The organism is Streptomyces sp. NPDC028910 (genome assembly GCF_055564955.1).
Map to the genome: position 1 here is coordinate 114,455 of NZ_JBVHVF010000013.1, position 57,313 is coordinate 171,767.

At 73.5% G+C, this 57,313-nt stretch carries 46 protein-coding genes and 1 tRNA gene (2 of these 47 cut by a window edge); 19 read left to right on the top strand and 28 right to left on the bottom strand.

Features of this window, described 5'->3' with window-relative positions; genetic code table 11:
• From ACZ4TV_RS17980 to ACZ4TV_RS17995, 4 genes are all read right to left on the bottom strand, one after another.
• Positions 1-798, bottom strand: partial view of a WxL protein peptidoglycan domain-containing protein gene (locus tag ACZ4TV_RS17980; protein WP_468135628.1) — the 5' portion only. Its footprint begins 291 nt before the window's first position; 798 of the gene's 1,089 nt are visible here — the first part of the coding sequence; it begins with the start codon at positions 796-798; its stop codon lies beyond the left edge, outside the window.
• Positions 799-899: 101 nt separating this feature from the next.
• Positions 900-2,195, bottom strand: coding sequence for a hypothetical protein (locus tag ACZ4TV_RS17985; RefSeq protein WP_468135629.1), 1,296 nt, complete (start codon positions 2,193-2,195; stop codon positions 900-902).
• Positions 2,196-2,418: 223 nt separating this feature from the next.
• Positions 2,419-3,597: a S8 family peptidase gene (locus ACZ4TV_RS17990; RefSeq protein WP_468135630.1), complete on the bottom strand. Its 1,179-nt coding sequence runs from the start codon at positions 3,595-3,597 to the stop codon at positions 2,419-2,421.
• 131 nt (positions 3,598-3,728) lie between these two features.
• Positions 3,729-4,142, bottom strand: coding sequence for a GNAT family N-acetyltransferase (locus tag ACZ4TV_RS17995; protein ID WP_468135631.1), 414 nt, complete (start codon positions 4,140-4,142; stop codon positions 3,729-3,731).
• 138 nt (positions 4,143-4,280) lie between these two features.
• On the opposite strand from ACZ4TV_RS17995, the gene ACZ4TV_RS18000 reads away from it, so the two are divergent.
• Positions 4,281-5,051 (top strand): alpha/beta fold hydrolase, encoded by a 771-nt coding sequence (locus ACZ4TV_RS18000; RefSeq protein ID WP_468135632.1) that lies wholly within the window; start codon positions 4,281-4,283, stop codon positions 5,049-5,051.
• A 58-nt stretch (positions 5,052-5,109) separates the two neighbouring features.
• Here the strand turns inward: ACZ4TV_RS18000 and ACZ4TV_RS18005 are convergent, their stop codons facing one another.
• Positions 5,110-5,625: a hypothetical protein gene (locus ACZ4TV_RS18005; RefSeq protein WP_468135633.1), complete on the bottom strand. Its 516-nt coding sequence runs from the start codon at positions 5,623-5,625 to the stop codon at positions 5,110-5,112.
• Positions 5,626-5,815: 190 nt separating this feature from the next.
• On the opposite strand from ACZ4TV_RS18005, the gene ACZ4TV_RS18010 reads away from it, so the two are divergent.
• Complete coding sequence (locus ACZ4TV_RS18010; protein WP_468135634.1) at positions 5,816-6,286, top strand: phospholipase; 471 nt, start codon at positions 5,816-5,818, stop codon at positions 6,284-6,286.
• Positions 6,287-6,354: 68 nt separating this feature from the next.
• Here ACZ4TV_RS18010 and ACZ4TV_RS18015 read toward each other — a convergent pair whose 3' ends face one another.
• Complete coding sequence (locus ACZ4TV_RS18015) at positions 6,355-7,635, bottom strand: phosphoribosyltransferase family protein (protein ID WP_468135635.1); 1,281 nt, start codon at positions 7,633-7,635, stop codon at positions 6,355-6,357.
• A 257-nt stretch (positions 7,636-7,892) separates the two neighbouring features.
• Here ACZ4TV_RS18015 and qcrB point away from each other — a divergent pair, with 257 nt between their 5' ends.
• Entirely contained in the window at positions 7,893-9,605 is a 1,713-nt protein-coding gene (qcrB, locus tag ACZ4TV_RS18020; protein ID WP_468135636.1) for a cytochrome bc1 complex cytochrome b subunit, read from the top strand.
• A gap of 52 nt (positions 9,606-9,657) precedes the next feature.
• Here qcrB and ctaF read toward each other — a convergent pair whose 3' ends face one another.
• The 3 genes from ctaF to ACZ4TV_RS18035 all read right to left on the bottom strand — a co-directional run bounded on the left by ctaF (position 9,658) and on the right by ACZ4TV_RS18035 (position 12,285).
• Entirely contained in the window at positions 9,658-10,059 is a 402-nt protein-coding gene (ctaF, locus tag ACZ4TV_RS18025) for an aa3-type cytochrome oxidase subunit IV (protein ID WP_468135637.1), read from the bottom strand.
• Positions 10,049-11,656: an aa3-type cytochrome oxidase subunit I gene (gene ctaD / locus ACZ4TV_RS18030; RefSeq protein ID WP_468135689.1), complete on the bottom strand. Its 1,608-nt coding sequence runs from the start codon at positions 11,654-11,656 to the stop codon at positions 10,049-10,051. The genes ctaF and ctaD overlap by 11 nt, the downstream gene beginning before the upstream one ends.
• 556 nt (positions 11,657-12,212) lie before the next feature.
• Positions 12,213-12,285 (bottom strand) — tRNA-Arg (locus ACZ4TV_RS18035).
• A gap of 332 nt (positions 12,286-12,617) precedes the next feature.
• On the opposite strand from ACZ4TV_RS18035, the gene ACZ4TV_RS18040 reads away from it, so the two are divergent.
• From ACZ4TV_RS18040 to ACZ4TV_RS18060, 5 genes are all read left to right on the top strand, one after another.
• On the top strand, positions 12,618-14,234 hold the full coding sequence (locus ACZ4TV_RS18040) for a dynamin family protein (RefSeq protein WP_468135638.1): 1,617 nt from the start codon (positions 12,618-12,620) through the stop codon (positions 14,232-14,234).
• 4 nt (positions 14,235-14,238) lie between these two features.
• Positions 14,239-16,083 carry a GTPase gene (locus ACZ4TV_RS18045; RefSeq protein WP_468135639.1) on the top strand — a complete coding sequence of 615 codons (1,845 nt, stop codon included), beginning with the start codon at positions 14,239-14,241 and terminating at the stop codon, positions 16,081-16,083.
• Positions 16,084-16,182: 99 nt separating this feature from the next.
• Complete coding sequence (locus tag ACZ4TV_RS18050; RefSeq protein ID WP_468135640.1) at positions 16,183-16,590, top strand: single-stranded DNA-binding protein; 408 nt, start codon at positions 16,183-16,185, stop codon at positions 16,588-16,590.
• A gap of 206 nt (positions 16,591-16,796) precedes the next feature.
• A complete protein-coding gene (locus tag ACZ4TV_RS18055; protein WP_468135641.1) occupies positions 16,797-17,936 on the top strand; it encodes a thioester domain-containing protein in 1,140 nt (379 codons plus the stop codon).
• Positions 17,937-18,072: 136 nt separating this feature from the next.
• Positions 18,073-19,548 carry a phosphatase PAP2 family protein gene (locus ACZ4TV_RS18060; RefSeq protein ID WP_468135642.1) on the top strand — a complete coding sequence of 492 codons (1,476 nt, stop codon included), beginning with the start codon at positions 18,073-18,075 and terminating at the stop codon, positions 19,546-19,548.
• A gap of 22 nt (positions 19,549-19,570) precedes the next feature.
• Here the strand turns inward: ACZ4TV_RS18060 and ACZ4TV_RS18065 are convergent, their stop codons facing one another.
• The gene (locus ACZ4TV_RS18065; protein ID WP_468135643.1) at positions 19,571-21,094 is read right to left on the bottom strand and encodes a DUF2079 domain-containing protein; all 1,524 of its coding nucleotides are present in this window, start codon (positions 21,092-21,094) and stop codon (positions 19,571-19,573) included.
• Between the two features lie 186 nt (positions 21,095-21,280).
• Between ACZ4TV_RS18065 and ettA the strand changes: the two genes are divergently transcribed.
• Genes ettA through ACZ4TV_RS18080 form a run of 3 tightly spaced genes read left to right on the top strand, consistent with a single transcriptional unit; the run spans position 21,281 to position 24,184 of the window.
• Positions 21,281-22,945 carry an energy-dependent translational throttle protein EttA gene (gene ettA / locus ACZ4TV_RS18070; protein ID WP_468135644.1) on the top strand — a complete coding sequence of 555 codons (1,665 nt, stop codon included), beginning with the start codon at positions 21,281-21,283 and terminating at the stop codon, positions 22,943-22,945.
• 10 nt (positions 22,946-22,955) lie between these two features.
• Positions 22,956-23,462 carry an acyl-CoA thioesterase gene (locus tag ACZ4TV_RS18075; RefSeq protein ID WP_468135645.1) on the top strand — a complete coding sequence of 169 codons (507 nt, stop codon included), beginning with the start codon at positions 22,956-22,958 and terminating at the stop codon, positions 23,460-23,462.
• Positions 23,459-24,184 carry a DUF8010 domain-containing protein gene (locus tag ACZ4TV_RS18080; protein ID WP_468135646.1) on the top strand — a complete coding sequence of 242 codons (726 nt, stop codon included), beginning with the start codon at positions 23,459-23,461 and terminating at the stop codon, positions 24,182-24,184. Before ACZ4TV_RS18075 ends, ACZ4TV_RS18080 begins: the two co-directional genes overlap by 4 nt.
• A 198-nt stretch (positions 24,185-24,382) precedes the next feature.
• Here ACZ4TV_RS18080 and ACZ4TV_RS18085 read toward each other — a convergent pair whose 3' ends face one another.
• Positions 24,383-24,787 (bottom strand): globin, encoded by a 405-nt coding sequence (locus ACZ4TV_RS18085; protein WP_468135647.1) that lies wholly within the window; start codon positions 24,785-24,787, stop codon positions 24,383-24,385.
• A gap of 103 nt (positions 24,788-24,890) precedes the next feature.
• Here ACZ4TV_RS18085 and ACZ4TV_RS18090 point away from each other — a divergent pair, with 103 nt between their 5' ends.
• On the top strand, positions 24,891-25,889 hold the full coding sequence (locus ACZ4TV_RS18090; protein WP_468135648.1) for a methyltransferase domain-containing protein: 999 nt from the start codon (positions 24,891-24,893) through the stop codon (positions 25,887-25,889).
• Position 25,890: 1 nt separating this feature from the next.
• Here ACZ4TV_RS18090 and ACZ4TV_RS18095 read toward each other — a convergent pair whose 3' ends face one another.
• The 14 genes from ACZ4TV_RS18095 to ACZ4TV_RS18160 form a co-directional block, all read right to left on the bottom strand.
• Positions 25,891-27,045 carry an FHA domain-containing protein gene (locus tag ACZ4TV_RS18095; protein ID WP_468135649.1) on the bottom strand — a complete coding sequence of 385 codons (1,155 nt, stop codon included), beginning with the start codon at positions 27,043-27,045 and terminating at the stop codon, positions 25,891-25,893.
• A 14-nt stretch (positions 27,046-27,059) separates the two neighbouring features.
• Entirely contained in the window at positions 27,060-28,394 is a 1,335-nt protein-coding gene (locus tag ACZ4TV_RS18100) for a VWA domain-containing protein (protein WP_468135650.1), read from the bottom strand.
• Positions 28,395-28,427: 33 nt separating this feature from the next.
• Entirely contained in the window at positions 28,428-30,152 is a 1,725-nt protein-coding gene (locus tag ACZ4TV_RS18105) for a protein phosphatase 2C domain-containing protein (protein ID WP_468135651.1), read from the bottom strand.
• Positions 30,153-30,155: 3 nt separating this feature from the next.
• Complete coding sequence (locus ACZ4TV_RS18110) at positions 30,156-32,999, bottom strand: serine/threonine-protein kinase (RefSeq protein WP_468135652.1); 2,844 nt, start codon at positions 32,997-32,999, stop codon at positions 30,156-30,158.
• Positions 32,996-34,297: a coiled-coil domain-containing protein gene (locus ACZ4TV_RS18115; protein WP_468135690.1), complete on the bottom strand. Its 1,302-nt coding sequence runs from the start codon at positions 34,295-34,297 to the stop codon at positions 32,996-32,998. The genes ACZ4TV_RS18110 and ACZ4TV_RS18115 overlap by 4 nt, the downstream gene beginning before the upstream one ends.
• A 122-nt stretch (positions 34,298-34,419) precedes the next feature.
• Positions 34,420-35,370 (bottom strand): glutamate ABC transporter substrate-binding protein, encoded by a 951-nt coding sequence (locus tag ACZ4TV_RS18120; RefSeq protein WP_468135691.1) that lies wholly within the window; start codon positions 35,368-35,370, stop codon positions 34,420-34,422.
• Positions 35,371-35,576: 206 nt separating this feature from the next.
• Entirely contained in the window at positions 35,577-36,959 is a 1,383-nt protein-coding gene (locus ACZ4TV_RS18125) for a hypothetical protein (protein ID WP_468135653.1), read from the bottom strand.
• A gap of 199 nt (positions 36,960-37,158) precedes the next feature.
• Positions 37,159-38,145 (bottom strand): N-acetylglucosamine kinase, encoded by a 987-nt coding sequence (locus ACZ4TV_RS18130; protein WP_468135654.1) that lies wholly within the window; start codon positions 38,143-38,145, stop codon positions 37,159-37,161.
• Positions 38,136-39,401: a 6-phospho-beta-glucosidase gene (locus ACZ4TV_RS18135; protein ID WP_468135655.1), complete on the bottom strand. Its 1,266-nt coding sequence runs from the start codon at positions 39,399-39,401 to the stop codon at positions 38,136-38,138. Before ACZ4TV_RS18135 ends, ACZ4TV_RS18130 begins: the two co-directional genes overlap by 10 nt.
• A 5-nt stretch (positions 39,402-39,406) precedes the next feature.
• On the bottom strand, positions 39,407-40,246 hold the full coding sequence (locus ACZ4TV_RS18140; RefSeq protein ID WP_468135656.1) for a carbohydrate ABC transporter permease: 840 nt from the start codon (positions 40,244-40,246) through the stop codon (positions 39,407-39,409).
• A complete protein-coding gene (locus tag ACZ4TV_RS18145; RefSeq protein WP_468135657.1) occupies positions 40,243-41,187 on the bottom strand; it encodes a carbohydrate ABC transporter permease in 945 nt (314 codons plus the stop codon). The genes ACZ4TV_RS18140 and ACZ4TV_RS18145 overlap by 4 nt, the downstream gene beginning before the upstream one ends.
• A gap of 4 nt (positions 41,188-41,191) precedes the next feature.
• The gene (locus tag ACZ4TV_RS18150) at positions 41,192-42,526 is read right to left on the bottom strand and encodes an ABC transporter substrate-binding protein (RefSeq protein ID WP_468135658.1); all 1,335 of its coding nucleotides are present in this window, start codon (positions 42,524-42,526) and stop codon (positions 41,192-41,194) included.
• A gap of 128 nt (positions 42,527-42,654) precedes the next feature.
• Positions 42,655-43,881: an ROK family transcriptional regulator gene (locus tag ACZ4TV_RS18155; protein WP_468135659.1), complete on the bottom strand. Its 1,227-nt coding sequence runs from the start codon at positions 43,879-43,881 to the stop codon at positions 42,655-42,657.
• A gap of 133 nt (positions 43,882-44,014) precedes the next feature.
• Positions 44,015-45,094, bottom strand: coding sequence for a mechanosensitive ion channel family protein (locus tag ACZ4TV_RS18160; protein WP_468135660.1), 1,080 nt, complete (start codon positions 45,092-45,094; stop codon positions 44,015-44,017).
• A gap of 283 nt (positions 45,095-45,377) precedes the next feature.
• Between ACZ4TV_RS18160 and ACZ4TV_RS18165 the strand changes: the two genes are divergently transcribed.
• The gene (locus tag ACZ4TV_RS18165) at positions 45,378-45,914 is read left to right on the top strand and encodes an HNH endonuclease (protein WP_030710765.1); all 537 of its coding nucleotides are present in this window, start codon (positions 45,378-45,380) and stop codon (positions 45,912-45,914) included.
• A gap of 357 nt (positions 45,915-46,271) precedes the next feature.
• Here ACZ4TV_RS18165 and ACZ4TV_RS18170 read toward each other — a convergent pair whose 3' ends face one another.
• A complete protein-coding gene (locus ACZ4TV_RS18170; protein ID WP_468135661.1) occupies positions 46,272-49,262 on the bottom strand; it encodes a beta-N-acetylglucosaminidase domain-containing protein in 2,991 nt (996 codons plus the stop codon).
• Between the two features lie 283 nt (positions 49,263-49,545).
• Here ACZ4TV_RS18170 and ACZ4TV_RS18175 point away from each other — a divergent pair, with 283 nt between their 5' ends.
• Complete coding sequence (locus ACZ4TV_RS18175; protein WP_468135662.1) at positions 49,546-51,552, top strand: 4-alpha-glucanotransferase; 2,007 nt, start codon at positions 49,546-49,548, stop codon at positions 51,550-51,552.
• Between the two features lie 20 nt (positions 51,553-51,572).
• Positions 51,573-51,812: a hypothetical protein gene (locus tag ACZ4TV_RS18180; protein ID WP_468135663.1), complete on the top strand. Its 240-nt coding sequence runs from the start codon at positions 51,573-51,575 to the stop codon at positions 51,810-51,812.
• 117 nt (positions 51,813-51,929) lie between these two features.
• Here ACZ4TV_RS18180 and ACZ4TV_RS18185 read toward each other — a convergent pair whose 3' ends face one another.
• The gene (locus ACZ4TV_RS18185; protein WP_468135664.1) at positions 51,930-52,421 is read right to left on the bottom strand and encodes a MarR family winged helix-turn-helix transcriptional regulator; all 492 of its coding nucleotides are present in this window, start codon (positions 52,419-52,421) and stop codon (positions 51,930-51,932) included.
• Between the two features lie 110 nt (positions 52,422-52,531).
• Between ACZ4TV_RS18185 and ACZ4TV_RS18190 the strand changes: the two genes are divergently transcribed.
• The 4 genes from ACZ4TV_RS18190 to ACZ4TV_RS18205 all read left to right on the top strand — a co-directional run bounded on the left by ACZ4TV_RS18190 (position 52,532) and on the right by ACZ4TV_RS18205 (position 56,859).
• Positions 52,532-53,917, top strand: coding sequence for an MFS transporter (locus ACZ4TV_RS18190; protein ID WP_468135665.1), 1,386 nt, complete (start codon positions 52,532-52,534; stop codon positions 53,915-53,917).
• Positions 53,918-54,032: 115 nt separating this feature from the next.
• Positions 54,033-54,974 carry an EamA family transporter gene (locus tag ACZ4TV_RS18195; RefSeq protein ID WP_468135666.1) on the top strand — a complete coding sequence of 314 codons (942 nt, stop codon included), beginning with the start codon at positions 54,033-54,035 and terminating at the stop codon, positions 54,972-54,974.
• Positions 54,975-55,022: 48 nt separating this feature from the next.
• Positions 55,023-55,943, top strand: coding sequence for a DMT family transporter (locus ACZ4TV_RS18200; RefSeq protein WP_468135667.1), 921 nt, complete (start codon positions 55,023-55,025; stop codon positions 55,941-55,943).
• A gap of 10 nt (positions 55,944-55,953) precedes the next feature.
• The gene (locus ACZ4TV_RS18205; protein WP_468135668.1) at positions 55,954-56,859 is read left to right on the top strand and encodes a LysR family transcriptional regulator; all 906 of its coding nucleotides are present in this window, start codon (positions 55,954-55,956) and stop codon (positions 56,857-56,859) included.
• Between the two features lie 183 nt (positions 56,860-57,042).
• Here ACZ4TV_RS18205 and pepN read toward each other — a convergent pair whose 3' ends face one another.
• A protein-coding gene (gene pepN / locus ACZ4TV_RS18210) for an aminopeptidase N (RefSeq protein ID WP_468135669.1) crosses the window boundary here: on the bottom strand, positions 57,043-57,313 show its final stretch. It continues 2,333 nt past the right edge of the window; 271 of the gene's 2,604 nt are visible here — the last part of the coding sequence; the start codon falls outside the window, past its right edge — the gene reads right to left on this strand; its stop codon occupies positions 57,043-57,045.

The window sequence follows — 57,313 nt, forward strand, 5'->3', positions numbered from 1 at the left end:
CTCGATCCGCTGACCCGGGAGCAGGGTCAGCTTCAGCTCGCGGGCCGGCCGGTCCAGCAGCTCGCGCCCGAACAACCCCTCGGCGGAGACCGCCACCTCGGGCTCGATGGCCATGTTGCCCCGGTTGACCAGCGCGTACGAGATGGTGGCGCTGGCGTCCTGGATCCAGGGCAGCAGCGGCGCCGACCGGCTGACGCGTACGTCCTCGACGCTCAGCCCCGCGGTGACGGGACCGGGCACCCGGAAGTACAGCCGGGCGCCCACCGAGCGCTTCACCCCGACCTGGACCTGGCCGTCCTGTCGCAGGCCCTCCACGGCGGTGCCCAGGGCGACGATCCCGCCGACGTGGTCACCGGGTGTCGCGTCCGCCGGGACCCGCACGGTGAACGGGATGTCCTTACGGCCCTTGGCTGGCACGGTGACGAGACTCGCGGCCTGCGGCCCCATCGTGATCCACGCGCCGACGTCCTTCGGCTTGGTCTCCACCGGCAGCAGCGCGAAGGCTCCGCCCACCGGGGTGTTCACGGCATCGGTGGCGAAGACCTGGAACGTCAGCTCCTTGTCGGAGGAGTTCAGGATCGTCACGCTGTCGCCGAGGGTGGTCCCGGCCGCGCCCTGGTGGAAGAAGTACGCGCGGTCGCTCGTCGCCGCACCGGCCGCCGGTGTCGGGAACACCGCCCACGTGCCGTTGTCCGCGGCCGTCGCCGCGCCGGCCGGCAGCAGGCCCGCGCCCAGGAGCAGGCCGAGGAGCAGACCGTACAGGGAGGTGCGGGTGCGGGTGCGGCTACGCCTGCGCATGGGCGGTCTCCAGTCGGCGCGGAACGGGGAAGGGGCGGCGCGGCGCCGGAGCGCCGCACCACCCTGGCGGAGCGGGCCGTACGGGTCAGGCGGTCAGGCGATCAGGCGATCGAGAAGGTCACGACCGTCTGGTAGGTGTTCGCGAACATGAAGGGCGGGAGCTGGATCATCCCGGCGCCACCGACGGCGAACTCACCGCCGGTCAGCTCCTCGCCGCCGGCGGCCTGCGAGGCCACCTTCATCGGGACGTCGGAGATCGCGCCGGGCGTGCCCGCGGTGCAGGTGCTCGGGCTGTCCGGGTTGGTCACGGTGCAGGACGGCTGGATGCCGATCTGCGCCTTCGCCATCGAGTGGCCGGTGGACTGGTTCAGGAACGGCGTACGCGTCGCCGTCACGTCCCAGCCGAGCGAGCCCCCGCGGAAGTCCTGGACGGTCGCGGCGTTGAAGACGCCGACCAGTGACTGCGCCTTGCCGTTGATGGTGACCGCGCCGAAGCTGACGGCCGGCTGGCCGTCCTTGGGGCCGAGGGTCAGCGGTCCGGGGAGGACCTCGACGTCGACCGGGTTCTTCACGCCGGGCTGGTCCTCCAGGAACACGAAGGCCTTGTACGGGGTGATCGAACCGTCGATCTTGATCGTGTCGGCCTTCTTGGTGACCGTGATCGTGCAGGTGGCGGCGCCGGACGCGTCGGCCGTGCCGGCGCCGGTGTCACCGGTGGCCACGCCCGCGAGCAGGGCGGAGCAGGTGACGGCGCCGGCCGGGAAGTTGGCGCCAGTGACGACGACGGCGGTGCCCGCCGGGCCGCTGTTGGGCGTCAGCCTCGTGGTGACCGGGTCCTTGGGCAGGGCCTCGACCGCGACCGAGCCGAGCGAGGCGGACGGGCGCGGCGCCGGGGTGCAGGTGGTGGTGAAGACGGAACCGGAGAGGTCCGCGTCGGTCACCGCCAGGTCGAGGGCGACGTCGACCGTGGTGCCCTCGGTGCCGTCCGGAATCCTGATCGTTCCGGAGAACGCCTTGGGGTCGAGCGGCTGCCCGGCCACGACGGTGACGGTCTCGGGCGGGCTGGTGACCACCTGGGTGGTCGTGCCGACCTTGAGGGTGATCTTGGAGGTGTTCACCGTCGTGACGGAGAACGCGGGGATCAGCGGGCTCGCACCCGGGTCGATCGTGATCGGGACGACATCGCCGGCCTTGGCGGCGTCGGGCAGCGTGACCGTGTAGTTCTGGTTGCCCGAACCGTCCGACTGCGGCGCCGGGGCGTCACAGTTCTCGAAGACGGCCGTGGTCTTGGTCGCGGCCTGCGCGGAGCCCGCCACGCCCACCACACCGCCCGCCAGGGCCAGGGTCAGGGCCCCCGCCCCGGCCAGCACTCTTCGTCTGAGCATTCTCGTACTCACAGGGTCGCGACTCCTTCGTCATGACGAACCCCTCCCCCCACCCGCTGTGTGGGGAGGCCGAGCCGGTGCGGTGGCCGATATTGACGCGTCGCGGTGATGAGAAGTCAATGACTTGCTTTCGCCCGAAGCACACACAATGTGATGGGCCATCAGGGGCGGTCTGATGGCCCATCGGATACCGACTGGTCGGGGTGGCCGGGGGGCCCGGGGTGGCCGGGGTGGCCTAGCGGTCGGTGGGGGTGTGCAGCAGCAGGTTCGGGGTGCCGGCCGGGAGCGCGGTGATCCGGTCGGGCACGGCGCTGCGTACCAGCGCCTGGGAGACCTGCGCCGGGGTCCTCGCCGTACCGCCCGCCAGGAGGAGCGCGGCGACCCCCGCCACGTGCGGGGCGGCCATCGAGGTGCCGGAGGAACGGGCCGTGGCGGTGGCGGAGCCCTTCCAGGCCGAGGTGACCCCGACGCCCGGCGCCGAGAGGTCCACGCAGCGGCCGTGGTTGGAGAACGGCGCGCGCCGGTCCTGGGCGTCGGTCGCGCCGACGGTGACGGCCTGGGGGACGGAGGCGGGGGACCCCGTACAGGCGTCCTTGTCGTCGTTCCCCGCGGCCACGGTGAAGGTGATCCCGACGGACACGGCCCGGATCACCGCCGCCTCGAGGGCGCGACTGCGGGTGCCGCCGATGCTCATGTTGGCCACCGCCGGGGTGGCCGGGGACTTGGCGGCGTCCCTCACCACCCAGTTGAGGCCCTTGAGGATGGCCGACAGGCTCGCGGAACCACGGCAGTCGGCCACCTTCACCCCGACGAGCGAGACCCCCTTCGCGACCCCGTACGTCTCCCCGCCCACGGTCGCCGCGACGTGCGTGCCGTGGCCGTTGCAGTCGCGGGAGCTCCCGAGGAACACCGCGTTGACGCCGGACCGGGCGCGACCGCCGAACTCCCGGTGGCCGGTGTTGATGCCGGTGTCGACGACGTAGACGGTGACGCCCTCGGCCCTGGTGGCGTACGTGTACGAACCGTCGAGCGGGAGCGTGCGCTGGTCGATCCGGTCCAGCGGCCAGGGGGCGGGTGCCTGCGGCTGCGTGTCGGTGATGCGGAACTCCGCGTCCGGTTCCACGGAGGCCACCCGGGGGTCGGCGGCCAGGGCGGCGGCGCGGGCGGCGGTGGTGCGGACGGCGAAGCCGTTCAGGACGGCGTCGTAGACGGGCCCGACCTCATCGCCGGAGTCCGCTGCCTCGGCGGCCAGGGCGCGGGTCGGGGCGCGGGAGGTGGTGTCCTTGAGGACGACGACGTAGGGGGCGACGGGGGCTTCGGCGGCGGTGGCGTCGGAGTGCGGAGGCAGGGCGGTGGCCGTGGTCGCCGCGGCGAGCAGCGCGGCGGCGGGCAGGAGCGGGGAAAATGCGGTCATGCGGCCGATGCTCGGCGAGCGACGGCACGGGCGCGCGGAGGGTGCGCCGAGTGGGCGCACGACACGCCGCCGCACGGGCGGTCGTGGCACGGCCAGGCGCCGCAGGCCCGGCCACATCCGAAAGGGACGGCCTAGGGGGTAAGCGGCCAGCCGCGCATGGAGAAGATGCCCTCGTCGCGGGCGCCGGCGGAGTCGTAGGTGGCCAGGGCGGCCTCGTTGTCGGTGTCGACGCCCACCCACATGCCGTGGCAGCCGCGTGCCTTCGCCTCGTCGGCGAGGGCCAGGGTCAGGGCGCGGCCGATCCCGCGGCGGCGGTACCCCTCGTCCACGGAGAGTTCGTAGAGGCACATCTCGGTGCCCTTGTCGGGGTGGGTCATCTCGACGCCGGAGACCATTGCGGCGGGCACGCCGTCGACGTAGGCGATGAGCATCACGTGCCCCGGCGCGGCGAGGAAGCGCTCCGACCAGTCCGCGCGGGCGGGCCCGTCGAAGAGGGACTCGGCGGCCGAGAGCTCGGCGGGGGTGAGGGCCCGGCGGATGTCCATGGCGGCCACGATAATGGGCGCATGACGGAGGGCGAGCCGCATTTCGGCGCGGCGCGGCGGGCGTTCGGAAACACCTGACGGGGCGGCCGGAGGACCGGCCGGCGTGTGCCGGCCGTCGAAGACTTGAGGGGGAGCGTCGTGAGAAGTGCCGTGGTCACCCCGGAGGACGACCGGATCCGCTGGGTCGAGCTGCCGGGGGAGGAACCGGCCCGGGTGTACGTGCACGGGCTCGGATCCACCTCGCCCGCCTACTTCGCGGCGAGCGCCACGCATCCGCTGCTCGCGGGGCGGCGTTCACTGCTGGTCGATCTGCTCGGCCACGGGCACAGCGACCGGCCCGAGGGGTTCGGCTACACCCTCGAAGCGCATGCCGACGCGCTGGCGGCCGCCTTCGCCGTGGCCGGTGTGGAGGGCGCTGAGCTGATCGCGCACAGCATGGGCGGAGCCGTGGCCATCGTGCTCGCCGACCGGCACCCCCACCTGGTCTCCCGGCTGGTGCTCGTCGACGCCAATCTGGACCCGCTGCCGCCCGCTCCGGCCACGGCGGGGAGCAGTGGGATCGCCTCCTACACCGAGGAGGAGTTCCTGGCGGGCGGCTGGGCCGAGGTGCGCGACCGGGTCGGCGCGCACTGGTGGGCCACGATGCGGCTGGCCGGCCGGACGGCTCTCTACCGCACCGCCGTCCACCTCGCCGCGGGCACGACGCCCACCATGCGCGAGCTGCTGCTGGAGCTGAAGATCCCGCGCAGCTACCTGCTGCCGGAGGCGGACGGCCCGCTCCCGGGCGCCGACGCGCTGGAGGCGGCGGGCGTCGCCGTGGTGTCCGTCCCCGACTGCGGGCACAACATCATGCTGGACAACCCGGAAGGCTTCGCCAGGGCCACCGCGGCGGCCCTGGCCAGAGCATAGGCACGGCGCACCGCGCCGTACCGCCCGCCGCACCGCGCGGCGTGCTGTCAGCCGTGGGTCAGCCCTGGGTCCGGGGCCCGGGTATGCCGTCCCGGGTCTGGGCGCCCGGGGACGGGGTGCCGTCGGTCCAGGCGTAGACCCGCTTGCCGCGCACCGCGACCTGGTACTGGTGGGCGTCCCGGCACTCGGAGCGGACCTCGGCCCGCAGGCCGCCCGGCCACCACTTGGCGTGCAGATCCGGAGCGGGCAGCGGCCGCGGCGTGCCCGCGCCGCACCGTGGGCCGTCCAGCGGCGTCGCGCCGAGGGTGAACCGGATCAGCCGGGCCTCGCCGGTGGTGCGCACCCGTATGCGGACGTCGGTGGCGTCCTTCGGTATCCAGGACGGCAGGACGAACGCGCCCTCCGGGCCCCGGGGCGCGTCGGCGACGGTCGCGAAACGCTTGCCCCTCTCCTTGAACACCTGGTTGTCGATCGTGTCGGTCACGGGGTTGGGCGGCAGGTTGGGCAGCGCGAAGGCGGCGGTGGCCAGGACTCCCACGCTGGCGGCGGCGATGACGAGCGGGCGGCGGTTCATGCCCCCAGTCTCGGCCGGGAGACCCTTCCCGCGCGTCCCTCCACAGGACGAACCGTGACGGGGCCGGAGGTCCTACACGGCCTCATACCTGAGAGGGTCTCGGGTCAGGCTCCGCCGACGCGCAGTAACCGGGGGGCGCCGGGGCGAGTTGGCCGGGGGTGCCCCGTCCGCCCCCGCCCCGAGGAATTCCATGCGCCGTCGCCGCCTCGTCCCCGCCCTCGCCACCGCCACCGCCACCGCCACCGCCGTGTTCGTCCTCGCACCGGCGGCCTGGGCCGCGCCGGAGGTCCCGGCCGACAAGCCGCTGGTGCTGAGCCGTTGGACGCAGACCAGTGCCGCCAGCTACCGGGCCTGGGCCGACGCCCGCCAGCACCGGGACGCCTGGACCCCGTACGGCTTCGACTGGTCGACGGACTACTGCACCTCCTCCCCCGACAACCCCTTCGGCTTCCCCTTCGGAACGGCCTGCGCACGCCACGACTTCGGCTACCGCAACCATCGGGCGGCGGGTCTGTTCCCCACCGCCAAGGCCCGGCTGGACGAGGCGTTCCACGCGGACCTGAAGCGGGTCTGCGCGCAGTACTCGGGCACCCGCAGGAACTCCTGCGACGGCACCGCGTGGACCTACTACCGGGCCGCCAGTCTCCTCGGAATCTCCTAGACGAGTAGGCCCTGTGCCGGCCCTATCCGGCCCCGCCAGCCCGAGGTGGTCCGACGCGCGTGCCGCTGTTACCGCGTCAGGTGCCGGGTGAACCAGTCCCGCGCCAGATGGGCCACCTCGTCCAGGGCTCCCGGCTCCTCGAAGAGGTGGGTGGCTCCCGGGATGACCTCGAGCCGGTTCTCGCAGCGCAGCTCGCGCTGGGCCTGGCGGTTGAGGTCGAGCACCGTCGTGTCCCGGCCGCCCACGATGAGCAGCGTGGGCGCACGTACGCCGGCGAGCCGCGAGCCGGCGAGGTCGGGCCGGCCGCCGCGGGAGACCACGGCGCCGACGTCCGCGTCATCGGCCGCGGCCGCCCACAGCGCCGCCGCGGCTCCGGTGCTCGCCCCGAAGTAGCCGATCGGGACGGCCTCGCGGTGCCGCAGCCAGCGGGTGGCGTCCGCGAGTCGCCCGGCCAGCGTCTCGATGTCGAAGACGTTGGCCCGGTCGGCCTCCTCGGCGGGCATGAGCAGGTCGAAGAGCAGGGTGCCGAGGCCCGCCCGGTTCAGCTCCGCCGCCACCGACCGGTTGCGCGGGCTGCGGCGGCTGCTGCCGGAGCCGTGGGCGAACATCACGACCGCCCCGGCACCCTCCGGCAGGGCGAGGTCCCCGGCCAGCGAGAGGCCGCCGGCGTCCACCTCGACCGGGACGGCCCGGACGGCCCGGCGGGGTGCGGGACCGGCCGCCGCCCGGGCCAGCAGCGCGACGACCTCCTCGTCCGAGGTCTGGGAGAAGTCCTCGTACCACTCGCCGACGGCGCGGAAGGCGTGCGGCGTGGAGAGGCACACCACTTCGTCGGCCTCGGTGCGCAGCCAGGCGACCGCGTCCGGCGGCGCCACCGGAACGGCCAGCACCACACGCGCGGCGCCCTGCGCCCGCACGACTTCGCACGCGGCCGCGGCCGTGGCCCCGGTCGCGATCCCGTCGTCCACCAGGATCACCGTCCGGCCGTCGAGGGGCACTCGCGGCCGGTCGCCGCGGAAGCGTCGCGCCTGCCGGGCGAGCTCCGCCTCCTCGGCGTGCTCGACCGCCGCGAGGTCCTCCTGGCGGACCCGGGCGCTGCGGACGATGTTCTCGCTGATGACCCGTACGCCGCCCTCACCGATGGCGCCGAACCCGAGCTCACGGTGGTACGGGACGCCGAGCTTGCGCACCACGATCACGTCGAGCGGGGCGCCGAGCGCCTGGGCGACCTGGAACGCCACCGGGACTCCGCCGCGGGGCAGGCCCAGCACGACGGGATTCTCCCCCTCCAGATGGCGCAACGCTTCGGCGAGACGCTCGCCCGCGTCCGCGCGATGAGTGAACAGCACGAGGTTCGCCCCCAAACCAGGGGAGAGGGAAAGCAGGCACACACCTAATTCGACGCAACCCCATGTACGGCCTTTCCGCAAGTCGGGCGCCGGCGCCGAGGGGCGGGGGCGCCGGGGGGGGGCGGGGGCGTCCGACGCGCGCGGGAGCAAGGCCCGCCCCGTGTCTGAATTGATAGCGAAGAGTGAGTTTGGGTAGCTTTGCGTGAGCTCCGGACGGCTCGCTTGCGCCCAGTAGCGAGGGTTCGGACAGGAGGTGCATGCCGGTGCCGGGTCCGAAGCGGGAAGAGCGGCCGAAGAACAAGGCGCGGCGTGCGGTGGTCCGGGGCGCCGACGCCCTGGACGCGCGGCTTCCACTCGCCGAAACGGCCCGGTCGGTGGTGCGCAAGCTCTTCCCCGACCACTGGTCCTTCCTCCTGGGCGAGTTGGCGCTCTACAGCTTCGTCGTGCTGCTGCTGACGGGCGTGTTCCTCGCCTTCTTCTTCGACCCGTCGATGCGGGAGACCCCGTACCAGGGCTCGTACGAGCCGCTGCGCGGCGTGCTCATGTCGCAGGCCTACCTCTCCACCCTGGAGATCAGCTTCGACGTGCGCGGCGGCCTGCTGATCCGTCAGATCCACCACTGGGCGGCGCTGGTCTTCCTGACCGCCATCGGCGCGCACCTGCTGCGGGTGTTCTTCACCGGCGCCTTCCGGCGCCCCCGTGAGACCAACTGGCTGGTGGGCGTGACCCTGTTCATGCTGTCCCTGCTGGAGGGTTTCGCCGGGTACTCGCTCCCCGACGACCTGCTGTCGGGCACCGGGCTGCGCATCGCCCAGGGGATCATGCTGTCGGTCCCGCTCGTCGGCACGTACCTGAGCTTCTTCGTCTTCGGCGGCGAATATCCCGGAGAAGACATCGTCTCCCGGCTCTACCCCGTGCACATCCTGCTGGTCCCCGGCCTGCTGCTGGGCCTGATCACCCTGCACATCCTGCTCGTCTTCGCCCTGAAGCACACCCACTGGTCGGGACCCGGCAGGACCGGCCGCAACGTCGTCGGCCTGCCGTTCTTCCCGCAGTACGTGGCCAAGTCCGCCGGGCTGTTCTTCATGGTGTTCGGGCTGCTGGCCGCGCTCGGAGCGATCGCGCAGATCAACCCCATCTGGGCCTACGGCCCCTACCGCACCGACCTGGTCTCCACCGGCTCCCAGCCCGACTGGTACGTCGGATTCCTGGAAGGGTCCCTCCGCCTGATGCCCGGCGTGGAAACACGCGCGTGGGGCCACACGATCATGTGGAACCCCCTGCTCACGGCCGTGCTCCTGCCCGGCCTGCTCTTCGCGATCCTCTACGCCTACCCCTTCTTCGAACGCTGGATCACCGGCGCGTCGGGGGAGCGGCACCTGTGCGACCGCCCGCGTGACCGGCCCGTCCGCACGGCCCTGGGCACGGCGGCCCTCTCCTGCTACGCCGTGCTGCTCCTCGCCGGGGCCCAGGACATCCTCGCCTTCGTCTTCGACGTGCCCTTGCAGCCGCTGACCTGGGCGCTGCGCATCGCGTTCTTCGCGGTACCGGTGGGCGCCTTCTGGCTCACCAGGCGGCTGTGCCTGGCGCTCCAGTCGCGCGAGTTCCGCCTGCTGACCGAGGGGGAGGCGTCCGGCCTGGTGCGCCAGAGCGCCGAGGGCGGCTTCCACCCGGAGCACCGGACCCTCGCGGCCGCCGAGCGGTACGCCGTCCTCGCGCGGGAGCGGCCCCTGCCGCTGGTGCCCGCCGACGGCGCGGACGGGGCGGACGGCGCCGACCACGGGCGCCTGCGGCCCCTGCTGAACAGGCTGCGGTGGGCCCTCAGCGGCTGGTACTACCGGGACAGCGTTCCGTACCCCATGACCGCCGAAGAGCGCCGGAAGATCGCCGAAACCACTGCGGGACCGGACTACCGGAAGGTGCCTTCGGAGTCCTCGGTGACCTCGGAGTCTTCGCAGGACACCCCTTAGCCGGTCGCTCGGTCGCTCGGTCGGTCCCTCGGTCGGTCCCTCGGTCGGTCCCTCAGTCGGTCCCCTGGTCCTCGTGGCCGAGGTTCTGGAAGGCGAACCCCAGGACCCCCGGCAGCAGGACGCCGAAGCCGATCAGGCACAGCCACAGGCCCTGGACCACTCCCAGGCCGATCAGCGCGCTGCCCGCGGCCGTCAGTACGGGGAAGTAGCTGCGGGCGGGGAAAAAGGCCAGCCGGCCGCCGGCCTCCAGGACCTCGGCGTCCGTGCGGTCCTCCGGCCGGGCTCCGGCCCGCCCGTACTGGCGCCAGAGGTAGAGGGCGACCAGGCTCGCCATGACGAAGGAGACGCAGAGCGCGGCGCTGCCCGCCGGCTCGCGGGAGAACCAGCCGTAGACGAGGGTGGTCGCCGCGAAGAACAGGGCCGTGCCGGTGAAGAGCCAGGCCTCACCTTTCACGGGTCACCTCCGGGTGGTGAAGGTCGAAGGCCGGCGATTCCGAACGGATCCGCGGCAGGGCGTGGAAGTTGTGCCGGGGCGGTGGGCAGCTCGTCGCCCATTCCAGGGAGCGGCCCCATCCCCAGGGGTCGTCGACGGTGACCCGCGCGCCGTAACGGTGGGTCTTCCACACGTTGTAGAGGAAGGGCAGCGTTGAAAGGCCCAGCAGGAAGGAGCCGAGGGAAGAGATCGTGTTCAGGAGCGTGAAGCCGTCGCTCGCGAGGTAGTCCGCGTACCGGCGCGGCATGCCGGCCTCGCCCAGCCAGTGCTGGACCAGGAAGGTGGTCTGGAATCCGATGAACAGCGTCCAGAAGTGGATCCTGCCGAGCCGCTCGTCCAGCATCCGGCCGGTGAACTTCGGCCACCAGAAGTAGAAGCCGGCGAAGGTGGCGAAGACGATCGTGCCGAAAAGGACGTAGTGGAGGTGCGCGACGACGAAGTAGCTGTCCGTCAGGTGGAAGTCCAGCGGCGGCGATGCCACGAGCACGCCCGTCAGACCGCCCAGGAGGAACGTGACGAGGAAGCCGATGGACCACAGCATCGGCGTCTCGAAGGAGATCGAACCCCTCCACATCGTCCCGATCCAGTTGAAGAACTTCACCCCGGTCGGCACGGCGATCAGGAAGGACAGCAGGGCGAAGAAGGGCAGCAGTACGGCCCCCGTCGCGAACATGTGGTGCGCCCAGACGGTGGCGGACAGACCGGTGATGGCGATCGTGGCACCGATGAGGGCCGCGTAGCCGAACATCGGCTTCCGGCTGAAGACGGGGAGGATTTCGGTGACCACCCCGAAGAACGGGAGAGCCACGATGTAGACCTCCGGATGCCCGAAGAACCAGAACAGGTGCTGCCACAGCAGAGCGCCGCCGTTGGCCGGGTCGAAAACGTGCGAACCGAACTTCCTGTCCGCCTCCAATACGAGCAGCGCGGCCGTGAGAACGGGAAAGGCCAAGAGCGCCAGGATGGAGGTGAAAAGAACATTCCACGTGAAGATCGGCATACGGAACAAGGTCATGCCCGGCGCGCGCAGGCAGACGATCGTGGTGATGAAATTGACCGCCCCCAGGATCGTGCTCAGACCCGAGACGGCCAGCCCCATGGCCCACAGGTCGGGGCCCGTACCGGGGCTGAACCGGGCCCCGTTCAGCGGCGCGTAGGCGAACCACCCGAAGGCCGCCGCCCCGTCGGCGGTCAGGAATCCGGAGACCACCATCAGGCCCCCGAACAGGTACACCCAGTAGGTGAAGGCATTCAGCCGCGGAAAGGCGACATCGGGCGCGCCGATCTGCAACGGCATGATCGCGTTGGCGAATCCGGTGAAGGTCGGGGTCGCGAACAGCAGCATCATGATCGTGGCGTGGATGGTGAACATCTCGTTGTACTGCTGGTTCGAGACGATCTGCAGCCCGGGGCGGGCGAGTTCGGCCCGCATGAACATGGCCAGTACGCCGGCGAAGAGGAAGAAGGCGAAGGCCGTCACCAGGTAGAGATTGCCGATCACCTTGTGGTCGGTGGTCGACAGCCACCTCAGGACGGCGGAGCCCTGGCCGGCCCGCAGCTCGGTCTTCGTCCTCGTCCTCGTCGTCGTCCCGGCCCGGTCGTCGGCTGATGCCTCATGCGCCCCTTGTGCCCCTTGCGCCCCTCGTGTCCCTGGTGCCTCTTCGGGTGAACGGTCCACCGATGTCATCCGTCCTCCAGAGAGCCTCGCCGACGCGCCTGCACCTCTTGCCCTACAGCCTGGGCTGCGCGGCGAACCGGCGGCGCGCCGTGCGAACCGGCCTTTCGGCGCGTCTGGAGCACTGAGTGCCAGCGGACCGCCGGGGCCACGCCGGCGCCGGTGTTCCCAGCCGCAGGTCTACGAGTCGACCGCGGCCGGGTCGAGGGAGTCGACGTCCTCCATGAAGCTCAGCACCCGGGCGTTGACCAGACAACAGGTCCCTGCCTTGCTCGCCACTTATGCCCGATGTGTGACTGGTCAGCCGGCCTATCTTCAGATGCGCATCGAAGGCCCGCAGGAGCTACCTGCCGTGGCCCCGTCGGTGGACCGGTCGGGGTGCCACTGATCTGCAAGAAAGCCCTCCGCGAGGGAGGGCTTGAGGGTAGGACGTGGAGAGTGCCCCCGGCAGGACTCGAACCTGCGGCCAAGTGCTTAGAAGGCACCTGCTCTATCCACTGAGCTACGGGGGCCGGAAGGTGGCCGTGGTGGGCCTGGAGCCCCTGGTGGGGGTGGGGCTACGGTCCGCGCCGGGTCAAGGATAGGGCTCCGGTTGCCTTGTCCCGGTTGCTTCACTCGCGGGCCACGATGTGGAGGTTCGGTGAAGCGGTCCCGATAATCGCAGGCAGGTGCGATTCTCGCATCGCTTTTGCGCCGCGGCACCCTCGGTGTTGTGCACTCGTTATGCCTGCGCCCCACTCGTCCGCCGTGCCCAGAATGTCCCACTGGAGTCGCGGTCGGCGCGCAGAGGACGTATAAGCTTCAAAAATGGTCCTAAATTGGGCATTCTTCGCATGTGGTGACCTTGGATGTTCGGCCTCAGCTGCTCGATGCCCTGTCCGCCCTGCGCGACCGGGTCGCGTCCGTGCGTCTGCCGCTGCCCCTGCCCGGCGCCCCGCGGGCGCGCCAGACCAGAGCCGAGCTGCTCGCGCAGCTCGACGACTACCTCGTACCCCGGCTGAAGGCGCCCGAGGCGCCCATGCTCGCCGTCGTCGGCGGGTCCACCGGGGCCGGTAAGTCCACCCTCGTTAACTCCCTCGTCGGACGACAGGTCAGCGAAGCCGGGGTGCTGCGTCCGACCACGCGCACCCCGGTGCTCGTCTGCCATCCGGATGACCATCACTGGTTCGCCGGGATGCGCGTACTGCCCGACCTCATGCGCGTCTGGGTGCCGCACGAAGAGGACGAGACGCCACCCGCGACCAAGGCCCGGGCCCGCGACCGCGGCCGCGGCAACAGTCACGCGACCCGCGAGATGCGGATCGAGACCGTCACCACCCTGCCGCGCGGACTCGCCCTCCTCGACGCCCCCGACATCGACTCCCTCGTGGTCGAGAACCGGACACTCGCCGCCGAACTCATCTGCGCCGCCGACGTCTGGGTGATGGTCACCACCGCCTCGCGGTACGCCGACGCCGTCCCCTGGCACCTGCTGCGCACCGCCAAGCAGTACAAGGCCACCCTCATCACCGTCCTCGACCGGGTCCCGCACCAGGTGCTCACCGAGGTCTCGCGGCAGTACGGCGCCCTGCTCACCAAGGCCGGACTGGGCGACGTACCGCGCTTCACCGTCCCGGAGCTGCCCGAGTCGGCCGGCGGGGGCGGGCTGCTGCCGGCCAGCGCCGTCGCCCCGCTGTTCGCCTGGCTCGCCCACCACGCGCAGGACCCGGCCGCCCGGCAGTACGCCGTCGGGCGCACCGCGCTCGGCGCGCTGGACTCCCTCGGCCGCCGGATGCCGGAGCTCGCCTCCGCCGTCGCCGCCCAGCACGCTGCCGCCGTACGGCTGACCTCGGCCGTCGAGGACGCGTTCAGGCGGGAGGGCAAGCGGGTCCGGGGCCGCCTCGACCAAGGCGCCGTACTGGCCGGGGACGCGCTGACCCGGTGGCGCGGCTACCCCCTCGACACGAGCGCCGACGAACTACTGGACTCCCTCGCCGAGTCCCTGGCCGCACTGCTCCAGTGCGCCGTCGCCGCCGCCGACGAGCGGATCGCCGATGCCTGGCGGCGCGAGCCGGCCGCCGGCGCGGTGCCACTGCCGGCGCCCGACAGGGAAGCGGGGGAACGCATCGGCCTGGCCGTACGCCGCTGGCGGCGCGTGCTGGAGGAACTCGCCGAGGAGGAGGTGGCGCGGCTCGAACAGCAGCCCGCGCCCGACCCCGACGGCGTCGCGGCCCTGCTCGTCGCCGCCCTCCTCGGCGGCAAGCGGGCCCGGCCCGCGGGGGAGCGGCTCGCCGAACGGATCGGCGCCCAGGCCGCGCTGCGGCTGCGCGACCGGGGCGGGGAACTGGTCGACGCCCACCTCGACCAGGTACTGCGCGGCGAACGTGACCGCCGGCTCGCCCCGCTGGAAGCGCTCGAAGTGACCCCGGAACCACAGGCCGAGCTCATTGCCGCGCTGTCCCTACTACAGAAGGAGAGGTGACGCGGTGAACGCCCTGACCGACCGCACCGACGACCGCTGGGACGACGGATTCATCGCGCGTTCGCGCCCCCCGGCCGCCACCGGGGGCGAGGAGGGCGCGGACGGCGGGGGCGACGAGGGTGACGAGGCGCTCGTACGGGCCGTCTCCGGCGCGGGCAGCGACGGCGGCAAGTCGTCCGCGCCCCCGCTCAGCCCCGAGGCGCACGCCCTGCGCGCGCGCCTCGACGCGCTGCGCCAGCTGGTCGGGCTGTCCCGGACCCGGCTCGACGGCAAGACCCTCGCCGAGGCCGGGCGGGTACTGGACGAGGCGGCGGCGCGGCGCGGGCTGTCGCCCCAGCACACGGTCGTCGCGATCGCCGGAGCCACCGGAAGCGGCAAGTCCACGCTCTTCAATTCACTCGCCGGGGTGCAGATCTCCGAGACGGGGCTGCGCCGCCCGACCACCGCGGCGCCCATCGCGTGCAGCTGGTCGGACGGGGCCGCCGGACTGCTGGACCGGCTGGAGATCCCGGGGCGGCTGAGGCGCCGGCCCCGCGAGACCTCGGAGGCGGAGGCGCTGCGCGGGATGGTCCTCGTCGACCTGCCGGACCTGGACTCGGCGGTCGGCGCGCACCGGGAGCACGTGGACCGCGTACTGGCCCTGGTCGACGCCGTGGTGTGGGTGGTGGACCCGGAGAAGTACGCGGACGCGGTGCTGCACGAACGGTACCTGCGGCCGCTGGCCGGGCACGCGGAGGTGACCTTCGTGGTGCTGAACCAGGTGGACCGGCTGCCCGGCGAGGCCGCCGACCTCGTACTAGACGACCTGCGCCGGCTCCTCGACGACGACGGCATCGCGCTCGGCGAGCACGGCGAACCCGGCGCCACGGTCCTCGGACTGTCCGCGCTGACCGGGGAGGGCGTCGCGGAACTGCGGGAGCTCCTCGCACAGTTCACCCAGGAGAAGGGCGCCGCGACCCGGCGCATCTGCGCCGACGTCGACCGCGCGGCCGCGCGCCTGCGGCCGCTCTACGTCGCCGACGGGCGCTGCGGACCAGAGATCGGGGAGGCGGCGCGCGCCGAGTTCGAGGACCGGCTCGCCGAGGCGGTCGGGGCCTACGCGGCCGGGCTCGCGGCCGAGCGCGCGTGGCGGCGCAATGCCGGGAAGGCGTGCGGGACGCCGTGGCTGCGGCTGTGGCGGTGGTACGAGAGCCGGCGCGCGCCGCGCACCCTCGCGGGTCTGGCCGCCCTGGCGGTGATCGGCGGCCGGGGCCCGGCGGTGGCGCAGGCGCCGGCCGAGGAGGAGGTGACCGCACGCCAGCGGGTGGAACAGGCCGTACGGGCGGTCGCCGACGAGGCGGTCGCCGGCCTGCCCGAACCGTGGGCGCAGGCGGTCCGGGAGAGCGCGGTGCGTGGCGCCGACGGGCTTCCGGAGGCGCTGGACGAGATCGCGGTGACCCTGGGTGCGGCGGTCGCGGTGCCCAGCGTCAAACCGCCGCGGCCCACGTGGTGGCCGGTGGCGGTGCTGGGGCAGGCCGCCATGACGCTGCTGCAGATCTACGGCGGACTGTGGCTGGTCGGGCAGATCGCCGGTGTCCTGGAGCCGAAGCTGCTGCCGCCGGTGCTGCTGATGGTGGCGGGCATCATCGGCGGGCCCCTCGTGGAGTGGGCCTGCTCGATCGCGGCCCGGGGCCCGGCGCGGCGGTACGGGCAGGACGCGGAGCGCAGGCTGCGGCAGGCGGCGGCCGGGTGCGGGCGGGCCCGGGTGCTGGAACCGGTGGCGGCGGAGCTGCTGCGCTACCGGGAGGTGCGGGAACAGTACGCCGCGGTAGCCGCAGGGGGGAGCAGGTTGTCCACAACCCGCCAGTAATCCACAGGCCGGAGCGGGGATCGGCGGCGGGCTCCAGCATGGTTCGTACCTCGTACGGATGGTCCGTACGGGTGGGAACCACGGGGGAGGGCGGCCGGGATGAACGACACCCAGGTGACGCTGGTGGGCTGTGTGGCGACGCAGATCGACTACAAGGAGACGGTGAACGGTCCGTCGGCGCGGTTCCGCTTCGCGGTGACGCCGAGGTACTTCGACCGGCGCAAGGACAGCTGGACCGACGGGACCACCAGCTTCTACACGGTGTGGGCGCGGCGGACGCTCGCCGTGAATCTCGCCGGTTCCGTATCGGTCGGGGAGCCGCTGGTGGTGCACGGGCGGCTGCGCGTCCGGGAGGACCCGCCCGACGCGGAGGGCAAACGGTGGATCTCGGCGGAGATCGACGCGAGCGCCATCGGGCACGACCTGAACCGCGGGACGGCGGCCTTCCGGCGGGTGATGAGGACCGACACTCCGCTGATGGCCACTCAGAAGGCGGCGGTGGTCTGAGTGTTCGAGGCGGTTAGGATTCCCCGGTACTCACGGGCACCTGGGTCTTTGGCCCGAAGGGGAAGACTGTGTCGATTGCCGTTCCCGCATTCTCCGCTCCCGATTCCACTGATTCCACTGATTCCACTCCTGCGCCTGCTTCTCTTGAACCTCGTGCCGCTGAACCTGCCGCCGCGGTACGGGGCTCGGCGCGCCGGCCGCTGGCGGTGGCCCTGCTGGCCGCCGCCCTCGCCGCCGCGCCCGGTGCCCGGGCGGCGGCCGACTCCGACCCGGTGGCGGCCCGGGTGCCGGAGGGCGCGAGCGCCGTGCTGGACGGGCTGAAGACGTACGGACAGGCCGTCCTGCACTCCGGGGACGGATCGGTCCGGCACATCCCGGCCGGGCTCTACGAGATGCGCGTGGACGGCGGCGGGATGCTCCAGACGTACGGGGTCGGCGTGGCGGGCAACGCCCAGCCGCAGGCCCGGTACACCGAGAGCGGCTGGGGCGGCAGCCCGCTCGCCGGGAACCGGGACGCCGGCCGGATCCGCTGGGTCCTGGAGCACTCCTACCCGCAGCTGAACGATCTCGCCGGGCTCGCCAGGGCCGCCGGGGCCGGGGCGCTCACCGCGGAGAGCGCGGCGGCCGGGACCCAGGTGGCGATCTGGCGGCTGGCGGACGGCGTGCGGGTCGAGGCCGCGGACCCGGCGGCGGAGAAGCTGGCCGACTATCTGCAGCGGGAGGCGGGGCAACTGCCGGAGCCGCCGGCCTCGCTGCGGCTGGACCCGGGCGGCGTGTCGGGGGCGGTGGGTACCCGGCTCGGCCCGGTGACCGTGCGGACCGGGGCGCGGAGCGTGTCGGTCGTCCCGGACGCGGCGGCCGTCGCGATGGGGGTGCGGGTGCTGGACGCGGAGGGGCGGCCGCTGGACACCGCGGTCAACGGGAGCCGGCTGTACTTCGAGGTGCCCGCGGGCACTCCCGACGGGACGGCCTCGGTCACCGTGCACGGTGCGACCAAGGTGCCGGTCGGGCGGGTCTTCACCAGCGGGGTGCCGGCACAGGCCCAGATCGTGGCCGGCTCCAGCGAGTCCGCGGCCGCCGCCACGGCCACGGCGCTCTGGCCGCCGGTCCCGGTGGCCCAGGCGGGCGCGACCGCGGGCACGACCGCCGGCTCGGCGCCGGAGGCGCTGGGCGCGCAGTCCGCGGCCCTCTCGACGACCTCCCTGGACGAGGAGCGGCTGGCGACCAGCGGCAGCTCGGCGGCCACCCCGGTCATCGCCTCCCTTGCGGTGGGCCTGGTGGTCCTGGGCGGGCTGGTGGTCCTGCTGCTGCGCAAGCGCCCGCTGGACGAGGAGGACAGGGCGTAGGAGGGCGAGGGGAGTGTCCGGCCCCGCCACGGGCCCGGTCCGGTGGGCCGGGTGCGTCCGGTGGGCCAGGTGCGTCCGGTGGGCCGGGTGGCCGAGGGGTCGATTTCGGATCCGCTTCCCGGGGTAGGCGAAAGAAATGGCTGATCAGGAGCTGACCTGGCCGGGCGTCCTCGCGGGATGGGACCGGCGGCTGTTCGACGCGGTGGCCCGGCGGCACTGGCCCGGGGCCGACCGGGTACTTCCGGCGCTCGGGCGGGCCGCGAACCACGGCGTGCTGTGGAGCGGGGCCGCCGCGGCCCTCGCCGTCTTCGGATCGGCCGGGGCCCGCAAGGCCGCCGTGCGCGGGATCGCCTCGCTGGCGCTGGCCTCCGCGACGATCAACACCGTCGGCAAGTGGTCCGTACGCCGGCCGCGGCCGCTGCTGGAAGGCGTGCCCGCGGTGCGCCAGCTGGCCACCCAGCCGCGGACCACCTCCTTCCCGTCCGGGCACTCGGCATCCGCCTTCGCCTTCACCGCCGGGCTGGCGCTGGAGTCACCGGGCTGGGGGGCCGCGCTGGCCCCGGCGGCCGCGTCCGTCGCGTTCTCCCGGGTCTACACCGGCGTGCACTACCCCTCGGACGTGCTGGCGGGCGCGGCACTGGGCGTGGCCGCGGCGTTCGTCGTACGCCGGCTCGCGCGCGACGTACTGGAGGCCCGGGTCGTACCCGGCGACGAGCGGCCGGCCACCGGGGCGCCCGCGCTGCCCGACGGGGAGGGGCTCACGGTGGTGGTCAACACCGGGTCGGGGACGGCCGCGACCGCCGGGCTCGACCTCCTGAGCGCCCGGTTCCCCGCCGCCGAGGTGATCGAGTGCGAGGGCGCGGAGCTGGCCCACACCCTTGCGGCGGCGGCCTCGCGGGCCACCGTCCTCGGGGTCTGCGGCGGCGACGGCACCGTCAACGCGGCCGCCACCGCCGCACTGCGCGCCGGGGTGCCGCTGGCCGTGTTCCCCGGCGGCACCCTCAACCACTTCGCGATGGACCTCGGCCTCACCGGAGCCGAGGACACCTGCCGCGCCCTGGCCCACGGCCAGGCCGTCCGCATAGGAGTGGGCCGCTTCTCCCCGGGGCCCGGGGGAGAGCCCGGCTACTTCCTGAACAACTTCAGCATCGGCGCCTACCCGGAACTGCTGGGCCACCGGCTGCGCTGGGGCCCGCGCATCGGCGGCGGCCCGGCCGCGCTGCTGGCGGCCTGGCGCGTGCTGCGCGCGCAGCGTCCCGTGCGGCTCCGGCTGGCCGGACGGCCCCGGAGCGTGTGGCTGCTCTTCGCGGGCAACGGCACCTACCACGGCACCGGCCCCGCCCCCCGCCGCCGCGACAGCCTCGGCGAGGGCCTGCTCGACCTCCGGCTCGTCTACGGCGGCGGCCGTCCCGGCCCCCGGCTCCTGGCCGCCGCCCTCGCGGGACCCCTCAGCCGCTCCCCGGTCCACACCGCCACCCGCCTGCGCAGCCTGCGCATCGGGGACATCCCGCCGGGCATCCCGCTCGCCTACGACGGCGAGTACGCCGAGGCCCCGCCCGCCCTCGTCCTCGACGAACTCCCCGACGCCCTCACGGTCTACCGCCCCAGCTGACGGGCTGGGGCCCGCACCATCGTCACCTCATGTTGCTTTTGGGGCCATGGGGGGCCTTGCCGTCGGTGCGGCTCAGCAGGACGAAACCGGCCCTCTCGGCCACGGTGCGGTACCCCCGGACGCCGGCGATGTCGAGGGCGATCCGCTCCTGCCTGACCGACATCGGCCAGCGGTGGTGTGGGGCGACCTTGGTGTCGACCATGATCCATTCGGGATCGGGGCGGCTGTCACCCCATCCGTAGACGCTGACGCTGGTGCGGTCGGCGAGGTGGGGCCCCAGGTTGTTCGACGCCTGGACCGTGGCTCCGTCCGGGATCTCGGCCATCACAGCGCGGGCCACCGCCAGGCGGGGATCGCTCTGCCAGGTCGCCGGCTGGACCAGCTGCCACAACGGGAAGTGCGGCAGCAGCAGCAGGGTGACGGCCGCGCAGCCCGCCAGATAGCGGTACAGGCTGCGACCACTCGTACCCCGCCGGTGCAGGGCGTCGATGAAGGCCGCGAAGACGATCGGCACGATCGGCAGCGCGTAGTGGTAACCGGTGCCCCAGTGGGCCGGGTAATCCGAGGCGAGGCGCCACATCACGGTCGGCACCGCGATCAACAGGAGCGGAGAGCGCAGCGCCAGGAACAGGGTGGGAGCCAGCATCAGGATGAGGGTCGTGACCTTCTCCTGCGGGGTGATGAGACCGAGCGTTGCCTGGTGGAGGACTTCCACCAGGCCGCCCCCCGACCCGCCGTCCGTGGCGCCTCCGGGATTGTGGGAGGCGTAGTAGCCGTCGAACCCGCCCGGGTGGAAGGCGGCCAGCACCGGCACGGTGAGCGCGGTCGCGGCCAGCCCGGCCGCGGCCGTGACGATCCCCAGCCTGCGGCCCCCGCGTCCGCCCCGCCACGCGATGACCAGGCCGATCACGGCCACCGTGAGGCCGAGGTCCTCCTTCACCAGCACGAGCGGCAGCGCCCAGTACGCGGCGGCGCGCAGCCGGCCGCTGCCGAGGGCGGTCAGGGAGAACGCGAGCAGCGGAACGGCGAAGGCCCATTCGTGGAAGTCGTAGGCGACCCCGCTCGCGATGCCCCACGAGACGCCGTAACAGACGCCGATGACCACGGCGGCCGCGGAGCCCAGTGTCCTGCGGGCCCAGAAGGCCAGCGGCAGCACGCTCGCGGCGATCAGTGCGGCCTGCGCGACGAGCAGCAGCTTCACTGACGGCCACAGCCAGTACAGCGGTGCCAGAAGGGCCAGGACGGGAGAGAAGTGGTCGCCCAGGACGGGGAAGTCCGGCCCCTTGACCTCGGAGACGGGCAGGTGCCCCTCCGCGTAGGACCGCACGACCTGGACGAAGATCCCCAGGTCGAAGGAGTGCGAGAGCAGACGCTCGTGGATCCGCAGCGACAAGGCCGTGTAAGCGAAGAACAGCGCCCCCGCCATGGCCCAGATCCACCAGGTGGCCTCGGGGCGGCTCCCCGCGAGCGGCTCCGGAGCTGCCCGTTCCGCGGTACCCGACTGTTGCGGTGGGAGTGTGGCGGCGTTGCCGGTGGGTGCTTGCATGAACCCTCAAGATGCCAGCAACCCCACGGGCCGGGTGCGGTGCCGCCGCCCGTGTGGGCGGTTTCCTTCGAATGGCGGACGCCTGCACGCAGTCCGTGGCCCTGACCACACGCGTTTCCCCCGGGGGGTGGACGTCAGGCAAGATGGGGTGTATCTGCCCACCATCGATCTGCCGGACGGTTTCTCTTGGCTGAGTTCATCTACACCATGCGCAAGACGCGCAAGGCGCACGGCGACAAGGTGATTCTTGATGACGTCACCCTGAACTTCCTGCCCGGCGCGAAGATCGGTGTGGTCGGCCCGAACGGCGCCGGTAAGTCCACCGTTCTGAAGATCATGGCGGGCCTGGAGCAGCCGTCCAACGGCGATGCCTTCCTGTCGCCCGGTTTCACCGTCGGCATCCTCATGCAGGAGCCCAAGCTCGACGAGTCGAAGACCGTCCTGGAGAACGTCCAGGACGGCGCCGCCGACACCATGAAGAAGCTCCACCGCTTCAACGAGGTCGCCGAGCTGATGGCGACCGACTACTCGGACGCGCTCCTCGACGAGATGGGCAAGCTCCAGGAGGACCTGGACCACTCCAACGCCTGGGACCTCGACGCCCAGCTCGAGCAGGCCATGGACGCCCTGGGCTGCCCGCCCGGCGACTGGCCCGTCACCAACCTCTCCGGTGGCGAGAAGCGCCGCGTCGCGCTCTGCAAGCTGCTGATCGAGGCCCCGGACCTGCTCCTCCTCGACGAGCCCACCAACCACCTCGACGCCGAGTCGGTGAACTGGCTCGAGCAGCACCTGTCGCAGTACAAGGGCGCCGTGGTGGCCGTCACCCACGACCGGTACTTCCTCAACAACGTCGCCGAGTGGATCCTCGAGCTCGACCGCGGCCGCGCCCACCCGTACGAGGGCAACTACTCCACCTACCTGGAGAAGAAGGCCACCCGCCTCAAGGTCGAGGGCCGCAAGGACGAGAAGCGTCAGAAGCGCCTCAAGGAAGAGCTGGAGTGGGTCCGCTCCAACGCCAAGGGCCGTCAGACCAAGTCCAAGGCCCGTCTGGCCCGCTACGAGGAGATGGCGGCCGAGGCGGACAAGATGCGGAAGCTGGACTTCGAGGAGATCCAGATCCCGCCGGGCCCGCGTCTGGGCTCGATCGTGGTCGAGGTCAACAACCTCTGCAAGTCCTTCGGCGACAAGGTTCTGGTCGACGACCTGTCCTTCACCCTCCCGCGCAACGGCATCGTGGGCATCATCGGCCCCAACGGCGCCGGCAAGACCACGCTCTTCAAGATGATCCAGGGTCTGGAGCCGGCGGACTCCGGCTCCGTCAAGATCGGCGAGACCGTCAAGATCTCGTACGTCGACCAGTCCCGCGCCAACATCGACCCCAAGAAGAGCCTCTGGGCGGTCGTGTCGGACGAGCTGGACTACATCAATGTGGGCCAGGTCGAGATGCCGTCCCGCGCGTACGTCAGCGCCTTCGGCTTCAAGGGCCCGGACCAGCAGAAGCCGGCCGGCGTCCTGTCCGGTGGTGAGCGCAACCGCCTCAACCTGGCGCTGACGCTCAAGGAGGGCGGCAACCTGCTGCTCCTCGACGAGCCCACCAACGACCTCGACGTCGAGACCCTGTCCTCGCTCGAGAACGCGCTGCTGGAGTTCCCCGGTGCGGCCGTGGTCATCTCCCACGACCGCTGGTTCCTCGACCGGGTCGCCACGCACATCCTGGCGTACGAGGGCGACTCCAAGTGGTACTGGTTCGAGGGCAACTTCGAGTCGTACGAGAAGAACAAGATCGAGCGTCTCGGCCCGGACGCGGCCCGTCCGCACCGTGCCACCTACAAGAAGCTCACCCGAGGCTGAGGTCGCCGTCATGGCCAGACACCACTACCGGTGCCCCCTGCGCTGGGCGGACATGGATGCCTTCGGGCACGTCAACAACGTCGTCTTCCTCCGTTATCTGGAGGAGGCGCGGATCGACTTCATGTTCCGCCTCGCGCCGGGGGAGGGCAGTGATTCCTTCACGGGCGGGTCCGTCGTGGCCCGCCACGAGATCGACTACAAGCTGCCCCTCGTGCACCGCCACGAGCCGGTCCTCATCGAGTCCTGGGTGACCCGGATAGGCGCCGCCTCCCTGACCATCCGCTACGAGGTCAAGGACGAGGCGACCGAGGACGCGCCCGAGACGGTCTACGTGCGCGCCGAGACGGTGGTCGTGCCCTACAACCTCGCCGCGGGGCGGCCCCGCCGCATCACGGCCGAGGAGAGGCGCTTCCTGGAGGAGTACCTCGACGAGCCGGTGTCCGCATCCGCCTCCGCCTCCGCCTCCGCATCGGCTTCCGCTTCCGGCAGCGGCCGGGAAGGACGCCTCGCGGCATGACCGAGCAGCTGCGCTTCGCCGACTCCGGGGAGGCGGCGGACCTCGCCGCCTTCCTGGGCCGGCTGGTGCACTACGACCGCGCCGCCGCGGTCCGCCTCCAGGCGGGCGGCGGCGCGCTCGCCGTCTTCGGGCGGCCGCCGTCCTTCGAGGTCCTGGCCATCCGTACGGTGCGGCTCGCCGCACCCGTCGCGGCGCCGCTGGACCTAACCGTGTCCGCCGGTGAGCTCCTGGAATCCGTGGACGAGGCCGCGGCCGCGGCCACCGTGCCCGGGCCGGTCACCGGACCGCCCTGGACCGGGGTGCTCCCGCCCCGCGGCGGCTGGCGGCAGTTGCCCGGGCTGCCCGGCCCCGAGGCGATGGGGGAAGCCGTGGCGGCCGCCGTCGCCGAGTTCCGGGCCCGCGACGAGGCCCTGCCCGCGCAGCACCGGACCCGGTCCGAGCGCGACCGCATCGGCCGCGAGATCTGGTCCCGCACCCTGGGGGACACCGAACTGCCGCTGCGCGCCGTGCACGCCGCACAGTCCCTGGGCTTCCTGCGTCCGGTCCGGGCGGCCGTTCCCGCGCCCGCGCCCGCCGCTGCCCCCGGTTCCGCCGGCCCCGATCCCGTGGCGCTGCTCGCCGCCGGGAGCTGGCTGCGGCTGCGCACCCCGTACGGTTCCGTCGCCACCCGCCGCCCCGGTGCCACCGGCGGCCTGGGCGCCCTCCAGGTCCGGCCGGTCTGATCGGCTTCCCGCCCCGCCCCTATGGGGGTCTTGCCTCCTAGTGCTGTGGCCGGAAAGGTTCACCGGGTCACGGCCCCCGGCACGGCACCTCGCGGCGTTGTCGGACCGCGCAAGTACGTCCAGTACGAGCCGCGATCCTCCGCCTTGCGATGCACCGCACCGGACGCCGCGACCCGGCAAACCTTTCCGGCCACAGCACTAGCCAGCCGTGTTGATCATCGAAGCGGCGGCGTAGGTCAGGTACTTCCACAGCTGCGCCTCCAGCTCCGGCGCCAGGCCCAGCTCGTCCACCGCGACCCGCATGTGCTTCAGCCAGGCGTCGTGGGCCGCCGTGTCCACCTGGAACGGGGCGTGCCGCATCCGCAGGCGCGGGTGCCCGCGGTGCTGGCTGTAGGTGGTCGGACCGCCCCAGTACTGCATCAGGAACAGCGCGAACCGCTCCTCGGCGGGGCCGAGGTCCTCCTCCGGATACATCGGGCGCAGCAGCGGGTCCTGCGCCACTCCCTGGTAGAAGCGCCGGACGAGGCGGCGGAAGGTGTCCTCGCCGCCCACCTGCTCGTAGAAGGTCTGCTCCTGAAGCGTGCCCCGCGGAATCTCATTCACCTGACCATCGTCTCAGACGCCCGGACCCAGGACCGGGGTCCTAGGACCATCCCCCGGACCGTCCTCGCTCGCACGCGGGGGCCGCGCGCAGGACAGTGGAGTCATGGGCGGACACACCCCACGCGCCGAGGCCCGGGACCTGCGCGAGACCGCGCACGCCGCGCAGGTCCGGGAGCTGGTCGCCGCCGGGGTGCTGGACGATCCGCACTGGCGGGCGGCCTTCGCCGCCGTGCCCCGGCACGTGTTCGTGCCCTACTTCTGGACCGGCCGCGGCGCCGGTCACGAACGCCTCTGGGCCGAGGACCCCGACCCCGAACGCCGGGCCCGCTGGCTGCGCGGGGTCTACGTCGACACCCCGCTGGCGACCCGGCTGCGCGACGGCCGGCTGGTCTCCTCCAGCAGCCAGCCCTCCCTCATGGCGAAGATGCTCTCCGCCCTCGACGTGCGCGACGGCGACGACGTCCTGGAGATCGGCGCGGGCACCGGCTACAACGCGGCCCTGCTCTGCCACCGGCTCGGCGAGGAACACGTCACCACCGTGGACCTGGACGAGGAGATCACCGAGTCCGCGCGGGCCCACCTGGCCGAGCTCGGCTACCACCCGACCGTGGTCACCGGGGACGGGGCGCGCGGCTGCCCCGCCCGGGCTCCGTTCGACCGGATCCTGGTGACCTGCACGTTGCCGCTGATCCCGCTCGCCTGGCTCGGCCAGTGCCGGCCGGGGGCGCGGATCCTCGCCCCGCTGTCGACCGGGCTGATCGCGCTCACGGTGCGGGACGCCGAATTCGCCGAGGGCCGCTTCCTGCACACCGCGGCCTACTTCGTCCCGCTGCGCGGGGCCGGCGCGGCGCCGCCGCCCGCCCCGTCCGACCTGCCGTACGGGTTCCCGTACGAGCTGGTGGAGAACGAGCGCTTCCAGTTCATGCACCTGCTGACCGCGGGCGTACTGCACCCCCGCGAGGCCCTGGACCTGTGGCGGCGCGAGGGGCGGCCGTCCCGCGAGCGCTTCGGCGTCACCGTCAGCGCCGAGGGCCAGTGGTCGTGGCTCGACGATCCCCAGGGACCCTACGTATGGCCCCTGGGGGACCTGGGGGAGGGGTGAATCAGCCGCGGCGGATGGTGATCGTGGTCCAGGCACCCACGTGGACCCGGTCGCCGTCCGTGAGCGGGACCGGGACGTAGGGCTGGATCGGCTCCTCGCCGCCGTTGATGGTGGTGCCGTTGGTGGAGTTCTGGTCCACCACCGCCCAGCTGAGGTCGGGCTGCTGGACGAGGACCGCGTGCTGGTGGGAGACGCCCGGGTCCTCCGGGGGCACCGACAGGTCGATGTCGGGGGACTCGCCCGTGGAGGCACGGCGGCGGCCGATGGTGACCTGGCCGCCGGACAGCGGGAGGTGCTGCTCCGGTGAGTAGGCGGGCAGGTTGAGCCCGGCGGCCTCGGGGCCGCTGCGCTGCATCATCGCCATGAAGTACGAGCGGTCGGGGCCGATCGTCGCGGTCCAGGCGCCGCCCTGGGGCGAGAAGGGCTGGTGCTGCGGCGGAGGCTGCTGCTGGTACTGCTGCTGGGGCGGCGGGGCCTGCTGCTGGTACTCCTGCTGGTACTCCCGCTGCTGCGGCGGCGGAGGCTGCTGCTGGTACTGGGGCTGCGGGGGCTGCTGGTAGTCGAGGGACGGCTCGTGCGCGGGCGGCGGCAGCAGCCAGTCGTCCTCGCGCTGGAGCGGCTCGGCCGGCCGGTTGACCCGGGACGGCCGCGAGCCCTGGTACTCGAAGTGGTCCTGGGAGTAGGTCCCGGGAGCGGGCACCGGCGGCGGAGGCGGAGGCGTGGTACCGGCACCCGACCCGGCACCCGACCCGGCACCCGAACCGAGACCTGAGGCCGCACCGGGACCGTGACCGGGACCGGCGGGCGCGCCGGTCGCCTGGTGCCCCGGGCCCGCGCCCGTGCCCGCGCCCGGGCCAGGACCCGGCGCCGACGGCGCGTACGAGGTCGCCGTACGCGTCAGGAAGTTGTACCGGCACTCCTCGCAGAACGGGGTCATGGCCTCGCGCGGGGTCCGGCACTGCGGGCAGAGCTCGGCCTGAGCGGTCGGCTCACCAGTGGTCGGGGGGTAGCCGTAGCCGTAGGAGGGGGCCGGAGGCGGGCCATCCGGTGCAGCCATGCGGTGGCCGCAGACCTCGCACCAGTCGTCGGAGGCGGACTGGTGCCCGTTCGGGCAGGTCGGCATGGCGGCGCTTCCCCCTTCTTCTCCCTGCGTCATCGCGTCAGGTCTTCTCAGGTCTTCTTCACTCGGACGGTCTGCGTCGAACGCGTTTCGAGGGTCATCTCGTCGGCATCGGCGACCTTCGCTTTCAGCCGCACAGTACCCGCCACGGCGTCCACCACATCCACCACCTTCGACAGCAGTCTCGCCGTGTCGGCGTTCCCCGAGGCACTCGCCAGCTGAACGGCGCGCCCGAGCTTTGCCGTTGCGCCGTCGACATCGCCCAGTTTGCGGGCTTCCAGGCCCTGCTGGATAGCCTCTGCCAGCTCCGCCTGCCCGGTGTAGTGGGCGACCTGCGGGTTGATGGCGGTGGACACGGCCAGATCGTTCGTCCACACCGCGCGCACCAGGCCCTGGGCGAGGACGGCCGGGTTCTCACCGGGCTTGCCCGCCGCTCCCGGCACGACGAGCGTGGCGCGAGCGGCGAGCATCTCCTGCCCGACCGCGGCGCCCGGGACGCGGACGCACACGTGGTACTCGCGGGACTCGTCGCCCCATGACCCGGTCGGGTAGTCACCGGCGCGCGGCCCCGCCTCGGTGCGACGGGCGGTCAGGTCCTGGACGCTGGGAGCCACCTGCTTGACGTACTGGATCTCCACGCCGACCGGGGTCCACAGCCGCAGCGCGACGTCCGCGACCTCCTTGCCCATGACGTTCTCCATCATGCGCGTGAAGTCCTCGGTGAGGTGGGCCGGGTCGGCCACGATGTCGGCGGAGCCGAGCAGCGCGCTCGCGATGCCGGTGACCTCCTTGACCTCCCAGTCGGTGCCCACCCCGCGGGCGTCGCAGGTGAAGCGGCCCGCGCAGGAGTCGAGGGTGGCGCGGAGCACCGCCGGCTCCTCGTGCTCGTTGCGGCCGTCGGTGAGCAGGATGCCGTGCCGGATGGTCGCGGAGGACCGGCGCAGCAGGCCGTCGGCGAGGCGCAGCCAGGTTCCGATGGCCGTGCCGCCGCCGGAGCTGAGCCCCCGCAGGGCCTCCTTGGCCTGGGCCCGGGTGGCCGCGTCGGCCACCGCGAGGCGGCCCTGGCCCGGGTAGACCTCCTTGGCCACGTGCGTACCGGCGATCACGGCGAAGGAGGTGCCGTCGCGCAAGGTGTCGACGGCCGCGGCCGTGGCCTCCCGGGCGCCGCGCATCTTCTCCGGCGGGTACTCCATGGACCCCGAGCAGTCGACCATGATCACGACGGCTGCCGTGCCGTCGGCGGCCGTCGCGCGGGTGACGGTGCCGCCGCCGGTGGAGGTGACCGTGACGATGGCGTGGACGTCCCGCCCGCCCTCCGGGAGGAACTCGTTCTGGTACACCTCCACGCTGAACCGCGGGGCGCTCGGCTTGGCGAAATTCGCCATCGGTTGGACTCCTAGGGGGCTCGGGCAGGCGGGTCAGACCTGCGGGCGCGCTTCCGCTTCCGGTTCCGGTCGTGCGGGCGGGCCCGGCTCCGCCGCCGGTCCCGGTTGCTCCTCGGGGAGCGTGGCGAACGGCACGACGGCCACGGTGACGTTGTCGTGGCCGCCGCCGTCGAGGGCGTGGCCGACCAGCACCTGCGCGCTGTGCAGCGGGCGCGTCGCGGCGTCGGCGGGCAGCACCTGGGCCATCTCCCGCGCGGACTCCGCGTAGTTCCACAGTCCGTCGGTGCAGACCACCACCACACCGGGGTGGTCGGGCTTGAAGGTCGCGGTGTGCGGTTCGAGTTCGTACGCGTCGGCCCCCAGCCAGCCGGTGATGGCGTGCGCACGGACGTCCGCGTAGGCCTCGGCCTCGCCCATCAGGCCGGCGGCGACCATCTGGGCGGCCCACGAGTCGTCCTCGGTGAGGCGGCGGGGCAGGGCGGCCCGGTCGTCGGGGACCCAGTACGCGCGGCTGTCGCCCACCCAGCCGATGGTCAGCAGGCCGCCGCTGACGACGGCGCCGACCAGGGTGCAGGCCGGGGCGTTCTGCGCGCCGGGGGTCTCCGGGGCAAGGGCGTTCACCGCGGCGGCGGCGGCCAGGATCGCCTCGTGCATGGCCTCCTGGGGGTGGGCGCCGCGGGGCAGTGCGTCGAGCAGGGCCTCGTTGGCGGCGCCGGCCGCGGCGGCCGACGCCTCGTCGGGGCGGCTCGCGGAGGAGACGCCGTCGCAGACGATGGCCACGGTCGCGGCGGAGCCGTCGGGCAGGGCGGTGGCCGCCACGGCGAACGAGTCCTCGTTGCGGTGGTGGCGCAGCCCCCGGTCGCTGACGGCGGCGACGCTCCCGAGCTCCTCTTCGAGGTGGTCCCGCTCCCGGGGCTGCGCGTGGCCGCAGTGCTCGCAGTACCCGTCGGTGTCGACGTTTCCGGCCCGGCAGGCGACGCAGGTCTTCCCGGCGGCCGCTGCGCCGGGCGGGGCCGCGTTGTCGTACGGGGCTTCGCCCGTGCCCCACGGCGTCCCCTCCGGGGGTGTGCCGGGGCTGTCGCCGGGCCGGTCGTGGCGGGCCTCGGGGACGTCCGCCGAGTCCGCCGTGTCCGCCGAGTCGGGCGGGCCCGAAGGCACGGGCCCGGACGGATCCGGGGCGCCCGGCGCCGGCCCGGATCCGTCCGTGGCACTGCTCCGGGGCCGGCCGCCGTACGCCGGCTCCCGGGCGGACCCGGAGGCGTACGGGCCGTCGCCCGGTCCCCACGGGGTCCCCTGCGGGGGTGTGCCGGCGCCGTACGGGTTCTCGCGGCCCGGGACCGGGTACGAGGCCTCGGCCGGGCCCGGCTCCGGATCGGCCTGCGCCGGGGCGGCCTGCGCCGGGGTGGCCTGCGCCGGATCGGCCTGCGCCGGGGCGGCCGCCCAGTCGGCCGGGTCGCCGACCAGCGTGGGCGCGGCCGCGGCCGCGCTGCCCCAGCCCGGGGCCGGTTCGGCGGCGCCGTAGGAGACCGCGGGAGCCGCGGCTGCGTAGCCGCCGGCGGGGGCGACCGCACCCCGCCCGGCGGCAGCGGGCGGGGCCGGTGGAGCCGGTGGAGCCGGCGGGATCGGGATGGTCGGGTGGTCCGCGGACGCGGCCGGGGGAGGAGCGGTCACGGCGTAGCCGCAGACGCCGCAGAAACGGTCACCCTCCTCCAGGGGTTCCGCGCAGCTGGGGCAGCCCGACAGCCGATGCATCGACATCAATCACACCCACGTCCGGGGACGGAAACGGTTTGCCCGCTCCACCAGTTCGATCCTCTCCTCGCCACGCCGCGCCAGCCGCGCGAGAACGCGGTACGAGCGCTCCAGTCCGAAGCGCAGGCCCCGCTCGTCCAGTTGACTGCCGAGCAGCGAGGTCCGGCCGGGGTCGGAACCCCGGCCACCCGACAGTACCCAGTCCAGGGCCGAGCCCAGAACCTCCGTCGCGAGCAGCTCCTGCCGTTCCGGGTCCAGCCCGAACCGCCGCAGCGCCTCCACCTGGTCCGCTGCGGCCACCAGGTCGGCCAGCAGCGGCTCCTGCGGGGACCGGTCGCGCAGACGTGCGCGTACGGCCGCCACCCGCGCGGCGGTGTAGTGGATGGACGCCTCCGGTACGGATTCCAGCGTGCGCACGGCTCCGTCCCGGTCGCCGGCGGCCAGCTGCACCCGGGCCAGCCCGAAGGCCGCGCTCACGAATCCCGGGTCGGTGATCCACACGAGGCGGTAGTACTCGGCGGCGTTGTCCAGCTGGCCCAGCACCTCGGCGCACAGCCCGAGGGCCAGCTTCGGCGCGGGCTCGCCCGGGAAGGCGTCGTAGATCGCGTCGAAGGACAGGGCCGCTATCTCGTTGTCACCGGTGGCCAGCGAGGCGACGCCCCGGGCCCACACCACCCGCCAGTCGTCCGGATGCCGGGCCTCCAGATCCACCAGTGTGCGGGACGCCTCCGGCAGTTCGCCCAGTTCGAGGCGGGCCCGCAGCTCGCGCAGCCGTAGCTCGGCGGAGTCGGCCGGGGCCGAGCCGAGGGCGGCCAGGAGGTCGCCGGGCGCGGAGGCCAGCAGGCCGGCCAGGAACCCGGCGTTCGGGTCGCCCGAGTCCACGAGCGGCACGGGCAGGGCGAGGGCGATCCCGCGGGTGTCGAGCCGACTTGCGCCCGCAGTGGGTCGGGCCGGGGACACGGGGACCGGCGCGGGCGGGTGCACGGGCGCCGCCGGAGCCTGCCGGGCCGCCGGCACGACTGCCCCCGCCACATGCGTGGCACTGGTCCCGATCCCGGCCACGGCGCCGGAAGCCGCCGCCCCGCCGGCCCGCGTACCGGGAACTCCCGCGTGCGGCGAGGGAGCTCCTGCGGGCATCGGCAGGCCGCCAGGAGGGGGTGGGGTTCCGCCTACGGGCGGCGTCTGTGCCCACGTACCCGGCGCGTTGATGGCCTCCGAGCCGGTCCGGCGGCCGGGGCCGCGTGCACCGAAGAGCCCGCCACCCAGCCGGGAGGTCAACGGCCGGGAGGTGAACGGCCGGGCGGCGAGCGGTCTCAGGCCCAGGTGGGAGACGGCCGTGTCGGCCGTGTCGGTGAAGAGCCGGGTGTCCGGGACGCGCGTCTCGGGGCCGAAGAGGGTCGAGAGCTGCGGCCGGGGCCGGCCCGTCTGGAGCGCGACCACCTCCCGCAGCACGCCCGTCAGCTGGTCCGCCATCTCCTGCGCCGAGGCGAACCGCCGCCCCGGGTCCGGGTCGGTCGCCCGTACGAGCAGCCGGTAGAAGGACTCGTACCGCCTGAACACCTCGATGTGCTCGGGGTCCGGCAGCGAATCCACGAACACGTTGGTGTAGCCCTGGAAGTCGAAGGTGAGGACGGCCAGCGTCCGCGCCACCGTGTAGAGGTCCGAGGCGACGGAGGGGCCGAGCTCCGCCACCTCCGGGGCCTGGTAGCCCACCGTGCCGTAGATGGCCGACTCCTCGTCGTCCATCCGCCGCACCGCGCCCATGTCGATCAGCTTCAGCTGGTCCTGCTGCTGGATCGCGTTGTCGACCTTGAAGTCGCAGTACAGAAGGTTTCTGCTGTGCAGGTGGCCCAGCGCCTCCAGCGCCTCGATGCCGTACGCGCACGCCTGCTCCACCGGCAGCGGATCACGCCGTCCGTCCGGCCGGCGCCGCTCGTTCGCGATCTCCTTCAGCGACTTGCCGCCGACGTACTCCATGACGATGTACCCGTCCAGCGAACCGGTCCGCTGGTCCAGGTGCTCCACGAAGTTGTAGATCCGCACGATGTTGGAGTGCTCGATCTCCGCGAGGAAGCGCCGCTCCGAGATCGCCGCCTCCATCGCGTCCTGGTCCCCGGTGTCCAGCAGGCCCTTGAGCACCACCCACCGGTCCGCGACCGCCCGGTCCACCGCCAGGTACACCCAGCCGAGGCCGCCGTGCGCGAGGCAGCCCGCCACCTCGTACTGGCCGCGGACCACCTCGCCGGCGCGCAGCTTGGGCACGAAGGAGTACGGGTGCCCGCACTTGGTGCAGAACCCTTCCGTCCGGCCCGGCCGGTCCCCCCGGGCCCGGCCCACCGGGGCCCCGCAGTCCGAGCGCGAGCAGAACCGCTTGCGCTCCGGCACCTCCGGGTTCTCCAGGACCGCGGCCGAGGGGTCCGGACGCGGCACCTCGGGTACGTTGACCAGCCCGGCGCCCAGCCGACTGCGCCCCGAGGAAGCCCCCGAGCCCGAACTGCGCACCGACACCGAGCGGGTGGACACGGTCCCCGGCAGCGACCGCGACAGCCGCCCGGACACGGAGCGGCGCGACGACGAAGAACGCGAGGAGCGGGAGGAGCGGGCCGAGGCCGAGGAGCGCGCCGAACCGTGGGAGCCCTGCGAGCCCATCGACCCCCGGGACCCGCCGGATCCCAGGGAGCCCCGAGCCGCGCTGGTCATCCCCGTCGGCGGCGAGACCAGCTCCTCCGCACCCGCCGCCACCGAGCCGATCGGCGCCAGACCGCAGGTGTCGCAGTACAGCTCGCCGCCGCCCATGTCCTCGTACGCCCCCGGGCAGCCGGGGCGAACGCACGCGGTTCCGGTCAGGCTCATGCGTCCTCCTTCCCCGGCCCGTAGGGCCGCTGTTCCTGGTCTTGCGGCTGCGGCTGCGGCTGCGGCTGCCCCGGCTGACCCGGCGCGAGTGACTCCGCCGCCGCCTGCTGGTAGCGCAGGACGGCCTGTTCGGCGGCCCGCAGGTCACAGGGCGCGCTCCACAGCATCCGGCGGGCCGTGTCGTACCGCTCCATCAGCAGCGGGTCCTCCGCCAACCCGTGCCGGGCCACCTTCGCCTTGTACGCGTCGAGGCGCCCGCGCAGTTCGGCCCGGACGGCCAGCGGCGCCGTCACCGCGGTCAACGATTCACGGGCCCGGCGCAATTCCTCCTCGGCCCGCTCCTCCAGCGATTCCAGCAGGGGCGAGAGCCGGTGCCAGCGGGAGTGGCGCCGGTGCTCGGCCGCCGCCGCGAGCTGCTCCTGCAGCACCGTCGGCGGGCCGCTCACCGCGGGCACCTCGGACGCGGCGATCTTCGCCAGCACCTCGCCGCGGGCCGTCCGCGCCTCCGCCAGGGTCCGGTCGGCCCGCGAGAGCACGTCCCGCAGGCTGATCAGCCGCTGCTCGGCGTCCTGCCGCACGGCCAGCACCGCCTCGACCTCCCGGCGTACGTCCTCCAGCGCGAGCGCGGCCCGGTCGTAGCGCCTGGTGTCCGGACGGCCGCCGCCGGGCGCGGCGCTCCCCGTCGCCGGCAGCCAGAACGCCAGCGGGTCCGCGATCACCTGCGCCCGCAGCTCCGTCAGCTCGGCGGTGATCTCCTCCAGGTCGTCGCCCGAGGGGTGCTCGCCCGGGCGCACGCCCACCGAACGGGCCAGCGAGCGGGTGCGGTCCAGCTCGGCGCCGAGGAGGTCGATCCGGGCGGGCAGCGCCGACCACACGGCGTCGGCGGCGACCACCACGTCCAGCGAACGCGCGTACAGGTCGTTCATCCGGGCCACCAGCTCGGCGAGCGAGAGCCGCTCCGCCAGCGCGACGCCCTCCGCCGCGGCCCCGGCGATCAGCACACCGGGCCCGCGCAGCCGCTCGGTCAGCTCGATCAGGTCCTCGCGGTGCGGCCAGCGGCGCCGCTCACGGACCTCGCGGGCGGCGGCCAGGGCCCCGCTGTAGGCGTCGAAGTACGTCCACAGCCGGGTGATGTCCGCGTCGGCCACCGCCCACCGCTCCTTGGTGACCCCGGACAGCGCGGCGCCTTCCAGCAGCCGCCGCCCGGCGTGGTCCTGGAGGGCGAGCAGCGAGGTCTCGACGGCCTCGTGCTCCGCGCCGAGCCGGGCCAGGGCGCGGTCGACCTCGTCCCGGTCCATCACTGCCGAACCCGCCTCCACCGACCGTGCCTCCGCTTCCGCGGCCGCCTCCGCCGCCGCCTCCGTGTCCGCCCGCGGGTCCGGGTTCACGCCCGGGCCCGTACCCGAAACCGTCACCGTCCTCAGCCGTCCCGGTACTTGGGCGCGGGCGGTCCGCTCACGCCGGGGAGCACGGGCTGCAGGTGCTTGAGGTACGCCTTCATCCACGGGCTGTCAGGGCCGCCCGCGCGGTAGTTCTCCAGCACCTTGTTGACCCGGCGGACCAGGTCGGAGGCGTCCTTGTTCATGGCCACCCCGTAGAACTCGCGGGTGAAGGGCGAGCCCACCAGCCGCACCGAGGGGTCCTGCGCGGCCTGGCCGGCCGCGAGGGCGTTGTCCGTGATGATGCCGTCGACCTCGCCCAGTTGCAGCCGGACCAGGCAGTCCAGCTGGTTGGCGACGGTGACCGGTACCGAGCCGTACGACTGGGACTTCAGCGCCGTCTCCGCGGTGGAACCGGCCGCGAAGCAGATCCGCTTGTCCTTCAGCGAGGCGTCGTACCCGGTGATCGGCGAGCCCTTGGGAGCCAGCACCTGCTGCCCGGCCTCGAAGTAGGCCGTCGAGAAGGCGACGTCCTCCAGCCGCTTGCAGTTGATGGTCATGGTCCGCACGACGATGTCGACGCGGCCCTCCTGGAGGGCCGGGACGCGCTGGCTGGTGGGGATGGCCCGGTAGATGACCGCGTTCTCGTCGCCCAGGATGTCCTTGGCGATGGCCTTGACCAGGTCGATGTCGAAGCCGTCGAGGCGGCTGCCCTCGGCGCTCTGGTTGCGGTAGCCCCAGCGGAAGCTGTTCTGGTCCACCCCCGCGACGAGTTTGCCCGCCGCCTTGATCCGCGCGATGGTCGCCCCGTCCACCTCGGACGGGCGCAGGCTGGCCTCGGGGTCCGGACAGGTGTCGGCGAGCACCCAGGGCGCGGCCGGGGCCGCCGCCATCGAGGCGGGCTCGCGGACCACCGGCCGGCCGGTGTCCGGCGTCGCATGGGCCAGCGGCAGCAGCACGAGCGCGGCCGTCACGGCGCAGGCGACGGCCATCGCGCTCACCCCGCCCCAGCCGCGCAGCCGGCCCGCCGCCCGCCGGACCCCGGACACCGCGCCCGCGGTCCCCGAGCGGCCTTCGTGACCCGTGGGGCCTGCATGACGCGTGGGGCCTGCGTGACCCGCGCGGCCTTTCTGACCCGCGGGGCCCGTGTATTCCTCGTGGCCTTCGGCGGCCCGCCTGGCTCGTATCCGCATCGCTCTCACCTGTACTCCGAAAGCCTGCGCCCGATACCGAGCAGAGCCGCCGCCGCACCGACGACCGCCAGGGCCGCCGAACCCGTCACCAGACCGCCCAGCGCGCCGAGCCCGTCCCGGGCCGCCCGGGTGAACTCCCGCTGCTCGTGGGCCACCGCCTGCTCCAGGGAGGCGTCCACCGTGTCGAAGGCGGCCCCGCTGCTCTCCTTGTGCGTCGCGTCCCCGACGACCTGGGGCAGCGCAGCCTCGTAGTCGCCCTTCAAGTCCGCCTCCCGGGCCGCCGTGTGCCGCTGCTTCCACTGCTTCACGCCGTCCACGGCCCGGCTCACGGGCGCCCGGCCGGCCTCGTCGTCGGCCAGCCGCAGCGCGGTCGCCAGCCCGGCGTCCAACTGCTTCATGTTGTTCGTGAAGTCCACGTCGTACTTGTCGGACTTCTTGTCCTCCGCCAGTACGGCGCCCCGCGCGATCAGCGTCAGGTTCTCACCGGCCCGCGCCTGCAGCGAGGCGATCCGCGCGTCGTTGAGCACCTTCATGGACTCCTGCCCGTCCGCCCGGGCCTCACTCAGCGAGGACCGCGCCACCGTGTGTCCCACGGCCAGCCACAGCAGCACCACCACCGACGCGGCCGTCGCGGCCAGCAGCCCGTGGTTGAAGACCCGGTTCGTGTGCCGGTAGTTGCGCCGCTGCGCCCACACCAGGGCGGCGAGCGCGAGCAGGCCGGCCCCGAGCGAGGCCAGCGGCCAGGAGCGGGCGTCGTCGTAGTCCGTGTAGAGCCGGCCGGTCTCCGCCTCGTACAGCCGCTGTGCGGCGGGCAGCAGCTGGGTGGTCATCTGCTCGTTGGCGTAGCGGAGGTAGGCGCCGCCCAGCGGCAGGCCCTGCCGGTTGGTGGCCCGGGCCTGTTCGATCAGGCCGGTGTAGCGCGGCAGCTGCTCGCTCAGCAGGGCGATCTGCTCGCGGGAGTCCTCATTGCCGCCGGTGTTGGCGGCCGCGCTCACCAGCAGCTTGGAGGCGTTGGCGATGTCCTTCTCGTAGCGCTGGCGGACCTCCCGCGGCTCCTGGGCGCCGAGGAGGAACCCGCTGGAGGAGGTGGTGTCGGCGTCCGCGAGGGAGCGGTAGATGCTCGCCGCGTCCGCGCTCAGCGGCTGGCTGCGGCCCACCACGTCGTCGGCGGCGGTGGCCCGGCCGGAGATCTCCCACACGCTCACCGCGCCGAACAGCACGATCAGGGCGGCCAGTGCGGCGCCGATGATCCGCAGCCGGCCCGGCTCGGTGGTCGCCGCCTCGCGCAGCCGGTCCACGCCCTCGGCCCAGGCGGTGCGCCCGGGCGGCCCGTCGGGCGGCACGGCGGCGCCGCCCGGCGGCGCGGGCGCGCGTGTTGTGATGGCCACCGTGACCTCCCCCTCGGTCTGCGTTCCCCCGGATGTGGCCGGGAGCCTGCCCAGCAGTATGGCCGTAGCGACGGTCGACCACAGCACCTGGCGCTCGATCTTGGGCGATCCGCCCCGAGGGGCGCCCCCTTCGCCCCTTCACCGTCAATACGTCCGCTCGGCCGACACGGTTCCAGACCGCGGGCGCCGCGGGGCGGGTTCACCCGAATTGGGCACGGAGTTTGCTGTAGGCGAAGGGCGCCGACCCGAGCGCGTCCAGCCCCAGCAGCCCGGCCCCCAGTACCGGAGGAGCCTCGACCACCGTCACTCGGGCGCGCGGGGCCCGTGCGGCGAGGCCCTCGGAGATGCGGTCGTTCAGCTGCGGATGCCGGGCGGCCAGCACACTGCCGCCGAGCACCACGGGAACGTCCTGGTCCAGCAGGTTCAGGCGGCCCAGCGCCACCGCCGCCATGGACACGACCTCGTCCGCCTGCCGGTGCACCAGCGACAGCGCCACCGGGTCCCCGGCGGCCGCCACCGCGAACAGCAGCGGGGTCAGCTCGTGCCGCCGCTCGCCCGGGATGCGGCCGAGGTGCAGCGCCTCGACCAGCGCGTACATCGAGTCGAGGCCGAAGTGCGCGGGCAGCGCCCGGGCCAGCTCCGTCGCCCCGCCCCGCCCGTCCTCGGCGCGGGCCGCGCACCACATGGCCTCCTCGGCCAGGGCGCCCCCGCCGCCCCAGTCGCCCGAGATCCGGCCGACCGCGGGGAAGCGCGCCGTCCGTCCGTCCGGGGCCATCCCCACGCAGTTGATGCCGGCCCCGCACACCACGGCGACCCCGCACCGCTCGGCGCCCGGGGGCAGCCCGGCGCGCAGCAGCGCGAAGGTGTCGTTGTGCACCGCCGTCACGCGGCCCCAGTTCCGGCTCCGGATCTCGCGTGCCAGCTTCCACTCCTCCTGCGGGAAATCGGCGTTGGCCAGACAGGCCGACACGTGCTCGACGCAGGGCCCGGACCCCTTCACGTCCATCCCGACGGAGGCCATCGCCCCGGCCACCACGTCGACGGCCGCCGCCACCCCCGTGCGGAACGGCTGGAAGCCCCCGGCCTGTCCCGTGACCAGCACCGAGCCGTCCGGGTCGAGGAGCGCCACGTCCGTCTTGCTGTTGCCCGCGTCGATGGCCAGTACGGCGGCGAGGGTCACGCCCATGCCAGGTGCTCCTTGTTGTGCGCGAGGAGCCGGTCGGTCAGTCCCTCGGCCAGGTCGAACTGGCCGACCAGCGGGTGCGCCAGCAGCGCCTTGAAGACCCGTTCGCGGCCGCCCCGCAGCGCCGCGTCCAGAGCGAGGTCCTCGTACGCCGTCACGTGCGCGATCAGCCCGGCGAACAGGGGGTCCAGCCGAGGCGCCGCCAGTGGCAGCGGGCCGGAGCCGCTCACGCGCGCCTGCGCCTCGATCACCGCGTCGTCCGGCAGGAAGGGCAGGGTGCCGTTGTTGTACGTGTTGACCACCTGCACGGCCGGGCCGCCGTCGCCCAGCAGCGAGGCCGCCAGGTCCACGGCCGCCTCCGAGTAGAAGGCGCCGCCCCGCTGGGCCAGCAGCGCCGGCTTCTCGTCCAGCGCGGGGTCCCCGTACAGGGCGAGCAGTTCGCGCTCCATCGCGGCGACCTCGGCGGCCCGCGGGGGCTTGGTCCCCCGTTCCCGTACGACCTCGTCGTGGGCGTAGAAGTAGCGCAGGTAGTACGACGGCACGACGCCGAGCCGGTCCAGCACCGCCCGCTCAAGGTGGAGGTCCGCGGCGACGGCCTCCCCGTGCGCGGCGAGCAGCCGCGGGAGCAGGTCCTCGCCGTCCGGGCCGCCGCGGCGCACGCCCAGCTCCCACGTGAGGTGGTTGAGGCCCACGTGGTCCAGGTGGATGTCGGCCGGCGCCAGGTCCAGCAGGGCCGCGAACTTCCGCTGGAAGCCGATGGCGACGTTGCACAGCCCGACCGCCTTGTGCCCGGCCTGGAGGAGGGCCCGGGTGACGATCCCGACCGGGTTCGTGAAGTCGATGATCCACGCGTCCGGGCTGGCCCGCCGGACCCGCTCGGCGATGTCGAGGACCACCGGGACGGTGCGCAGCGCCTTGGCGAGCCCGCCCGCGCCCGTGGTCTCCTGCCCGACGCAGCCGCACTCCAGCGGCCAGGTCTCGTCCCGCAGCCGGGCGGCCTGCCCGCCGATGCGCAGCTGGAGCAGGACCGCGTCGGCCCCGGCGACGCCCGCGTCGAGGTCGGAGGTGGTGGTGATCAGGCCCGGGTGCCCCTGCCGGGCGAAGATCCGCCGGGCCAGGGCGCCGATCAGCTCCAGCCGTTCGGTGGCCGGGTCGATCAGCACGAGCTCGCTCACGGGCAGGGTGTCGCGCAGCCGTGCGAAGCCGTCGATCAGTTCGGGGGTGTAGGTGGAACCGCCGCCCACCACTGCGAGTTTCAACGTCGTCAGCCTTTCACGCCGGTCAGGGTGACTCCCTCGACGAACGCCTTCTGGGCGAAGAAGAAGAGGACGATCACCGGTGCCATGACCAGCACGGTCGCGGCCATGGTCAGGTTCCAGTTGGTGTGGTGCGCCCCCTTGAAGGACTCCAGTCCGTAACTGAGGGTCCAGGCGGCCGGGTTGTCGGAGGCGTAGATCTGCGGGCCGAAGTAGTCGTTCCAGGCGGAGAAGAACTGGAACAGCGCGACGGCGGCGATCCCGGGCCTGGCCATCGGCAGGACGACGCGCAGCAGGGTGCGCACCTCGCCGCAGCCGTCGACGCGGGCCGCGTCCAGGTACTCGTCGGGGATGGTCAGCAGGAACTGGCGGAGCAGGAAGATGGAGAAGGCGTCGCCGAAGGCCATGGGAACGATCAGCGGCCACAGGGTGCCCGACAGGTCGAGCTGCTTGGCCCAGAAGAGGTACATCGGGATGACCACCACCTGCGGCGGCAGCATCATCATGGCGATCACGAGCAGCAGCGAGAGCCGCCGCCCGCGGAAGCGGAACTTGGCGAGCGCGTACGCGACGGGCACGGAGGAGACCACGGTCAACAGGGTGCCGAGTCCCGCGTACAAGAGCGTGTTGCGCCACCAGGTCAGGAAGCCCGGGGTGTGCCACACCGCGGCGTAGTTGCCCCACTCCCAGGTGTCGGGCCACAGGTCGCGGGTCAGCGCCTGCCGGTCGCCCATCAGGGAGGTGAGGAGGAGGAAGACGAAGGGGAGGACGAAGAAGAGGGCGGCGGCCACCCCGAGCGAGTGCACCCCGATCCAGTGCAGGACGGCCCTGCGGCCGCGCGTACTCATCGACCGGCTCCGATCAGTCCATCACGGCGGCGCATCAGGAGCGCGGTGAAGGCCATGGAAAGGGCGAACAGGACGAGCGCGACGACACAGGCGGCGCCGTAGTCGAAGCGCTGGAAACCGAGGTTGTAGACGAGCTGCGGCAGGGTCAGGGTGGACCTGTCCGGGTAGCCCGGCTCGAACTGCTGGCCCGAGCCGCCGATCACCCCGGCCGCGACCTTCCCCGCCACCAGCGGCTGGGCGTAGTACTGCATCGCCTGGATGACCCCGGTGACCACCGCGAACATGATGACGGGCGAGATGTTGGGCAGGGTGATGTGGCGCAGCCGCGCCCAGGCCCCGGCGCCGTCCAGCTCGGCGGCCTCGTACTGCTCCTTCGGTACGTCGAGCAGCGCGGCCATGAAGATGACCATCAGGTCGCCCACCCCCCACAGCGCGAGGGCGGTCAGCGCGGGCTTGGACCAGTCGGCGTCGGTGAACCAGCCGGGGGTGGGCAGCCCCGCCGAGTCCAGCAGGGTGTTGACGGGTCCGGTGCCGGGGTTGAGCAGGAAGACGAAGGCCAGGGTCGCGGCCACCGGCGGAGCCAGGTAGGGCAGGTAGAACAGGGTCCGGAAGATCCCGGTCCCCGTCTTGATCTTCGTGACGAGCAGCCCGACGCCGAGGCCGAAGACGACCCGGCAGCTCACCATCACCACGACCAGCCACAGGGTGTTGCGCATCGCCGGCCAGAACAGCGGATAGTCCGTGAAGACGTAGCTCCAGTTGTCCGCGCCGTTGAAGGCGGGCGGGCGGAAGCCGTCGTACTGCGTGAAGGAGAAGTACAGGGTGGACAGCAGGGGGTAGGCGAAGAAGACCGAGAATCCGATCAGCCAGGGGGACATGAAGGCCGCGGTGCGCAGGGCGGAGCGCCGGCGTTTCGAGCGCGGGACGCGCGCGGAGGTCATCGGGCTACTTCGCCTTCGCGATGTCCGTGTCGATCTGCTGGTCGGTCTTGGCGAGACCGGCCGGGAGGTCGGTGACGTCGCCCTTCTCGACCGCGTACGCGAAGTCCTGGAAGGTCAGCTGGTAGGTGCCCCCGTCCGCCTGGGCCGGGGTGGTGCTGGACCTGGGGTGCCGGGCGATGTCGAGGAAGGTCCTGAACTCCGGGGTCACCTGGAGGTCCGGGGACTCCAGGGCGGCCAGCGTCGACGGCACGTTGTGGATGGCATTGGCGAAGGCCACCACCGCTGCGGTGTCCGTCGTCATGTACTTGACCAGCTCCCAGGCCGCGTTCTGCTTCTTGCTGCCCGCGGCGATGCCCATGATCGTGCCGGAGAGGTAGCCCTTGCCGTAGTCGGCGGCCTGCTCGTCCGGGACGGGCAGCGGCGCCGTGCCGATCTCGAAGGTGACGCCGGCCTCCTTGGCCATCGGGGCCCGCCACTCGCCGTCGATCTGCATGGCCACCTTGCCGGTGTGGAAGGGGTGCTCGGCGCTCCACTCGTCACCGAAGGTGGTGCGGAACCTCTCCAGCTTCTCGTAGCCGCCGAGCTTGGCCACCAGGTCCTTCTGCGCGGTCAGCATCTTCGCGAAGGCCGGGTCCCCGGCCAGGTTGGACGTGCCGTCCGCGCCGAAGTAGGTGGGGCTCCACTGCGCGGCGAGCCGCATGGGGGTGGTCTCGTAGCCGTGGAAGGTGGGCATCAGGCCGACCTGTTCGTACGAGTCGCCCTTGGGTTTGGTCAGCTTCTGCGCGACCTCGGTGAACTGGCTCCATGTCCTCGGGGGTTCGGTGATGCCGGCGGCCGCGAAGGCGGTCTTGTTGTAGACGAGGCCGTACGCGTCGTGCAGCAGCGGCAGCGTGCACTGGTTCCCCTGGTACTGGGTGTACTCCAGCAGGGTCTTGGGGAAGACCTTCGTCTTGTCGATCCCGGACTTCTGGAGGAAGGGGTTCAGATCGGCGAAGGCGCGGGAGTTGCAGAACTTGCCCACGCTGTCGGTGGTGAAGGAGGAGACCACGTCGGGGGCCTTGTCCCCGCCCGCGCGCAGCGCCTGGTTGATCTTGTCGTCGGTCATGTTGCCCGTGACCTTGACCTTGATGTTCGGGTGCGCCTTCGTGAACCGGGCGATGTTGTCCTCGATCGCCTTGGTCTCGCTCGGCGCGGACCAGCCGTGCCAGAAGGTGAGGGTGACGTCCGCCTTCGGATCGTCGGCGGCGGTGTCCGCGCTCTGGCCCGTACAGGCCGTGGCGAGTGCGGATATCGCCGCGAGGAGGGCGATTGCGGTGGTCAGGCGTCCGGTTCTGGGCATGGCGGGGCTCGCTCTCTACGGGAGGAACTGCCGGTGGGGGCCAGGGGGGTGCGGGGCCGTGGGGGTGCGGGGCCAGTGGGGGGTGCGGGGTGCTTCGGACGTAGGGCGGCGGTGGTTCGGCGGGTGGTTCAGCGGGAGGTGTCGAACACTTCTTCCCGGGTGGCGGCCAGCGCGCTCTCCAGCGCGCCGTGCAGGACCGGCCGTTCCCGTACCTCGCCGGGAACCAGCCGGGGCCTGGAGGGGGCCAGTTCGGCGAGCTCGGCCTCCAGCAGCGCGCGCAGCGGCTCGCCGCCCGCGCTGATCGCGGCCCCGGACAGGACCACGATCTCCGGGTCGAGTACGGCGACCAGCGAGGCCAGACCGGTGGCGAGCGCGGTGGCGTACGACTGGAGGAAGCGCAGGTGCGCGCCCTCGGGCGCGGCGGCGGCCTGCCCGAGCAGCGCGACGGCGGCGGAGACCTCCGGGCCGTGCGGGCCGTGCGGGGCGTCGGGGGCGGGACCGGGCCCGGCCTCGACGCCCAGTTCCGCGGCGAGCCCCGGCAGTCCCTCCACACCGGCGAGCTCCTGGTAGCCGCCCGAGTTGGCCCGCGTGACCTGCCGGACCAGGGGGCGGCCCGGCACCGGCAGGAAGCCCACCTCGCCCGCGCCGCCGGTCCAGCCGCGGTGCAGCCGGCCGCCGAGCACGAGCGCGGCGCCGAGGCCCTCCTCGTTCCAGAGCAGGACGAAGTCCTCGTGGCCCCGGGCCGCGCCGAGGCGCTGCTCGGCGACGGCGGCGAGATTGACGTCGTTCTCGTACTCGACGGGCATCGGCAGGGCCGCCGCCAGGTCCTCCAGCAGGGTGGGGGAGTGCCAGCCGGGGAGGTGGCTGGCGTAGCGCAGCCGACCGGTCTGCGGGTCGAAGGCACCCGGGGTGGCGATGACCACCCGGTGCAGGTCCGAGCGGTGCAGCCCGGCGGCCTTGACGGCCCCGCCGAGGGCCTCGGTCACCTGGTCGACGGCCTGCGCGCCCTCGGTGTACGGGACCTCGTGGGAGGCGACCACCGTGCCGGTGAGATCGGCGACGGCCGCCAGGACGCGTCCCGGCGTGACGTCGAGGCCGCCGACGTACGCGGCCCGCGGATTGATCGCGTACAGCTGGGCGCTGGGGCCGGGGCGGCCGCAGTCGGTGCCGGTGGCCACGACGAGTCCGGCGGCTTCCAGGCGCGCCAGCAGCTGGGAGGCGGTGGGCTTGGACAGTCCGGTCAGGTGCCCGATGCGGGTCCGGGACAGCGGGCCGTGCGTCAGCAGGAGTTCGAGTGCGGCCCGGTCGTTCATGGCGCGCAACAGGCTGGGCGTTCCGGGCGTGGCGGCGGGCATGGAGCGGTCTCTCCCTCACCGAGGTGAACTGTTAAGTAAGTTTCCTATCATCGTTCGGGCCCTGTCAATGCCGCTGCCCCGCGGGCCGTGTCCTTCACGGCACTAGCTGCGGGGCAGTGGGGGGCGTGTGCGGTTACTTGGTGATCCGCGGGCCGGACGGCGGCGGGATGGGGGCGGTGGCCAGCGACTGCGGGGACACCGGGTTCGCCAGGGCGGACGGCGCGGCGACGGCGGACGACGGGTCCGCCGCGTCCTCTTCCTCGTCCGCGCCCGGCGCACCGCCGATGATCCGGATGCCCGCGGCGTCGAAGGCCTCCTTGATCCGCCAGCGCAGTTCCCGCTCCACCGCGAACTGCTGGCCCGGCATCGTCTTCGCGGACACCTTCACCGTCATCGAGGCGAGCAGGACCTCGTCCAGGCCCAGCACCTCCACCGGACCCCACAGGCGCTCGTCCCACGGGGTCTCCTTCGCCATGGTGTCGGCGACCCCGCGGACCACCTCGCGGATCCGGGACAGGTTCTCCGAGGGCTTGACCTGGACGTCCACGCCGGCGGTGGCCCAGCCCTGGCTCAGGTTGCCGATCCGCTTGATCTCGCCGTTGCGCACGTACCAGATCTCGCCGTTGTCCCCGCGGAGCTTGGTCACCCGCAGCCCGACCTCTATGACCTCGCCCGAGGCCACGCCCGCGTCGATCTTGTCGCCGACGCCGTACTGGTCCTCCATGATCATGAAGACGCCGGACAGGAAGTCCGTCACCAGGTTGCGGGCGCCGAAACCGATGGCCACACCGGCCACACCGGCGCTCGCCAGCAGCGGGGCCAGATCGATCTTCAGCGCGGCCAGCACCATCAGCGCGGCCGTGCCGAGGATCACGAAAGAAGCCACCGAACGGAGGACCGAGCCGATCGCCTCCGAACGCTGGCGCCGCCGCTCGGCATTGACCAGCAGCCCGCCGAGCGCGGTGCCCTCGACCGCCTCGGCGCTGGTGTTCATCCGGTTTATCAGCTTGGTCAGCGCCTTGCGGACCACCGAGCGCATGGCCGCCGCGATCACGACGATCAACAGGATCCGCAGACCGATGCTCAGCCAGGTGGCCCAGTTCTGCTCGATGAAGCTCGCGGCCTCGGTGACGCTCGTCTGCGCCTCCTTGACCGAAGCGGGCGCGTCCGGAACGTCGGCTGCCAACGGCAGCAGAGCGGCGGGCCAGGGCACGACGGGTACCTCCAGGTAGAGCGGTCTGCCCGCCGGGGTGCCCCCGGACGGAGTCCGGGGTCGGATATGCGGACAGACCAACCACACTAACGGGGCAATCCCTTCACCTTGGTGCCGTGTTCGAGGGAGAGACCAGACTCACCTGGGGATGACTGACTGTGGTTGAAAACACCTCGGACCCGTTACGGGCTCTTGGTGGCGCTTCGACCAGTCGTAAGGAGAGACTGGAGAGCAGATCGTCCCGGCGCGAGCCACGCGCCGCCGACGTACAAGGAGGCAGTCCGTGCCGCACGTCCTGGTCCTCAACGCGTCGTACGAGCCCCTCGGCGTCGTACCGCTCCGCCGCGCGCTCGTCCTCGTCCTGGAGAACAAAGCGGTCTCCCTGGAGGAATCCGGCGCCTATCTGCACAGCGCGACGAGAGCCGTCCCCGCGCCCAGCGTGGTCCGGCTCAAGCGTTTCGTGCGGGTCCCCTACCGGGGGCCCGTTCCGCTCACCCGGCGCGCCCTGTTCGCGCGGGACGGTGGTCGCTGCATGTACTGCGGCGCCGTCGCCACCAGCGTCGACCACGTCATCCCGCGCAGCCGGGGGGGCCAGCACGCCTGGGACAACGTGGTCGCGGCGTGCCGTCGCTGCAACCACGTCAAGGCCGACCGGCACCTGCTGGAGCTCGGCTGGCGCCTGCGTCACCAGCCGGCGCCGCCGTCGGGTCTGGCGTGGCGCATCATCGGTACGGGGCACCGGGATCCGCGGTGGATGCCGTACCTCCAGCCGTACGGGGCCGAGGATGCGCTGGAGCGGATCGGGGTCGCGGCGTCCTGACCCCGCGGGTCCGTCGCCGGGGCTCCGCCCCGCACCCCACCGGGTCGCGCCCGTTGGCCAGTCTGCGGCCCGGCTGCTGGGGCGCTGCCCCAGACCCCGCGCCTCAAACGCCGGCGGGGCTGGGAGAGCGGAGCCCCGGCGACGGACCCGCCGGGTTGCGCCCGTTGGCCAGGTCTGCGGCCCGGCTGCTGGGGCGCTGCCCCAGACCCCGCGCCTCAAACGCCGGCGAGGCTGGATGGTGCGGCGGGGCTGGATGGTGGCGGCGGGGCTGGAAGGTCGGGGCGCTGCCCCGGACCCCGCGCCTCAAACGCCGGCGGGGCTGGGAGTGCGGGGCCGCGGCCGGGCGGTTGCGTGGGGTTACGGGCCCGTTACCGCGTACGCCTCCGCCGACCAGAGGGAGCAGCCGAAGCGTGTGGCGCGGCGATCGCACGTCACGCGGAGGAAGCGGGTGTCCGGGGCGTCCAGGCGGTGGGAGGCGCGGCCGCCCGCCGAGGCCGACACCGTGACGGCCGGCCGCCAGGTCACCCCGTCCGCCGAGGTCTCCACCCGGTACGCCGACGGGTACGCCTCCTGCCAGTGGAGCTCCAGCCGGCCGACCCGCGCCGGGGCGGGCAGCTGCGCCTGCCACCAGGCGCCGTCCACCGGTGGTGAGGACCAGCGGGTGGTCGCGGAGCCGTCCACGGCCGCCGAGGCCGGGAAGTCGGGCGTCTCGTCCGCCGAGGAGGCGGCTCGCGCGGTGCGCAGCAGATCCGGGCCGCCGGTCCGGACCACCGCACGCACCGTCAGGGTGCGGGACTCCCCGTCGAAGGCCACCGGGACCTGGTAACTGCCCGGCGGGGTCGTCGCGGCGACGGCGACCTCCAGCGGGATCGACACGTGGCCGCCGCGCGGGGCCACCGCGGCCGCCGGGAGGCGGACCTCGATGCCCGCCGGCGGCCGCGCCGACAGCGGCCCGCGGACCTCGCCGGGGCCCAGCGCGGACAGCTGCGCCGTGACCCGCTGCGGGGCGCCGCCGATCTCGGCATCGGCCGCGGCCCCGTCCGCCAGTTCGAAACGGGCCCGCGGGCCGTCCCCGAACCACGGCACGACCCGGTGCACCGCGGGCGCGGCCCCGGCCCCCGCCCAGGACAGCCGCACCGCGTCCGCCCGCAGCCCCGCCGTGTCCACCTGGGTCCAGCCCGAAGCCGCGGCGTCGGCGACCTTGCGCCAGCCCTCGCCCGGTACGTGCGCCTCCACCGCCGCGCCCCGCGCGCCCGCCGGGAGCGGGTCCGTCATCACCGTCACCGCCGACACCGGGCGGGCGGCGTCCAGCCGTACCGTCCAGGCCTCCGGCTCCTTCGTCACCGTCCCCGTCGTGCGCGCGACGCCGGTCCAGGCGTCCGCCTCCGCCGCCGCCTTCGCGAGGAAGGGGTCCAGGACGGCCTTGTCCACCCGGGCCGGTCCCGGCTCCGCCAGCGCCTCGCGGGCTTCGGCCAGGGCCCGGGAGGCCTGCCAGGCGGCCGCCCCGTCCCCGCGGGCCTGGGCCTGGAGGACGTCGACGGCCAGTTCGCCCGCCGTCCCGTAGCGCGACAGCCGCTCCAGCCAGGGCCCCGCCTCGCCCGACAGGGCCGGCAGCCGCGCGGGGGCCTCGCGCAGGACGGTGAACGCCTTGCGCAGCTCGGCCCCGGCCGCCGGATCGCCCGCGGCCCGGGCCTTCCAGAACTGCTCGACCAGCGGCCTCAGATACGCCGACTCCTCCTGCTTCAGTCCCGAGGAGGCGGTGTTCCCGGCCAGCGCCGCCATCGCCTCCCGCGCCCGCGCGTCGCCGCCCGCCAGCTCGCGCACCGCCGCCGCCCAGGACTCCCCGGCCCGGTAACCGCGTGGATTCCACGCGAAGTCCGCCGCCGTGAAGAGCGGGATCCGGGACAGGGTGCCCTGCGGCATCGCGTTGGCCAGCAGCGCCGCCGAGCCGCCCGCCACCGCAGGTTCGCGGCCCGCGTACGGGCCGAGGAAGATCCGGCCCGGATCCCAGTCGTTCACCGGGTAGTTGTCCATGGTGATCAGCGGGTGGCCCAGCGCGGAGCGCGCCCCGGCCAGCTCCTTCCCCGTGATCGTGCGCGGCACCACGCCCACACCCGTCCAGGCCACCTCCACCCGCGCGTCCAACGCGTCCGCCAGGGCCGTCCGGTAGGCGGTGGCGCCCTCCTGGTAGTACTCCGTCGGCAGCAGCGACAGCGCCGCCGCCTCCGGACGCCGGGCGGCCAGGTGCGCCGCCAGCTCGCCCGCGACCTCGGCGTGCGCCCGCGCGGCCGCCGCCGGGCCCTTCCCGTACCGCTGCCGGTCGGCGCGGCAGCCCCACTCGGTGTAGCTGACGTCCTGGAACTGCACCTGGAAGGCGCGGAAGCCGAGCTCCCACATCGCGTCGAGCTTGCGCGCGAGCGCCGCCCGGTCGGCCGCCGACGACAGGCACATCGACTGCCCGGGGGTGACCGCCCAGCCCAGTACGACCCGGTTGGCGCGGGCCCGTTCGGCCAGCGCGCGGAACTCCTCCTGCTGCTCCCGCGGGTAGTCCTGGCGCCAGCCCGTCGTCCGGAACGGGTCGTCGCCGGGCGCGAGCAGCAGCCGGTTCTGCTTGGTGCGGCCCATGAAGTCCACCTGGGCGAGGCGCTGTTCACGGGTCCACGGCTGCCCGTAGAAGCCCTCGGTGATCCCGCGCACCGGCGCGGCCGGCCAGTCCCGCACCAGTACCCCGGGCACCTTGCCGCCGCCCGCCGCGAGCAGCTGACGCAGCGTCTGCGCCGCGTGGAACAGTCCGTCCCGCCCCACGCCGGCCAGTGCGACCGTGTCCCGGCCGCCGGGCCGCCCCACGGCCAGCCGGTAGCCCCCCTCCGGCAGGTCCCCCGCCGCGGCGGCGCCCAGCGCCCGCAGCGCCTCCTGCGCGCCCTCGTCCTGGAGCCGTACGACGGTGCCCCGCTCGGGCAGCGGCGCCCCGGGGGCAGGCTCGTGGAGGGTCCGTACGCCCGCCCCGCGCAGGGCGTCCCGCACCACCTGGACCGCGTACGGATCGGCGTCGGCCGGCGCCACCAGCACGGCCTGCGCGCCCAGCGGCACCTCGCGCGCCGGATCGGCAGCCATCGACTGCGGGCGGGGCCACACGGCGGGCCCCTCGGCGGCCGTGCGGGGGGTGTCGGCGCCGGGGTCGAGCACGGGCCCCGGGGCGCCCTCGGGGGCCGGCTCCCGCGCCGGTCCGGCGGGTGCGGAGGGGGCCGCCAGGGCGCCGGGCGGCGCGGCGGCCACGGCACCGCCGAGCAGCGACCCGATCACGGCGACGGCGGCTGCCGTCGCCCGCTTCTTGCCCCTGAGCTGCACAGAGCCTCCTCGTCCCGAGACGTCCCCCACTCGTACGAATGAGCCCGAGCCCACCACCCGTGCGGCTGGAGTGTCAATGCGGGTGGGTGATCTGGCCCGGAAATGCCAGGAATGCGGTCCCTCCGAGTGGGTAGGGCTGCGGTGTTCCCCGGCGGCGTCCCACCCTTTTGCACCACTCTTGTGCCCCACTCGTGTGACCACGTCGTGTGCACCACGTCGTGTGCACCGCCCGTCTGACTCACCCTCATGCCCTCATGCCCGCACGCAGAAGGAGCGCCCGTAGATGGACGACCTGGCCAGGCTCGCCGCCCTGCACGGCATCGCCACCGCCTACCAGCCCGCCGCGGACGTGACCGTCCAGGTGCCGGAGACCACCGTGAAGACCGTCCTCGGGCTGCTCGGAGTGCTCACCGACACCCCCGAGGACATCCGGGCGCAGGCCGACGGCGCCGAGCGGGAGGAGGCCGGGCGACTGCTGCCGCGGACCCTGGTGCACTGGCAGGGGGACCACGCCCCGCCCGCGCCGCCGCCCGTCCTGTCCGCGCTGCCGCCCGGGACCCGGGTCCGGGTGGCGCTGGAGGACACCGGGGAGCACGTGCCGTGGGCCCCCGTACTGCCCCTCGGGGTCCACCGGGTGAGCGCCGAGGCGCCCGACGGGCGGACCGCCGAGGCGACCCTCGTCGTGGCCCCGCAGCGGGCCCCCGCCGCGCCCGAGCGGGCCCACGGGCTGCTCGTCCAGCTCTACTCCCTGCTCTCCGAGCGCTCCTGGGGCATGGGCGACCTCGGCGACCTCGCGGAACTCGCCCGCTGGGCCGGCCGGACCCACGGCGCCGGCTTCATCCAGGTCAACCCGCTGCACGCGGCCGTGCCCGGCACGCCGACCGACCCCTCCCCGTACCGGCCGTCCTCGCGCCGCTTCCCGGACCCGGTGCACCTGCGGATCGAGGACGTCCCGGAGTACGCCGACTGCGCCGACCGCGAGGCCCTCGCCGAACTGGCCGCCCAGGGCGCGGAGCTGCGCCGCGAGGTGCTGGAGAAGGGCGCGCTGATCGACCGGGACGCCGTCTGGGCCCTCAAGCGGGCCGCCCTGGAACTGCTCCACGCCGTCCCGCGCACGCCCGAACGCGAGTCCGCCTACGAGCGGTTCCGCGTGGAGCAGGGCCCGCCGCTGGACAAGCACGCCGCCTGGTGCGCGGCCGCGGCCGGGGAGGACCCCGGGGAGCGGACCGACTTCCACCGCTGGCTGGTGTGGCTGACGGACACCCAGCTTGCGGCCGCCCAGCGGGCCGCCCGGGAGGCCGGTATGGCCGTGGGCATCGTGCACGACCTCGCCGTCGGGGTGCACCCCGACGGCTCGGACGCGCGGACCACCTCCTTCCACGCCCGGCACATCTCGGTCGGGGCCCCGCCGGACGCCTTCAACGCGCGCGGCCAGGACTGGGGGCTGCCGCCGTGGCGCCCGGACGTCCTGGCCGCCAGCGGCTACGCCCCCTTCCGGGCCCTGCTGCGCGGGGTGTTCCGGTACGCCGGCGCGCTGCGGATCGACCACGTGATGGGCCTGTTCCGGCTCTGGTGGATCCCGGAGGGGGCGCCGCCCGCCGAGGGCACCTACGTCCGTTACGACGGCGAGGCCATGCTGGCGATCCTGGTCCTGGAGGCCCACCGGGCCGGCGCCCTGGTCATCGGCGAGGACCTCGGGACGGTGGAGCCGCGGGTCCGTCAGGAACTGGCCCGGCGCGGTGTGCTCGGCACCTCGGTGCTCTGGTTCGAGCGGGACTGGGCCGGCGACGGGAGCCCGCTCGCGCCGCAGGCCTGGCGGGCCGACTGCATGGCCACGGCCACCACCCACGACCTGCCGCCCTCGGCCGCCAAACTCGCCGGGGGCCACGTGGAACTGCGCGACCGGCTCGGCCTGCTGACCCGCCCGGCCGAGGAGGAGCGGGCGCAGGACGCGGCCGACACCGCCGAGTGGCTGGAGGTGCTGGACGCGCTGGGCCTGGAGACCAAGGGCGAGGAGGCCGCCGTACGGGCGCTGTACGGGTTCCTGCTGCGGACCCCCGCGCGGCTGGTCGGCGTATGGCTGCCGGACGCGGTGGGGGACCGGCGGCCGCAGAACCTGCCGGGCACCTGGGACCAGTACCCCAATTGGCGGCTGCCGCTCGCGGATGCCGGGGGGCGGCCGCTGACGCTGGAGGAGCTGGTCGCCTCGCCCCGGGCGAACGCCCTGCTGAGCGAGGTGGGGGAGGGCGTGCGGCCTCGTACGGCACCCCCGGGCGCGCGCCCCGTTTAGGTGTTCGCTACGTTTGCACCGTGGACAAGAAGAACGCTCTGCGCGCCGGCGCCGTCACGGCCGGAACGACGCTGATGATGCTGCTGATGACGTCTCCCGCCCTCGCGGTGACCCGCGACGACGGCGACGACCCGGGCCCGGGCCTGAGCATTGGCGAGACGCTCGGCCTGTACGTGGCCGCGCCGATCGTGCTGTTCCTGGTCATCGCGGGTCTCGTGATGGTCGGCGACAAGTCGCGCAAGGAGCAGCGTCAAGGCTGACTCGGCCTGATCCGGTCCGCCCCGCGGGGACGGACCCGCAGGACTTCCCGGGCGCCGGGGGTCCCCACCGCCGATTCGTTTCGGCCGTGAGGCGACCCCCGGCGCCTTGTCGTGTCCTCAGACGCCGGCCAGCAGCTTGCGGAGCAGGCCGGTGAGCAGGCCGACCTCCTCCTCGCTCAGCCCGGCGAGCGCGGCGCGCTGCACTTCCAGCCCGGCCGTGACGGCCTCGTCGATGAGCGCGAGGCCGCGGTCGGTGATCGTCACCTGGAGCCCCCGCCGGTCGTGCGGATCGGGCTTGCGGCAGAGCAGCCCGGCCTTCTCCAGCTTGTCCAGGCGCCCGGTCATGCCGCCCGTGGTGAGCATGAGCGTGGCGGACAGCTGACGGGGCGAGAGCGTGTAGGGGGCGCCCGAGCGGCGCAGGGTGGCCACCACGTCGAACTCCCCGCGCGAGATGCCGAAGCGCGCGTAGGTCTCTTCCATGGCGTCGCCCATGGCCTTGGTGATCCGGTAGATGCGTCCGAAGACGGCCATGGGGGCCGTGTCCAGGTCGGGCCGCACGGCGTACCACTGGGCCGTGATCGCGTCGACCGCGTCCTTGTCCTCACTCATGCGTGCAGTATCCGGCTTCTCGCAGATCGTTCGCAAGAAAGTTGCTTGACGCTAAGTAGCTTAGCGGTAAGCTACTTAGTAGCAAACCGGATCCGGGGGGAGAGGCCGTCATGGCGTGGTTCAGGGGGAAGACGGCGACAGCCGGGGACGCGAGGGTCGCGGGGGAGCGGTCGCTGCTCCTCGGCATCGGTATCAGCGCCGTCGGGATCGGCATGTACATCCCCTTCTCGCTCGTCTTCTTCCATCACGTCACCGGCCTCTCCTTCACCCTCGTCGGCCTGGTCCTGACGGTCACCGGAGTGGCCGGGCTGGCGTTCATGCCACTGGCCGGCTCGGCCGTCGACCGGTTCGGCGCCAGGAGGGTCAACCTGGTGCTCTACGGGATACGGGCGCTCGGCTTCGCCCTCTTCCCCTTCGCGAGCTCCCTGCCCGCCTTCGCGGCCGTCGCCCTCGTCACCGCGCTCGCCGACCGCTCCTTCGGCGTCGTACAGCAGTCACTGATCGGCGAGGTGGCGCGGGGCGCCGCCCGCGACCGGCTCCAGGCGTCCACCCGGGCCCTGCAGAACGCCGGGATGGGCGCGGGGGCCCTGCTCGTCTCCGGAGTGCTGGCGCTGTGGGGGACCGGCGCGTTCACGTACACCGCCTGGGGCAATTCGCTGGCCTTCGCCCTCGCCGGACTGCTCGTCAGCCGGGTCCGTCCGGTCCGCGACGCCGGGACGGTGACCGGGACCGGGACCGGGACCGGGACCGGGACCGGGACCGAGTACGCGTCTCCTTCTCCTTCTCCTTCTACGTCCGCGTCCGCGTCCGGCAAGCGGGCGCCCGCCGGGTACCGGATGGTCCTGCGCGACCGCCCCTTCCTCGGGCTCACCGCCGCCAACTTCCTCACCGCGCTGGGCTACTCCGCCCTCTCCGTCCTCTTCCCGCTCTACCTCTCCACCTGGCTGATGGCCCCCGACTCCCTCACCGGAGCCGCCTTCACCGTCAACACCGCCCTGTGCGCCGGGATCGGCGTGCTGATCGCGGGCCGGGTCCGCCGCTCCGGCGCCCGCCGCACCCGCTCGGCCGCCCTCGGCGCCCTGCTCTTCGCCGCCGCCTTCGTCGGGCAGATCGCGCTGGGCACGCTGCGCCCCGGCCAGAGCGTGACCCTGGTCGCCCTGCTGGTCATCGTCGTCGTCTACACCCTCGGCGAGCTGGTGCACAGCCCCTCCGGCGGCGCCCTGTCCGTCTCCGCCGCCCCCGAGGCCGTCCGCGGCCGGTACCTGGCCACCTACCAGTTGTCCTACTCGCTGGCCACCGCGCTCGCCCCCTCCCTCTTCACCGCCCTGCTCGCCGTCGACGGCCGGCTGCCCTGGGCCGTCCTCACCGTTGCCGCGCTCGGCGCCGCCCTGGCGCTGCTCAGGCTGGAGCGGCACCTTCCGGCCGAGGCCGTGCACGCCGAGCCGCCGGTCGCGGTCGCGGCCGCCGCGCGCCGGCCGGCCGCCACCACGGCCTGAAGCACGCCCGCCTGAGGCTCGCCCGCCGGAGGCACGCCCGCCTGAAGACCGAACCGCCGGAAGACCGAACCGCCGGACCCGCCTGCCTTCCTCACCCGATCGAGGAGCCATCGCCATGAAGCGCTTCGCCACCGTCGCCCTGACCGCCCTCGCCCCCATCTCCTGGGGCTCGACCTACGCCGTGGCCACCGAGCTGCTGCCGCCCGACCGGCCGTTGTTCACCGGGGTCATGCGGGCCCTGCCCGCCGGGCTGCTGCTGACCGCCCTGGCCCGCACCCTGCCCAAGGGCGCGTGGTGGTGGAAGTCGGCCGTCCTCGGCACCCTCAACATCGGCGCCTTCTTCCCGCTGCTGTTCCTCTCCGCCTACCGGCTGCCCGGCGGTGTCGCGGCCGTGCTGGGCGCCGCCGGCCCGCTGTTCGTCGTAGGACTCGCCGCACTCGTCCTCGGGGAGCGGGCGAGCCTGCGCACCGTACTGGCCGCCGTCGTGGGGGCGTTCGGCGTGAGCATGGTCGTCCTCACCGCCGAGGCCCGACTCGACCTGGTCGGCGTCGTCGCCGGTGTGATCTCCTCCGCCTCCATGGGCGCCGGTACCGTCATGACCAAGCGCTGGGGCCGCCCCGAAGGCGTCGGCCCGCTCGCGATGACCGGCTGGCAGCTCACCGCGGGCGGGCTGTTCATCATCCCGGTCGCCGCCCTCGTCGAGGGAGCTCCGCCCGCCCTCGACGGCAGGGCCTTCCTCGGCTACGGCTACATGATGCTGATCAACACCGGGATCGCGTACTGGCTCTGGTTCCGCGGCATCGGACAGCTCACCGCCACCTCGGTCACGCTGCTGGGCCCGCTCTCCCCGCTCACCGCCGCCGTCATCGGCTGGGCCGCCCTCGGGCAGGCGCTGTCGCCCGTACAGCTCGTGGGCATGGCGATCGCCTTCGGGGCCACCGTCGCCGGTCAGCTGGCTGCCGCCCGCTCCGCGCGGCCCTCGGAATCGTTCAGTTCCACTGAACAGATCGATCAAAACATTTCGATGGACCTGACTGATGAGCGGATGCGACGGTAAGTCCCACGACCTCGACCGACCCCGAGGGGGAGACACACAGTGGCCGTCATGGACCGCGCCCGTACCGTTTCGCAAACCGAGCCCGGCACCACGGGGAAGAAGGGGGCCGCCGGGCTCGGCGTCCTCCTCGCCCTGCTCGCGACGGTCGTCTGGTCCGGCAGCTTCGTCGCCACCCGCGGGATGGCCGAGACCGTCCCGCCCGTCCAGGCGGTCTTCTGGCGCTGGATCATCGCCCTGATCGCCGTCGCCCCCTTCGCCGCCCGCCAGGCCTGGCAGCAGCGGGCCCTGATCCGGCGGCACCTGGGCTTCATCGCCCTGGCCTCGCTGTTCGGCGTCGCCCTCTACAACACGCTCGTGCACCAGGCCGGACTGACCACCTCCGCCTCCAACATGGGCATGATCATGGCCGCCTCGCCGGTCATCATGGCGCTCTACGCCCGCCTCGGCGGCGAACGGCTCGGCGCCCGGCGGACCTTCGGGATGCTGCTCGCCGCTTTCGGGGTGCTGCTGCTCGTCGGGGACGGCTCGATCGGCTTCGACTTCGGCGCCGGCGACCTGTGGATGTTCGCCGCGGCCCTCTCCTTCGCCACGTACAGCGCCCTGCTGCGGCGCAAGCCCGCCGAACTGGGCGGACTGGCCTTCCTGATCAGCACCTTCGTGCTCGGCGCGGTGATGCTGGCACCCGCCTACGCCGTCTCCGTCTCCGTCCAGGGCGGCTTCGAGATCACCGCCGGGACGGTCGGACCGCTGCTGTACGTCGGGGTGTTCTCCTCGGCCGTTGCCTTCTTCGCCTGGAACAAGGCCATCTCGGTCATCGGCGCGGCCCGCGCCGGAGTCGTCTACTACCTCCAGCCGGTGTGCGTCGCGGGGCTCGGCCTCCTGCTGCTGGGCGAGCGGACCGGACCGGCGCAGCTGCTCTGCATGGCGCTGATCCTCGGCGGAGTCGGGCTGGGCAGTGCCCGGCGGTAGGTTCGGCCCCATGACCGAGTGGGACATCAAGAAGCTGCGGATCCTGCGGACCCTCGCCGAGCGGGGGACCGTGACCGCGACGGCCGAGGCGCTGCACATGACGCCCTCGGCCGTTTCGCAGCAGCTGACGAACCTCGCCCGGCAGCTGGGTGTGGTGCTGCTGGAGGCAGAGGGCCGGCGGGTCCGCCTCACCCACGCGGCCCACCTCGTACTGCGGCACGCGGAGGCGGTGTTCGCCGAGCTGGAGCGGGCCGACGCGGAGCTGGCCGGATATCTCGCCGGGGACGCGGGGGAGGTCCGGGTCGGCGCCTTCTCCACCGCCGTGCCGGCGCTCGTGGTCCCGGCGGTGGCGGCGCTGCGCACGACCCACCCGGGGGTGGAGGTCCGGGTCCGGGAGACCGAGGCCGCCGAGTCCTACGAGCTCCTGTCGGCCGGGGGCGTCGACCTGGCGCTGTCGCTGGCGGCCCATGCGCCGACCGCGCGCGATGCCCGGTTCACCCGGGTGACGCTCCTGGAGGACCCGCTGGACGTGGCGCTCCCGCCGGGCCATCCGCTGGCGGCCGCGCCGGGCCTGCGGCTGGCGGACCTGTCCGGGGCCCCGTGGATCTACGGGGGCAGCGGCCCGTGGCAGGAGATCGCCCGCACCGCCTGCGAGGCGGCGGGCTTCGTACCGGAGCAGGCGCACTCGGCGTCCGGCTGGACGGCGATCCTCGCCATGGTCGAGGCGGGGATGGGGGTGGCGCTGGTCCCGCGCATGGTGTCGAGCCGGGCCTCGGGGGTGGCGGTGCGGGTCCTGGCCCACGACCGGCCCACCCGGCACGTGATCGCGGCGGTCCGCCGCGGCGCCGAGGCCGCGCCCGCGGTGTCCCACGTCCTGACGGCCCTGCGAGCCGTAGCCGCCGACCGCCACCGATAGCTGCGGCGCTCCGCCGCAGCTGGGGCTCCGCCCCAGACCCCGCGCCTCAAACGCCGGCGAGGCTGGAAGCTTCAGCCTCGCCGGCGTTTGAGGCGCGGGGGTTCGGGGGCTGGCCCCCGAGAAGCGGCGCCGCACCCGCGGGACGAGCTTGGTCCCGCGGGTGCGGGCGGAGCCCGGGATCCCCTAGACCCGAGCGGCAGCGGCCGCGTCGGCCGCCTGAGCCTTCAGCGCGCGCTCCACGCCCGCGCGCGACTCCAGGACCAGCCGCCGCAGGGCCGCGTTCGGCTCGGCCGAGGCCAGCCAGGCGTCCGTCGCGGCCAGCGTCTCCGGCGAGACCTGGAGGGACGGGTACAGCCCCACCGCGATCTGCTGGGCGATCTCGTGGCTGCGGGTCTCCCAGACCTCCTTGACCGCCGCGAAGTACTTCGCGGTGTACGGGGCCAGCAGCTCGCGC

What these genes read in the sequence shown, in the direction of transcription:
- ACZ4TV_RS18090 (WP_468135648.1), top strand. Translation starts at nt 24,891, where the DNA reads ATGGGCGGACACACCCCACGCGCCGAGGCCCGGGACCTGCGCGAGACC.
- ACZ4TV_RS18185 (WP_468135664.1), bottom strand. Translation starts at nt 52,421, where the DNA reads ATGAGTGAGGACAAGGACGCGGTCGACGCGATCACGGCCCAGTGGTAC.
- ACZ4TV_RS18075 (WP_468135645.1), top strand. Translation starts at nt 22,956, where the DNA reads ATGGCCAGACACCACTACCGGTGCCCCCTGCGCTGGGCGGACATGGAT.
- qcrB (WP_468135636.1), top strand. Translation starts at nt 7,893, where the DNA reads ATGCCGGTGCCGGGTCCGAAGCGGGAAGAGCGGCCGAAGAACAAGGCG.
- ACZ4TV_RS18060 (WP_468135642.1), top strand. Translation starts at nt 18,073, where the DNA reads ATGGCTGATCAGGAGCTGACCTGGCCGGGCGTCCTCGCGGGATGGGAC.
- ACZ4TV_RS18100 (WP_468135650.1), bottom strand. Translation starts at nt 28,394, where the DNA reads ATGGCGAATTTCGCCAAGCCGAGCGCCCCGCGGTTCAGCGTGGAGGTG.
- ACZ4TV_RS18010 (WP_468135634.1), top strand. Translation starts at nt 5,816, where the DNA reads ATGCGCCGTCGCCGCCTCGTCCCCGCCCTCGCCACCGCCACCGCCACC.
- ACZ4TV_RS18110 (WP_468135652.1), bottom strand. Translation starts at nt 32,999, where the DNA reads ATGAGCCTGACCGGAACCGCGTGCGTTCGCCCCGGCTGCCCGGGGGCG.
- ACZ4TV_RS18195 (WP_468135666.1), top strand. Translation starts at nt 54,033, where the DNA reads ATGAAGCGCTTCGCCACCGTCGCCCTGACCGCCCTCGCCCCCATCTCC.
- ACZ4TV_RS18205 (WP_468135668.1), top strand. Translation starts at nt 55,954, where the DNA reads ATGACCGAGTGGGACATCAAGAAGCTGCGGATCCTGCGGACCCTCGCC.
- ACZ4TV_RS18065 (WP_468135643.1), bottom strand. Translation starts at nt 21,094, where the DNA reads ATGCAAGCACCCACCGGCAACGCCGCCACACTCCCACCGCAACAGTCG.
- ACZ4TV_RS18200 (WP_468135667.1), top strand. Translation starts at nt 55,023, where the DNA reads ATGGACCGCGCCCGTACCGTTTCGCAAACCGAGCCCGGCACCACGGGG.
- ACZ4TV_RS18115 (WP_468135690.1), bottom strand. Translation starts at nt 34,297, where the DNA reads ATGGACCGGGACGAGGTCGACCGCGCCCTGGCCCGGCTCGGCGCGGAG.
- ACZ4TV_RS18155 (WP_468135659.1), bottom strand. Translation starts at nt 43,881, where the DNA reads ATGCCCGCCGCCACGCCCGGAACGCCCAGCCTGTTGCGCGCCATGAAC.
- ACZ4TV_RS18005 (WP_468135633.1), bottom strand. Translation starts at nt 5,625, where the DNA reads ATGAACCGCCGCCCGCTCGTCATCGCCGCCGCCAGCGTGGGAGTCCTG.
- ACZ4TV_RS18105 (WP_468135651.1), bottom strand. Translation starts at nt 30,152, where the DNA reads ATGTCGATGCATCGGCTGTCGGGCTGCCCCAGCTGCGCGGAACCCCTG.
- ACZ4TV_RS18050 (WP_468135640.1), top strand. Translation starts at nt 16,183, where the DNA reads ATGAACGACACCCAGGTGACGCTGGTGGGCTGTGTGGCGACGCAGATC.
- ACZ4TV_RS18120 (WP_468135691.1), bottom strand. Translation starts at nt 35,370, where the DNA reads ATGGCCGTCGCCTGCGCCGTGACGGCCGCGCTCGTGCTGCTGCCGCTG.
- ACZ4TV_RS17990 (WP_468135630.1), bottom strand. Translation starts at nt 3,597, where the DNA reads ATGACCGCATTTTCCCCGCTCCTGCCCGCCGCCGCGCTGCTCGCCGCG.
- ACZ4TV_RS18175 (WP_468135662.1), top strand. Translation starts at nt 49,546, where the DNA reads ATGGACGACCTGGCCAGGCTCGCCGCCCTGCACGGCATCGCCACCGCC.
- ACZ4TV_RS18140 (WP_468135656.1), bottom strand. Translation starts at nt 40,246, where the DNA reads ATGAGTACGCGCGGCCGCAGGGCCGTCCTGCACTGGATCGGGGTGCAC.
- ACZ4TV_RS18150 (WP_468135658.1), bottom strand. Translation starts at nt 42,526, where the DNA reads ATGCCCAGAACCGGACGCCTGACCACCGCAATCGCCCTCCTCGCGGCG.
- ACZ4TV_RS17995 (WP_468135631.1), bottom strand. Translation starts at nt 4,142, where the DNA reads ATGGACATCCGCCGGGCCCTCACCCCCGCCGAGCTCTCGGCCGCCGAG.
- ACZ4TV_RS18130 (WP_468135654.1), bottom strand. Translation starts at nt 38,145, where the DNA reads ATGGGCGTGACCCTCGCCGCCGTACTGGCCATCGACGCGGGCAACAGC.
- ACZ4TV_RS18080 (WP_468135646.1), top strand. Translation starts at nt 23,459, where the DNA reads ATGACCGAGCAGCTGCGCTTCGCCGACTCCGGGGAGGCGGCGGACCTC.
- ACZ4TV_RS18095 (WP_468135649.1), bottom strand. Translation starts at nt 27,045, where the DNA reads ATGACGCAGGGAGAAGAAGGGGGAAGCGCCGCCATGCCGACCTGCCCG.
- ACZ4TV_RS18145 (WP_468135657.1), bottom strand. Translation starts at nt 41,187, where the DNA reads ATGACCTCCGCGCGCGTCCCGCGCTCGAAACGCCGGCGCTCCGCCCTG.
- ACZ4TV_RS18190 (WP_468135665.1), top strand. Translation starts at nt 52,532, where the DNA reads ATGGCGTGGTTCAGGGGGAAGACGGCGACAGCCGGGGACGCGAGGGTC.